This window comes from Blastococcus sp. SYSU D00820, assembly GCF_054050695.1.
This window is the reverse complement of record NZ_JBJGZW010000018.1, coordinates 1-54,200: the sequence shown is the minus strand read 5'-3', so window position 1 is coordinate 54,200 and position 54,200 is coordinate 1. Positions and strand designations below refer to the sequence as shown.

Genomic DNA, 54,200 nt, shown 5'->3' with positions numbered 1-54,200 from the left:
AGCGGGTGGAGTCCAGGAACACCCGTCCGTGCCGCTCGTCGCGCAGGTAGGCGGTGGTCGCCAGCTCGGGATCCAGCCGCTCGGCGCGGGCCGCCAGCGCCCGAGTGGCCGCCGCCGCGTCCGCCGCGTCGGCTCCGCGCACGGGCACGACGACGTGCAGGCCCTTGGCCCCGCTGGTCTTCACCGCGCCGGCCAGCCCGAGGTCGGCCAGCGCCCGCCGGACCAGCTCCGCCGCACGCGCGACGACGGCGAAGTCGGCCCCCTCGGGCGGATCGAGGTCGAGCACCACGCCGGTCGGGTGCGCCGAGCCGGCCGGGAGGAAGGGCACGTGGAACTCGACGGCGCGCTGGTTGGCCAGCCACAGCAGGGTGCGGCGGTCGTCGCAGAGCACCTGGTGGACGACGCGCTGGCCGGCGCCGGACCACACCTCGACCGTGCGCACCCAGTCCGGCGCGCCCTTGGCCGCGTTCTTCTGCATGAACGGCGCCTGCCCGGGGCGCACCCGCACCACCGACAGCGGCCGGCCGGCCAGCAGCGGCACCAGCCGGTCGGCGAAGGCGTCCAGGTGGTCGACCAGGTCGCCCTTGGTCACCCCGAGCCCATCACCGAGCGGCTGGTCCAGCGAGGTCAGCCGCACGCCGTCGCGTTCGTCGTCCACCACCGGGCCACCGTGCCGGGTCCGGCACCGGCGGGCAAGGCACGCGTCCTCCCCGACCGTAGGGGGTCCTCCCGGGCCTCCCACCGCCGGGGAGGACCCCACATGATCAGGGACCCTGATCATGTGGGCGCTCACACGTCGTAGATCGCGCCCGGGTGCACCAGCTCGGCCGCAGGGAACGCCGACCGCGCCGCGGCGAGCTGCGCGCGGGGATCCACCCACGCCGGCACGTGGGTGACCAGCAGCCGGCCGACCCGCGCGGCGGCGGCGGTCTCCCCGGCCTGGCGCCCGGTCAGGTGCAGCGCGGGCGGCAGGTCCGGGGCCTCGGGGTGCGCGGCCTCGGCGAGCAGCACGTCGGCGCGGTGCGCCAGGCCGACGACGGCGTCGGAGGGCCCGGTGTCGCCGGTGTAGACCAGCGACCGGCCGTCCTCGGTGGTCAGCCGCAGCGCGTGGCACTCGATGGGGTGCGCCGTCCGCGCGGTGCGGACGGTGAAGGGGCCGAGCACCGCCGAGACCGGGGTGACGGCGAAGTCGAAGACGTCGGTCAGCGGGGCGCCGTCGGCGTCGTAGGCCGCGGCCAGCCGCCGGTCGGCGCCCGCGGGCGCGATCAGCGGGATCCGCCGGCGCGAGGAGCGGCCCGAGTAGCGGTGCCAGACCACGAACGGGGCGACGTCGAGGCAGTGGTCGGCGTGCAGGTGCGAGAGGAACACCGCGTCGATGCCCTCGGGGTCGGTCAGCGCCTGCAGCGGCCCGAACGCGCCGTTGCCCAGGTCGACCAGCAGCCGGAAGCCCTCGTGCTCGACGAGGTAGCAGGAGGCGGCGGAGGCGGGGCCGGGACCGCTGCCCGAGCACCCGACGACGGTGAGCCTCACGCGTCGTCGTCCGGTCGCCGGCCGGTGTTCCGCTCCCTCGTCATGGCGCGATCAGGGTAGCCGGGCCCGGTGCGCCGGACCCGCCCCGCTCCCCCGGGAGGGGAGGGTGGCTCACGCCCAGAGCTGGCCCTCGAGCGCGGCCGTCGCCTCGTCCAGGGTGCCGGCGTAGGCCCCGGTGGACAGGTACTTCCAGCCGCCGTCGCAGACGATGAAGACGATGTCGGCCTTGCGGCCGGCGGCGACCTCCTTGTCGGCGACCCCGAGCGCGGCGTGCAGGATCGCCCCGGTCGAGATGCCGGCGAAGATGCCCTCGCGCTCCACCAGCTGGCGGGTGCGGTGGATGGCGTCCTCGGGGCCGACGCTGAACCGGGAGTCCAGCAGCTCGGCGTCGTAGAGCTCGGGGATGAAGCCCTCGTCGATGTTGCGCAGGCCGTAGACCAGCTCGCCGTAGCGCGGCTCGGCGGCGATGACCTGGACGTCGGGCTTGTGCTCGCGGAAGTACCGCGAGCAGCCCATGAGGGTGCCGGTGGTGCCCAGGCCCGCGACGAAGTGGGTGATCGAGGGCAGGTCGGCGAGGATCTCCGGGCCGGTGCCGGTGTAGTGCGCCTCGGCGTTGGCCGGGTTGCCGTACTGGTAGAGCATCACCCAGTCGTCGTGCTCGGCGGCCAGCTCCTTGGCCATCGCCACGGCCTGGTTCGAGCCGCCGGCCGCCGGCGAGCTGATGATCTGCGCGCCGTACATCTCCAGCAGCTGGCGCCGCTCGATGGAGGTGTTCTCCGGCATGACGCAGATCAGCCGGTAGCCCCGCTGGCGCGCCACCATCGCCAGCGAGATCCCGGTGTTGCCGCTGGTGGGCTCCAGGATGGTGGCCCCCGGCCGCAGCGACCCGTCCTTCTCGGCCGCCTCGATCATCGAGATGGCCGCGCGGTCCTTGATCGACCCGGTGGGGTTGTGGTCCTCGAGCTTGGCCCAGATCCGGACGTCGGGCGTCGGCGACAGCCGCGGCAGCCCGACCAGCGGGGTGTTGCCGAGGGAGTCGACGAGGGAGGCGAAGCGGGCCATGGGAGAGCTCTTCCGGGTGCGGGGTGGCGAGGGGGCGGTGGCCGAGCCGGGGCTCAGCAGCCGCCGGCGACCGCCGGGAGGATCGTCACCGAGTCGCCGTCCTTGACGGCGGTGTCGAGCGCGCCGGTGAAGCGCACGTCCTCGTCGTTGACGTAGACGTTGACGAAGCGGTGCAGCTTGCCCTCCTCGGTGACGAGGCGGTTCTTCAGACCCGAGTGCTTGCTGTCGAGGTCGTCGATGAGCGCGGCCAGCGTGTTCCCGCTGCCCTCGACGGTCTTGTTGCCGCCGGTGTGGGTGCGCAGGATGGTGGGGATCCGGACCTCGATGGCCATGGCGTGCAGTTCTCCTCGGGTGTTCTGGGGTTGCGGGAGCGCTCGGGACGAGCGCGTGTCGGTGGGGCAACGCCCCGGCGCCGCGCGGGATTCCGGACGGCCGGCCCGGCCCCGTCCAGGGCCCCGCGCCGAGCGCGCGAGGCGTGGGGGGGGACGGGGTGTTTTTCAGTCGTAGACGACGGTGGTCGGCGAGTGGCCGAACAGGTAGGACTCGACGACCTCGACGTCCTCCTCGGTCACCACGCCGTCGACGATGCGGAAGCTGCGGAACTCCACCTCGTCGCCGGCCAGCCCGGTCTCCCGCCCGTGGTGGCGGGTCGAGACCAGCACGTAGTGCGCCTCGGGCTCGGAGGCGTAGCTGATGTCGGTGCGCGAGGGATAGGCCTCGGTCGCGGTGTGCGAGTGGTAGACGACGACCGGCACCTCGTCGCGGTCGTCCATGTCCCGGTACAGCCGCAGCAGGTCGCCGGAGTCGAACTCGTAGAACGTCGGCGAGCGCGCGGCGTTGAGCATCGGGATGAACCGCTCGGGCCGGTCGCTGCCCTCGGGGCCGGCGACGACGCCACAGGCCTCGTCCGGGTGGTCTTCCCGGGCGTGGGCCACGATGGCGTCGTAGGTCGCGCGGTCGATGCGCAGCACGGGCCCAGTCTAGGCGCCCGTTCCGGCCGCCCTCACCGCCCGTCCGAGTGGTGGGTCACTCCCGCGCCCGAGCGCGTCCGGGACGCCGGGCGCCGCCGACCCGATACCGTGGCGTCCCGTGCTGGTCGTCGAGTCGTTGATGGTCGCCGCCGTGGTGCTGATCGCCCTGCCGGCGCTCGTCCTCGGCGCCCGGGGCATGCTGCGCCGCAGCGGCCACTTCAGCAGCGCGGTCAGCGCCGACCGGGCCTCGCTGGTCGTGGTCGTCGTCCTGCGGGTGCTCCTGCTGCTGCTCCTCCTGGCCGTCTCCGCGGTGACCCTGGTGTCCCTGGTCGGCGCGATGGTGAAGGGCGTGGAGCTGCACGGCTTCGTCTACGTCTTCTTCGTGCTGGACCTGCTGCTCGCGGCGCTGGTGCTGCTCACCTTCGGCCGGAGCGTCCGGCGGCGAGCGCGTCCACGAGCGACCCCTGCACGGCGGTGAGCCAGTAGTAGACCGCCAGCTGCTGGTCCTCCTCGCTGACCAGCTCCGCGGGCGGCTCGGTGTCGGCACCGATGTCCAGGCGGGTGCCCAGCGCCAACCGCAGGTCGTTGGTGGTGCGCAGCCAGGCCGCGGCCTGCTCGGGGTCCAGGCGCACCGCGCCGCCCTCCGAGGGCAGCGTGGCGCGGACCAGGGCGAGGTCGGCGGTCTTGCCCGAGGCCAGGCTGCTGCGGGTGAGCTCCCGGTAGTCGGCGGCCAGGCGGGGGTCGCCGCGGTGGCCCTGGGGGAAGAGCCGGGCCAGCACCGGGTCGCCCTCGGCGTCGTCCTCCTCGGCGGTGAGCAGCTGCTCCAGCTGGTCCAGCAGCAGGCCGACCACCTGGGCCTCGGCCGGGTCGAGCCGGGCCACCAGGTCGTCGCCGCGGCGGCGGAAGGGCTTCATGAGTCCCGCTGGTAGCTGGCCCACAGCCCGTAGGCGTGCAGCCGGCTGGTGTCGTGCTCCATCCGCTCCCGCGGGCCCGAGCTCACGACGGCCTTGCCCTCGTGGTGCACCTGCAGCATGAGCTCGGTGGCCGTCGCCTCGTCGTAGCCGAAGAGCTCCTGGAAGACGTAGGTCACGTAGGTCATCAGGTTCACCGGGTCGTCCCAGACGACGGTCACCCACGGGCGGTCGAGATCGGCGTCCTCGGAGACGACGGTCTCCGGCGTCCGTGTCGGCGCGAGCGGTCCACCCACGCCACCCAGCTTATGACCCCGCCCGACCTGTCGGCTCCGGACGGGCCGCCTACGCTCCGGAGCCATGCCGACGCCCGCGCTCCTCACGGACAGGTATGAGCTCACGATGGTCGCCGCGGCACTGGCCGACGGCACCGCCGACCGCGACTGCGTGTTCGAGGTGTTCGCCCGCCGCCTGCCGCACGGCCGCCGCTACGGCGTCCTGGCCGGCACCGGCCGGCTGCTGGAGGAGCTGCCGCGGTTCTGCTTCGGCGACGAGGACCTGGAGACGCTGCGGGCGCAGGGCGTGACCGACGCCCGGCTGCTCGACTGGCTGGCCGACTTCCGCTTCAGCGGCGACGTCGACGGCTACGCCGAGGGTGAGTTCTTCTTCCCGGGCTCCCCCGTGCTCACCGTCCGCGCGCCGTTCGCCGAGGGGGTGCTGCTGGAGACGCTGGTGCTCTCGGTGCTCAACCACGACAGCGCCATCGCCTCGGCCGCCGCGCGGATGGTCGCCGCGGCGTGCGAGCGCCCGTGCATCGAGATGGGCTCCCGGCGCACCCACGAGCAGGCGGCGGTCGCCGCGGCCCGCGCCGCCTGCCTGGTCGGCTTCACCGCGACGTCGAACCTGGAGGCCGGGCGGCGGTACGGCGTCCCGACCACCGGCACCAGCGCGCACGCCTTCACCCTGCTGCACGACGACGAGGTGTCGGCCTTCCGCGCTCAGGTGGCCACCCTGGGGGTCGGCACCACGCTGCTGGTCGACACCTACGACGTCGAGCAGGGCATCCGCAACGCCGTCGCGGTGGCCGGGCCGGAGCTCGGCGCGATCCGGCTGGACTCCGGCGACCTGCCCACGCTGGCCACCTACGCCCGCGGCCTGCTCGACGAGCTCGGCGCGACCGGGACGAAGATCATCGTCACCAGCGACCTCAACGAGTACGCGATCGCCGGCCTGATGGCCGCGCCGGTCGACGGCTACGGCGTGGGCACCTCGCTGGTCACCGGCTCGGGCGCCCCGACCGCCGGCATGGTCTACAAGCTGGTCGAGCGGGACGGCGTGCCGGTGGCGAAGAAGTCCGAGGGCAAGCGGTCGGTGGGCGGCCGCAAGCACGCCGTCCGGCGGCACGACGCGTCCGGGACGGCGATCGCCGAGGTGGTCAGCAGCGAGCCGATCGAGCCGCGGGACGGCGACCGGCAGCTGCTGGTCGAGCTGGTCCGGGGCGGCGACCTGTGCTCCCCGGCCGCTCCGGCGGAGGCGCTGGCCGCGGCCACCGCGCACCACGCCCGCGTCAAGGAGGCGCTGCCGCCCGAGACGTGGGCGCTGTCCACCGGCGAGCCGGTGCTCGACACGCTGTACGCCTGAGCCGGCCAGGACGACGGGAGGACCCCATGACGCGCGCACTGCTGGTGATCGACGTCCAGAACGACTTCTGCGAGGGCGGCAGCCTGGCCGTGGCCGGTGGCGCGGACGTCGCCGCGGCGATCAGCGCGCACACCCGGGACGCGGCCGGGGACTACGCGCACGTGGTCGCCACCCGCGACCACCACGTCGACCCCGGCGGCCACTTCGCCGAGACCCCGGACTACCTCGAGACCTGGCCGGCGCACTGCGTGGTCGGCACCGGCGGCGTGGAGCTGCACCCGCGGCTGGACCGCGGGCCGATCGAGGCGGTGTTCGACAAGGGCGAGTACGCCGCGGCCTACTCGGGCTTCGAGGGGCAGGCCGGCGGGGTGCCGCTCGCCGAGTGGCTGCGGGAGCGGGGCGTGGACGCCGTCGACGTCGTCGGCATCGCCACCGACCACTGCGTGCGGGCCACCGCGCTGGACGCCGTCCGCGAGGGCTTCGCGACGCGGGTGCTGCTGCACCTCACCGCCGGCGTCGCGGCGGGCTCCACGGAGGCCGCCCTGGACCAGTTGCGGACGGCCGGCGTGGAGCTGGCCGGGGAGGTGCACCGCGCCGGCTGACGCGGCTGCTCACACCGCGGCGTCGAGCACCTCGTCGCGGGTGAAGCCGAGCACCTGCAGCACCGCGTCGAGGTAGGGCTGGTTGAGCGCGGCGTGCGCCTGCTCGCGGACCACCGGCTTGGCGTTGAACGCGATGCCGAGCCCGGCGGCGTTGAGCATGTCCAGGTCGTTGGCGCCGTCGCCCACGGCCACCGTCTGCTCCAGCGGGATGCCGTACTGCCCGGCGAAGCGGGCCAGCGCCCGCGCCTTGCCCGCGCGGTCGACGATCTCGCCGACCAGGCCCCCGGTGAGCCGGCCGTCGGCGACCTCGAGGGTGTTGGCGGCGGCGAAGTCCAGGCCGAGGTCGGCGGCCAGCGGATCGGTGATCTGGGTGAACCCGCCGCTGACGATGCCGCAGCGGAAGCCCAGCCGCTGCAGCGTGCGGATCAGCGTCCGCGCGCCCGGCGTGAGCACCAGGTGCTCGCGCACCTCGTCGAGCACCTCCACCGGCAGCCCGGCCAGCGTGCCCACCCGGGCGCGCAGCGACTCGGCGAAGTCGAGCTCCCCGTTCATCGCCGCCGCGGTGATCGACGCGACCTCGGCGGCCCGGCCGGCGCGGGCGGCCAGCTCGTCGATCACCTCGCCGCGGACCAGCGTGGAGTCGACGTCGAGCACGATCAGCCGCTTGCTGCGCCGGGCCAGGCCGACCTGCTCGACGGCGATGTCAGCGCCGGTCTGCGCGGCCACCGACGCCAGGGCGGTGCGCAGCTCGGTCGCCTCCGCGCCGGAGACGGTCAGCTCGAAGCTGGTCACCGGGTAGTCCGACAGGCGGCGGATGGCGTCGATGTTGCCGCCGATGCCGGCGCCGGCCGAGGCGGCACCGGCCACGGCCGACGGCGGCACCGGACGGCCGAGCAGGATGACGTGGTGCGGCCGGCCGGGGCGGTCGCCGTCCGTGGCGAGGTCCTCGGCGGACTCCACGTCCACCTGCAGGCCGGTCTCCCCCGCCACGTCGGCGGCCAGCCGGGCCAGCCGGGCGACGAAGTCGCCGGCGCCCGGCACGCCGCCCTGGGCGTCCGGCAGCGCTGCCACGATCACGCCGAGCACCAGGTGCCCGTGGACGACGACCTGCTCGACGTCGACCACCTCGACCGCCGGGCCGTCCTCCCCCAGCGCGGCCAGCGCGGCGAACAGCCGGGCGGTGACGCCGGGGCGATCACCGCCGTTGACGGTCAGCACCGCCCGCGGCGTGGTCGGTACCTCGGTGGCGGGCGTGCGGGGGGTGGGGTCGAGCGGCACGGCGGTCATCGTGCCGCACGGGGCCGGGCGGCCCGCCCACCGGGGCCGGGTGCCCGGCCGCCCCGGGAACGCGGGGGGGGGGGGGGGGGGGGCGGGGGGGGGGGGGGGGGGGGGGGGGGGGGGCCGGGGGGGGGCGGCGGCCCCCCCCCCCCAGCCCCCCCCCCCCCCCCCCCCCCCCCCCCCCCCCCCCCCCCCCCCCCCCCCCCCCCCCCCCCCCCCCCCCCCCCCCCCCCCACGGCCCCCTCCCGGGTGCCACCCCGAGCGTGCGCGGGGTGGGGAGGAGGGGTCCTCCGATCAGGTGGGGTCGGGGTCGTTCGGACCCTGGCGCTTGCCGGCGGTGCCGCCGAGCTCGCTCACCCCGGCGTACGGCTCGTGCCGCTTGCCCACGTGCGCCTCGCGGTGCAGCCGCTCGATGAGGTGCGGGTAGTGCGCCTCGAAGGCGGGGCGCTCCGAGCGGATCCGCGGGATCTCCAGGAAGTTGTGCCGCGGCGGCGGGGACGACGTCGCCCACTCCAGCGAGTTGCCGTGGCCCCACGGGTCGTCGCGCAGGGCGAGCTTCCCGTGCTTCCAGGACTTGAACACGTTGTAGAGGAACGGGATCGTCGAGGCGCCGAGCACGAACGAGCCGAGCGTGCTGACCACGTTGAGCGTGGTGAACCCGTCGATCGCCTGGTAGTTGACGTACCGGCGCGGCATGCCCTCGCCGCCCAGCCAGTGCTGCACCAGGAACGTGGCGTGAAAGCCGATGAAGGTGAGCCAGAAGTGCAGCTTGCCGATCCGCTCGTCCATCATCCGGCCGGCCATCTTCGGGAACCAGAAGTAGATGCCGGCGTAGGCGGCGAACACCACGGTGCCGAAGACGACGTAGTGGAAGTGCGCGACGACGAAGTAGCTGTCGTTGAGCTGCCAGTCCAGCGGCGGGCTGGCCAGCAGCACACCGGTCAGACCACCGAGGAGGAAGGTGACCATGAAGCCGATCGAGAACAGCATCGGCGTCTCGAAGGTCAGCTGGCCCCGCCACATGGTGCCGATCCAGTTGAAGAACTTGATGCCGGTCGGCACGGCGATCAGGTAGGTCAGGAAGGCGAAGAACGGCAGGAGCACCGCGCCGGTGGCGTACATGTGGTGCGCCCACACCGCCAGCGACAGGCCACCGATGGCCAGCGTGGCCACGACCATGCCCTTGTAGCCGAACAGCGGCTTGCGGCTGAAGACCGGGATGATCTCGGTGATGATGCCGAAGAACGGCAGCGCGATGATGTAGACCTCGGGGTGGCCGAAGAACCAGAACAGGTGCTGCCACAGCATCGGCCCACCGTTCTCGGTGGAGTAGATCTGCGCGCCCAGGTTGCGGTCGGCCAGCATGCCCATGATCGCGGCGGTCAGGATCGGGAACGCCAGCAGGATCAGGATGCTGGTGACCAGCGCGTTCCAGGTGAAGATCGGCATCCGGAACAGCGTCATGCCCGGCGCGCGGAGGCAGACGATCGTGGCGATGAAGTTGACGCCACCGAGGATCGTGCCCAGACCGCTGACGGCCAGGCCGGCGAACCACATCGACGCGCCGGCACCCGGCGAGTGCACGCCGTCGGACAGCGGGGCGTAGGCGTACCAGCCGAAGTCCGCGGCGCCGCCCGGGGTGAGGAAGCCGCTGACGGCGATCGTCGAGCCGAAGAGGAACAGCCAGTAGGACAGGGCGTTCAGCCGCGGGAAGGCGACGTCGGGCGCACCGATCTGCAGCGGCATGATCAGGTTCGCGAACGCGAAGAACAGCGGCGTCGCGAACATCAGCAGCATCACCGTGCCGTGCATGGTGACCAGCTGGTTGTACTGCTCCGGGGACAGGTACTGCAGCCCCGGCTGGGCCAGCTCGCCGCGCATCAGCATGGCCATGAGGCCACCCATGATGAAGAACACGAACGAGGTGACCAGGTACATCAGACCGATGGTCTTGTGGTCGGTGGTCCGCAGCAGGTTCGAGAGCCGCGAGCCCTTGTCGACCTCGCGAGCCGGGCTCGGGCGACTCACGATTGGTGCGGGCGCGATCGTCACAGCCGCAGCTTAGACCGTCTGCCCGGGAGGCCTCCCGCCGACGGTCGGGGGCGCGCCGGGCGGGGCCGGCTCGTGCGTGCCGACGTCGACGGCGACCGTGACCGCCACCCGCTCGGGCAGCCCGGCCACCCGCGCGGCGAGCTGGTCGGGAGCCAGGTGGCGGGCGTGCGGGCCCATCCCGACGAGCGTGGTCACCGCCGCCCGGTCGAGCACCAGGCGCTCGCGGTGGGTGCGCGACCCGGCCGGCCGCAGGTGCGGGGCGAGGCTCGCGGCCAGCCGGGCGGCCTTGTCGGGGTCGACCCGCAGCAGGCCCAGCGGGCCGACCAGCTCGGCGAGGTGGTCGGCGGCCGGGGTGACGACCACCAGCCGGCCACCCGGGCGCAGCACCCGGGCGATCTCCGGCCCGTTGCGCGGGGCGAAGACGACCAGCACCCGGTCCACGACGCCGTCGCGGACCGGCAGCCGCGACCAGGCGTCCCCCACCACCGCCATGACGCGGGGCGAGGCCGACGCCGCCCGGCGGGCCGCGTACCGCGAGGCGTCGAGCACGATCCCGACCGCGTCCGGCAGCCGCTCCAGCACCGCGGCCAGGTGGTGGCCGGTGCCGCCTCCGAGGTCCAGCAGGGCTCCCGGCGGATCGCCCTCGGTGACGGCGTCGGCCAGCGCGGCGGTGATGCCGGCGTAGGCGCCCGAGGCGAGGAAGGCGACCCGGTCGGCGACCATGGCCGCCGAATCCCCCGCCGGGGGTGTCCGGCCCGGCGGCAGCAGGGTCACCTGCCCCTGCCGGGCCCGGTCGAAGGCGTGCCCGTCGGGGCAGCGCAGCCCGGCGTCGTCGGGCAGGGCCTCGAGGCCCGCACCGCAGACCGGGCAGGCCAGCAGGGTGACGGCGCCCGGCGGGAAGGGCCGCCGGGCGCTCACCGGGCCGCGTCCGGCCGCGGCACCGGGTGGAGGACGACGTCGCGCAGGGCCCCGTCGGCCAGGACGGCGGTGATGTAGGTGCCGTGCGGCTGGCGCCGCCGGTCGGTCGGCGAGCCGGGGTTCAGCAGCCGCAGGCCGGTCGCGGTGGTGGTGTCCCAGGGGATGTGGCTGTGCCCGAAGAAGAGGACGTCGGTGTCGGGGAACCGGGCGGCGCAGCGGCGCTCGCGCCCGGCGGCGTCCCCCGTCTCGTGGACGACGGCGATCCGGACGCCCTCGACCTCCGCCCGCGCCACCTCCGGCAGCCGCTCGCGGAACGGGCCGTGGTCGTTGTTGCCGTACACCGCCAGCAGCCGCCGGGAGCGGTGCTCGAACGCGTCGAGGAGGGCGACGTCGACCCAGTCGCCGGCGTGCACCACCAGGTCGGCCGCGTCGATCGCCGCCCACAGGGGATGAGGTAGGTCACGCGCGCGCTTGGGGACGTGCGTGTCCGCCGTCACCACCACCGAAATCGGCACGAGGCGATGGTCCCAGGCCGCTAGGTTGCGTCCTCGGCCGACGACCTCGGCCACCTCCCCACGCACCCGAGGACCACCCCATGACAGACCCCTCGCCCACCCCTGCCGCCGGACCGGGCACCCCGGTCGGCGAGCCCGACCCGAAGCGGTGGCTGGCGCTGGGCGTCATCGCGATGACCGTCCTGCTGGTCATCCTCGACGCCACGATCGTCAACATCGCCCTGCCGGCCGTCACCGCGGACCTCGGCATCAGCGCGGCGTCGCAGCAGTGGATCGTCACCGCCTACACCCTCACCTTCGGCGGCTTCCTCCTCCTCGGCGGGCGCATCGCCGACTTCTGGGGCCGCAAGCGCACCTACCTGGTCGGCGCGGCCGGCTTCGCCGTCGCCTCCGCCCTCGGCGGTCTGGCGCAGAACGAGGGGATGCTCTTCGCCGCCCGCGCGCTGCAGGGCGCCTTCGGGGCGCTGCTCGCGCCGGCGTCCCTGGCGCTGCTGACCGTGCTGTTCACCGACCCCAAGGAGCGCGCCAAGGCCTTCGCCGTCTACGGCGCGATCGCCGGCGGTGGCTCGGCGGTCGGCCTGCTGCTGGGCGGCGTGCTGACCGAGTACGCCGACTGGCGCTGGTGCTTCTGGGTCAACCTGCCCGTCGCCGTCGTCGCCGTCGTCGCGGCCATCCCGATCGTCCCGGAGAGCAAGGCGCCCGGGGACACCCGGTACGACATCCCGGGCGCGGTGCTGGTCACCCTCGGCCTGGCCTCGTTCGTCTACGGCTTCACGCAGGTCGCGGAGAAGTCGCAGGAGAACGCCGCCCAGGGCTCCACGGAGACCGGCTGGGCCGACCCGGCGGCGCTGGCCTTCATCGGCGTCGGGCTGCTGCTGGTGGTCGCGTTCGTCGTCGTCGAGCTGCGCACCCGCAACCCGCTGCTGCCCATGCGGATCGTCCTCGACCGCAACCGCGGTGGCGCGTACCTGACCTCGGCGCTGGTCGGCGCGGGCCTGATCGGGGCCTTCTTCTTCCTGAGCCTCTACTTCCAGGACGTCCTCGGCTACCAGCCCGTGCACGCGGGGCTGGCCAGCCTGCCGACGACGCTCGGCGTGCTGATATCCGCGGGCGCGGCCAGCGCCCTGGTGCCCCGCACCGGCCCGCGGCCGCTCATGGTGCTCGGCGCGCTGCTCGCCGCGGGCGCGCTGTTCCTGATGTCCTTCCTGGACGTGGACACCGGCTTCTGGGCGATCGCCTTCCCCGCTCAGCTGGTGCTCGGGCTCGGCCTCGGCTTCACGTTCGTGCCGCTGTCGAACCTGGCGCTCGTCGGCGCGGGCGAGCACGACGCGGGTGCGGCCAGCGCGGTGCTCAACGCGACCCAGCAGGTGGGCGCGTCGATCGGCACGGCGCTGCTGGCCACCATCTCGGTCGGCGCCATCACCTCGGCGGTCGCGGCCGACCCGCGGCTGCTGGTGGTCGACCCGCGGACCGGGCAGCCCATGCCGGGGCCGGTCGCCCTGGTGGACGGCTACACCACGGCGTTCACCTGGGCCGCGGCGCTGCTCGTGGTCGGCGCGATCGTCTCGGCGGTGCTGATCAAGGCCACCAAGGACGACCTTCCCGCCGAGGGAGCCGTCGTCCACGCCGGCTGAGCCCGGATCCTCCACCCGGCCGCCCGCGTCCCCCCGGGGACGCGGGCGGTCGTCGTCTCAGGCCCGGTCGGCCAGCGCCCGCAGCCGGGCGTTGTAGGCCTCGCGCTCGGCGTCCTCGGTGCGGTCGGCGGCACGGTCCAGCCGCTTGGCGCGCCGCTCCTCCGACCCCATCCAGGAGAAGAGGACGACGACCATCACCAGCACCGTGGGCAGCTCGCCGAAGGACCACGCGATGCCGCCGGCGACGCCCTGGTCGGTCAGCGGGTCGACGCCCCAGCCGGCCGGCGGGCTGGCGAACGTGTCGACCACCAGCGTGCTGGCCATCATCACGGCCACGCCGAAGAAGGCGTGGAACGGCACGGGCACCAGCAGCTCGACCATCCGGCCGCCGTGCCCGGCGCTCCGGGGCCACGGGTCCTGCGCCAGGATCGGCCCGAAGAACAGCAGCCCGGTCACCGTGAAGTGGGCCAGCATGAACTGGTGGCCCACCGGGTCGCCCATGAGCGCGTCGAAGACCGGCGTGAAGTAGACGCCGTACAGGCTGACGATGAACAGCGGCACGGTGAACAGCGGCGAGGTCAGCGCCCGCGCCACCCGGCTGTGCAGCACGTCGAGCAGCAGCGCCCGCGGCACGCCGGCCGCGCCCTTGCCCCGCGGCAGGGTCCGCAGCGCCAGCGTCACCGGGCTGGCGACGAGCAGCAGCAGGGGCGAGAGCATCGACAGCACCATGTGCTGGGTCATGTGGATGCTGAACAGCACCATGCTGTAGCCGTTGAACGCCGTCCCCGTGACGGCGAACAGGGAGCCGCAGCCGGCCACCCACGCCGCCGTCCGCCACCACGGCCAGGCGACGCCGGTGCGGCGCAGCCGCACGACGGCGACCAGGTAGACCACCAGGCCCAGCACGCTCAGCACCGGCAGGAGCGAGAACCAGTCCAGGTGCGGCACCCACAGCCGTCCGAAGGTGGGCGGCTCGTCGGGCACCCACATGCCCGAGTGGTGCCCGTGGTCCACCGTGTCCTCCTCGCCGTGCGCGGTTCCTGCGCCGTCCACTGTCCCACCGCGGGGAGGACGGTGGCCCGGCCCCTCTGCAGGGTCCCGCCGCGAGCGTGCGAGCGGTGGGGGACAGAGGGGTCCTTACTCGTGGACGGGGGCCTCGTGCGCGGCGTGCGTCTCCGCCTCCAGCTGGAAGGTGCAGTGCTCGACGTCGAAGTGGTCACCGAGGCAGGCGCACAAAGCGTCGAGCACCCGCCCGCCGTGGCCGTCGGCGAGCACCTCCTCGGTGACGACGACGTGCGCCGAGAGCACCGGAAGGCCGGAGGTGATCGTCCAGGCGTGCAGGTCGTGGACGCCGATCACCCCGGGGACGCCGAGCACGTGCGCCCGCACCTCGTCGAGCTCCACGCCGCGGGGGGCGGCCTCGAGCAGCACGTCGAGCGCCTCGCGCAGCAGCGACCAGGCCCGCGGCAGCACCAGGCAGCCGATGGCCAGCGAGGCGACGGTGTCGGCCGGCGTCCAGCCGGTGGTGGCGATGACCACGGCGGCGACGATGACGGCCACGGAGCCCAGCGCGTCGCCGAGGACCTCCAGGTAGGCGCCGCGGACGTTGAGCGACTCCCGCCGACCGCCGTGCAGGACCGCCAGCCCGACGACGTTGACCACCAGGCCGGCGGTGGCGACGGCGAGCATCAGCGTCGACCCCACCTCCGGGGTGTCGCCGATCCGGCGGACCGCCTCGACCACCACGAACACCGCGACGCCGATCAGCAGGAGCCCGTTGGCCACCGCGGCGAGGATCTCCACCCGCTGCCAGCCGAAGGTGCGCCGGCCGCGGGCCGGGCGCTGCGCCAGACCGACGGCGCCGAGCGCCAGGCCCACGCCGAGCGCGTCGGTGGCCATGTGGCCGGCGTCGGCGAGCAGCGCCAGCGAGCCGGACAGGACCGCGCCGACCACCTCGGCGACGAGGACGGCGACGGTGAGACCGAGGACGACGGCCAGCCGCCGGCGCTGGGCCGCCGACGCCGTGCCGTGGGAGTGCGAGTGCCCGTGCCCGTGGGAGTGCCCCATCAGCTGCTCCCCTCCCCGGCGCCGCGCACGACGGCAATGGTGCCGCACGCACCGCGCCCCCCCGTCCCGGACGTGCGGGACGGGGGGCGCGAGGAGCAGCGTGGCCCCGGTGCAGGGTCCCGCCCCGAGCGTGCGAGGGGTGGGGGGCAGCGGGGTCCTTCCTCAGATCTGGACGCCGCGGTCCCGCAGCCACGGGATCGGGTCGACCTTCTCGCCGTTGAGCCCGCCGACGTGCACCTCGAAGTGCAGGTGCGGACCGGTGGACTGCCCCCGGTTGCCCAGCAGCGCGATGGTGTCGCCGGCGCGGACGACCTGGCCGGGCTGCACGAGGATCTCGTCCATGTGCCCGTAGACGGTGACGTCGCCGTTGTCGTGCTGGATGTAGACGGCCAGCCCGAAGCCGCTGGCCGGGCCGGCCTCGAGCACGACGCCGTCCATCGCCGCGTACTCCGGCGTGTGCATCGGGGCGGCGAGGTCGATGCCGGCGTGCAGCGTGCCCCACCGGGCACCGAAGCCACTGGTGAGCCGGGCGCCCTGGACGGGGAGGACGGCCTTGGGGCGCGCGGCCTCGGCCGCGGCCTCCGCGGCGAGCCGGTCGGCCTCGGCCTGGGCGTCGGCCGCCGCGGTCTCCTCCGCCTCGCGGACGGCGCGGCTGGCGGCCATCTCCCCGAGGTGCTCGGTGCCGTTGATGCTGACCAGCGCGTCCTCGTCGGCACTGCCGGTGAGACCCAGCTCCTCGGCGACGCTGACCGACTCGCTGACCGGCTCGGCGGCGTCGGCCTGGGCGGTGGTGTCGCTCGAGGTGACCAGGCCGAGGCCGACGGCACCGGTGATCGCGGCGGCCAGGAACAGCGCCGGCCGGCGGCTGCGGCGACGGGTCGACGGTGCGGCGTGCCGCCCCCGCGGGCGGCGGCCCGCGGCGATGTCGGCGACCACCGCGGTCGCCTCCTCGGCCGACAGCCCGGCGGAGTCCTCGTCGGCGGAGTCCTCGTCGGCGGAGTCCTCGTCGGCGGAGTCCTCGTCGGCGGAGTCCTCGTCGGCGGAGTCCTCGTCGGCGGAGTCCTCGTCGGCGGAGTCCTCGGCGACCGCGAGCGGCTCCTCGGCGGGCGTCTCCCCGGCCGGCGCGATGACCTCGGGCTCGGCCACGAGGTCGTCGATGCCGGCCAGTGCGGTGGCCTCGGCGGCCGCGGTGAGGTCCGCGACGTCGTCGACGGGCGCCAGCCGCGGGGTCGCGGTCCGGGCCCGGCGCGCGGCCGTCGCGGCACGCAGCCCGGCCCGGCCGGCGGTCAGGGCCACCGCGGCGGCGCGCACGGCGGCCGCACGGGCGCCGGTGGACCGGTCGGAGGTGGAGGGGTCGTCGTCCGGAGCCGCTGCTTCCCCCAGATGCGGCGTCGGGACGGGCGGAGCGACCATCGCCTCGGGGTCGGGAGAGGGGGTTGCAGGGGCGCCCGCGACGGGCGCCGCCCCCTCGCCGAGGAGGTGGTCGTGGTGGAGCTGAGTCATGCACCTGTCTTCCGGAGGGGGCAAGGACGTCGTGCTGGTCCGGGAAGAGGACGGGGCCCATGTAAACACGTCGTGATCGGTTCGTGATCTGCAGAAGTGGGTACTGACCTGCAGTTCTGTGTTCTGGGCCACACAAGTCCACCGGTGTGATTCGGCGCTGCGTCTAACTGATGTGACGGTCAGTGAGCGACTCGCCGGTTGAACGCTGAATCAGGCGCGATGCACCTCACGACAGGGCAGATGGCCTCTGTCGGAGCCCACCGACGACGATCCGAGGGAGCACCACCATGCGCGCAGTGACCTGGCACGGCCGAGCCGACGTCCGGGTGGACACCGTCCCCGACCCCACGATCCAGGAGCCGACCGACGTCGTCATCGAGGTGACGTCGTCGGGCATCTGCGGGTCCGACCTCCACCTGATCGAGGTGATGGCGCCGTTCATGAGCGTCGGCGACGTCATGGGCCACGAGCCGATGGGCATCGTGCGCGAGGTGGGCTCCGAGGTGACCGCCGTCAAGCCCGGCGACCGCGTCGTCGTCCCCTTCAACATCTCCTGCGGCACCTGCTGGATGTGCTCGCAGGGGCTGCAGTCGCAGTGCGAGACCACGCAGAACCGCGAGCAGGGGATGGGGGCCTCGCTGTTCGGCTACACCAAGCTCTACGGGCAGGTGCCCGGGGGGCAGGCCGAGTATCTGCGGGTGCCCTTCGGCAACACGCTGCCGATCAAGGTGCCCGACGGCCTTCCCGACGACCGCTTCGTCTACCTCTCCGACGTGCTGCCCACCGCGTGGCAGGCCGTGCAGTACGCCGCGGTGCCGCCGGGCGGCACGCTGCTGGTGCTGGGCCTCGGCCCGATCGGCGACATGTGCACCCGCATCGCCCACCACCTGGGCATCGAGAAGGTGTGGGCCTCCGACGTCGTCCCCGAGCGGATCACCCGGGCCACTGCCCGCGGCACCCAGGTGATCCGGTCCACCGACCAGGCCGACGTCGTCCAGGCCATCCGCGACGCCACCGACGGCCGCGGGCCCGACGCGGTCATCGACGCCGTCGGCATGGAGGCGCACGGCTCCCCGCTGGCCTCCTTCGCGCAGAAGGCGACGGCGATCGTGCCGGACGCCATCATGGAGAAGGTCATGCAGGTCGTGGGTGTCGACCGGCTGGCGGCGCTGAACACCGCGATCGAGGCGGTCCGCCGCGGCGGCACGATCTCGCTGTCCGGCGTCTACGGCGGGGCGACCGACCCGCTGCCGCTGATGCGCATGTTCGACAAGCAGATCCAGCTGCGCATGGGACAGGCGAACGTCTGGCGGTGGGTGCCCGACATCCTGCCGATCCTCACCGAGGGCGACCCGCTCGGCGTCGACGACTTCGCCACCCACCACGTGCCGCTCGAGCAGGCGCCGCAGGCCTACGCCGACTTCCGCGAGAAGAAGGACGGCGCGGTGAAGGTGCTGCTCACCCCGTGAGCCGGCGGCCGCGGCCCGGGCCTCTCCGGAGCGTCCGGGCCGCGGTGTGAGCAGACCCACCCGGCCGCGCGGGCATCGGAGCCCGCGCCGTGCGCTTGGCTCTGGAGGGCCCCCGCGCCACCCCATCCGGACGACGAGGTCCGCACCCGCCCGACCGTTGTCGTCCCCCTGGAGTCCTCCCCCGTGCCCCGCGCCCTGCTCGCCCTGGCCATCGGCGCCTTCGGCATCGGCACCACCGAGTTCGTCGTCATGGGCATGCTGCCCGAGATCGCCGACGGCCTCGGCGTCTCGGTGTCCGCCGTCGGCCTGCTCATCTCCGCCTACGCCGTCGGCGTCGTCATCGGCGCCCCCACGCTCACCGCGCTCGGCGTGCGCTTCTCGCCCCGGCAGACGCTGGTCGCCCTGATGGTGGTGTTCGTGGTCGGCAACGCGCTGTCGGCCGTGGCCCCCACCTACGAGACGCTCGTCGCCGCCCGCGTGCTCACCGCGCTCTCGCACGGCTCGTTCTTCGGCGTGGGTGCCGTCGCCGCCCGCCGGCTGGTCGCGCCGGAGAAGGCGACCCAGGCGATCTCGCTGATGATGGTCGGCCTGACGCTGGCCAACGTCGTCGGCGTGCCGCTGGGCACCTTCGTCGCGCAGCAGAGCAGCTGGCGGATCGTCCTCGCCGGGATCGCGGTCATCGGCCTGGTCACCATCGCCGGCCTGCTGGCCTGGCTGCCCGGCGGCGCCGGTGAGCGCGGCGACCTGCGGGCCGAGCTCGCCGCGTTCCGCCGCGGCCAGGTGTGGCTGCTGCTCGGGCTGACCATGATCGGCTTCGCGGCGCTCTTCTCCGTCTACAGCTACGTCAGCCCGATCCTCACCGAGCTCGGCGGCATCCCGTCGGGGTGGGTCACCCCGGTGCTGGCGCTGTTCGGCGCGGGAACCACGGTCGGCACGCTGGTCGGTGGCCGGCTCGGCGACCGGTACGGCTACGCGTTCGTCGCCGTCGGGCTGCTGGCCACCGCGGTCCTGCTCGGCGCGATGGCCTTCCTCGCCCGCACCCCCGCCGCCGCCGTCACGCTGCTGGTGCTCTTCGGCACCGTCGCCTTCTCCCTCGGTCCGGTCGTGCAGAACGGCGTGATCGTGGCCGCGCGGGTGCGCGGGGGCAGCCTGGTGTCGGCGGCCAACCAGGCGGCGTTCAACGTCGCCAACGCGATCGGCGCCGCCCTCGGCGCGCTGGTGATCTCCCTGGGGCTGGGCTACGCCGCCCCGATGTGGGTGGGCGCGACCCTGGCCGTCGTCGGCGCCGGCATCGCCGTCGTCGCCCGGCGCGCCGACCGGCGGGAGGCCTCCCGCGTCGACGCCGACGTGCAGCGCTGGCGCGAGACCTGCGCTCCCGAGCCCGCGCACGCGCATGCCGGCGAGCCGGCGGGTAGGAGCGCGGCATGACGATCGACGCGACCAGCTCCGGGCAGTTCCCCCTCGGCGACCGGCCGGTGCACCGGCTCGGCTACGGCGCCATGCAGCTGGCCGGCCCGCACGTGATGGGGCCGCCGGCCGACCGGGACGCCGCGGTCGCCGTCCTGCGCCGTGCGGTCGAGCTCGGCGTCGACCACATCGACACCAGCGACTACTACGGCCCGCACGTCACCAACGAGATCATCCGCGAGGCGCTGCACCCCTATCCCGAGCAGCTGACCATCGTCACGAAGGTCGGCGCCCGCCGGACGCCCGAGGGCGAGTGGCCGGAGGCGCTGTCGGCCGAGGAGCTGCGCCAGGCGGTGCACGACAACCTCGACCACCTCGGCGTCGACGTCCTCGACGTGGTCAACCTGCGCATGCCCGGCTTCGCCGAGCCGGTCGAGCGGTCGCTCGCCGAGCCCTTCGAGACCCTGGCCGAGCTGCAGCAGCAGGGCCTGATCCGGCACCTGGGCGTCAGCAACGTGACCACCCAGATGCTGGCCGAGGCCCGCTCGATCGCCCCGGTGGTCTGCGTGCAGAACCACTACAACCTCGTGCACCGGGCCGACGACCCGCTGATCGACGCGCTGGCCCGCGAGGGGACGGCGTACGTGCCGTTCTTCCCGCTCGGCGGGTTCACGCCCATCCAGTCCGCGGCGCTGGAGACGGTCGCGCGGCGGCTGGAGACGACGCCGATGCAGGTGGCGCTGGCCTGGCTCCTGGCCCGCAGCCCCAACATCCTGCTGATCCCCGGCACCTCGTCGGTGGCGCACCTGGAGGAGAACCTGCAGGCCGGTGCGCGGGTGCTCGGGCCGGTGGAGCTGCAGGAGCTGGACCGCATCGGCGGCACCGGCGAGCCCGACGTCGACCTGTGAGCGCCTGGGCATAGGAGGCTGTGCGCACGGATCGGCGCTCAGGACGTGCGCACAGCCTCCTATGCCTCGGGCAGCTCGGCGTCCCGGGCGACCAGCAGCTCGACGCCGGCACGGAGCACCGCGCGGGTGGCGTCGGTGTCGCGGTCGACCAGCCACGTGGTGGTGGCGCCGTCGACGAGGGTGACCAGCAGGCGGGCCAGCTCCGGCACCGGCCGCCGCCACCGCGCGCCGGTCGCCGCGGCCGCCTCCTCGAGCAGCCGGGACGCCGCCGCGGTGTAGGCGCGGTACTGCTCGGCGGCCAGCGGCCGCAGCGCCGGGTCGCGGACGGCGTGCAGGGTCAGCTCGAGCATCAGCTGCTCGGCGCCCGGGTCCCGCTCGAGGTGCTCGAGGTAGCCGTCGGCGGCCCGGCGCAGCACGCCGTCCAGCCCGGCGGCCGGGTCCATGCCGGCGGTGGCGGCGGCCAGCTCCCGGCCGACGACGCGGTGGACGAGCTCGGCGAGCAGCTCGTCGCGGGAGGCGAAGGCGTAGTGGAAGCTCGCCAGCGACATCCCGGCCTCGGCCACGATCGCCCGGGTGGTGCCGGCGGCCGGCCCGTCGCGGGCCATCACCCGCAGCGCCGCGGCGAGCAGCGCCTCCCGCCGGTCCGCGGCGGCCACCCGAGCCACGTCAGCTCCGCCCCACCGGGCCGAGCACCCGGTCGAGGTGGGCGTTGGCCAGCACGCCGCGGGGATCCAGCCGGTCGCGCAGCGCGGTGAACGCGCCGAACCGCGGATAGCGGGCCGCGAGGGTCGCGGCGTCCAGGCCGTGCAGCTTGCCCCAGTGCGGCCGGCCGCCGACCGCACCCGCCAGGGCCTCGACGGTGGCGAAGTACTCCCCCGGCTCGCTGCGCGCCGGCACGTGAACGGCGACGTAGGCGGTGTCGCGGCCGTACGCCGTCGACAGCGGGACGTCGTCGGCCGCGGCCACCCGCACCTCCACCGGGAACGGGATCCGCCAGCCGCGGTCGTGCACGCAGCGGGCCAGCTCGGCCAGCAGCTCGGGCGCGGCCGCCCGGGGCACGGCGTACTCCATCTCCCGGAAGCGCACCCGCCGCCGCGCGACGAACACCCGGTGCGACAGGTCGGTGTAGGTGCGCACGGGCACTCCGCGCGCGGAGATCTCCGCCAGCCGCGGCACCAGGGCGGGGACGGCGCGCCCGGCGGCCACCACCCCGGCGAAGGCGCCGTTGGACAGCACCTCGTCGTCCCAGAGCGCGCGCAGCCGGCCGAGCGGGGCGACCTCGGCGACCGGCACGCGGGTGTTGCACTTGGTCTGGCAGCGGTCGGTGTGCGGGAACCAGTAGAACTCGACGTGGTCGGTGGCGGTCGTGAACTCGTCGAACCGCTCGAGCAGCTCCGGCAGGCGGGCGGCCCCCTCCTCGGCGCGCAGCGCGAACGCCGGCACCGCCTGGAGAGTCACCGTGGCCAGCACCCCCAGCGCCCCCAGCCCCAGCCGGGTGGCGGCGAAGACCTCGGGGTGCTCGTCGGGCGAGCAGCGCAGCACCGAGCCGTCGGCGGTCACCAGCTCCAGCGCGCGGACCTGGGTGGCCAGCCCGCCGTACCGGGCCCCGGTGCCGTGGGTGCCGGTGGAGATCGCGCCCGCGACGGTCTGCCGGTCGATGTCGCCGAGGTTGGTCAGCGCCCAGCCCCGCGCGGCGAGCTCGGCGTTGAGCCGGTGCAGCGGCATCCCGGCCCCGACGGTGACCCGGCCGGCGTCGTCCACCCCGAGGAACCCGGCGTGCCGGTCGAGCACGAGCTGGACGTCGTCCGGGCGGCCGACCGCGGTGAAGGAGTGCCCGCTGCCGATCGGGCGCACCCGCCGCCCCGCGTCGCCCGCCGCGACCAGCGCGGCGGCGATCCCCTCGGTGCTCTCCGGCCGGACCACCGTGATGCCGTCGGCGGACTGGTTGCCCGCCCAGTTGCGCCAGCTCCCCACCCCGGTCACCCGCACCTCCGCTCCGCCGACGTCCGCGGCAGCCTGCCGGGAGCCGCCGAGTGGGTCAAGCGTCTGGGGCACTTGACCCACACAGCTGCGGGCCGCGATGCTCCCGCCCCATGACCGTCGCCGATGCGCGGGCGCGGCTGGACGAGGCGACCGCCGACCTCGACCCGCCGTTCGCCGTCCTCGACCTCGACGCGCTCGACGCCAACGCCGCCGACCTGGTGCGGCGGGCCGGCGGCCGGCCGGTCCGGGTGGCGAGCAAGTCGGTCCGCAGCCGGGCCGTGCTGCGCCGCGTGCTGGCCCGGCCGGGGTTCGCCGGGGTGCTGGCCTACTCGCTGGCCGAGGCCCTGTGGCTGGCCGGCGGCGAGGACCCCGTGAGCACCGACGTCGTCGTCGGCTACCCGACGGCCGACCGGGACGCGCTGCGCCGCCTGGCCGCCGACCCGGCACTGGCCGCGCGGGTGACCCTGATGGTCGACTCCCCCGAGCACCTGGACCTGCTCGAGGCGGTGGTGCCACCGGGCGGCCGCCCGCCGCTGCGGATCTGCCTGGACGTCGACGCCTCGCTGCGCGCCGGTGGCGGGCGGCTGCACGTGGGGGTCCGCCGCTCCCCGGTGCACGACCCGGCCGCGGCGGCGGCGCTGGCCCGCGCCGTCGCGACCCGGCCGGGGCTCGACCTGGTCGGCGTCATGTCCTACGAGGCGCAGGTCGCCGGCGTCCAGGACGCCCCGCCCGGCCGCCCGGTGCGGGGACTGGCGGTCCGCGGGATGCAGGCGCTGTCGGTGCGCGAGCTGGCCGCCCGCCGGGCCGCCGTGGTCGCCGCCGTGCGGTCGGTCGCGCCGCTGGAGTTCGTCAACGGCGGGGGCACCGGCAGCCTGGAGCGGACCGCGGCCGACCCGGCGGTCACCGAGGTCGCCGCCGGCTCCGGGCTGTACCAGCCGACGCTGTTCGACGGCTACCGCGCCTTCGCCGGCCGGCCGGCCCTGCTGTTCGCCCTGCCGGTGACCCGCCGCCCGGCGCCCGGGCTGGTCACCGTGGCCGGCGGCGGCTGGGTGGCCTCGGGGCCGCCCGGACCCGACCGGCTGCCGGCGCCGACCTACCCGGCCGGGCTGCGCCTGGTGGCCACCGAGGCCGCCGGCGAGGTGCAGACGCCGCTGCGCGGGCCGGTCGCCGACGGCCTGCGGATCGGCGACCGCGTGTGGTTCCGGCATGCCAAGGCCGGGGAGCCGGCCGAGCACGTCGACGTGCTGCACACGCTGGCCGGCGACCGGCTGACCGGGGTCGCGCCGACCTACCGGGGCGAGGGCCGCTCGTTCGGCTGACCCCCTCGACCGGAGCGCCGTGGGATCCTGGCACGGTGACCCGCCCCACCCCGCAGCGTGACGTCATCCGGTTGCTGTTCGCCGATCTCGACGGCTTCCACAGCGCGCAGGACGTGTACGCGCGACTGCGTGCCGCCGGGGACCGCGTGGGCCTGTCGACGGTGTACCGGGCGGTGCAGTCGCTGGCCGACGACGGCGAGCTCGACTCGATCCGCACCGACACCGGGGAGGCCCTCTACCGGCGCTGCAGCGGGCAGCACCACCACCACCTCGTCTGCCGGGGCTGCGGCCGGACGGTGGAGGTGGCGGGCCCGGCCGTGGAGAAGTGGGCCGACCAGGTCGCCGGCGAGCACGGGTTCACCGACGTGAGTCACACGCTGGAGATCTTCGGCACCTGCGCCGCCTGCCGGTCCGCGGGTGCCGCCGGGGAACAGGCCTAGGTCCGCCGGGGCACCGCGCCCAGGACCGGCGCCGGCCCGATCCCGGCGACCGCCGGGCGGAGGCCGACCGGCACGCCCCGGCGCGGATCGGCCGGCGGCCCCCCGGTGGCCAGCCACCGGGCGAGCCCGACGGCGCGGTCCGGCTCCTGCATGCCGGCCAGCCACAGGGTGGGCGAGACGAGGCCGGTGGCACCGTCCCGGTGGGCGATGCCGGCCAGCGCCCCCAGGCTGCACCGGCCGAGGCACCCGGCGGTCACCAGCACCGCCCCCTGGGTGCCCGCGACCGTGGCCGAGAGGCCGGCCACCCCGGCCCCGCCGTCGGCCAGCCGGTGCAGCGCCGCGCAGCGGTGTCCCTGGCAGAGCACCAGCAGCGGGCCCCCGGGGTCGGCCGCGCCCGGCACGGTCACCCGGCCCGGCCCGGACGGGCGCGGCGGCCGTAGCGCTGCTCGAAGCGCTCGACCCGCCCGGCGGTGTCCAGCACCCGCTGGTTGCCGGTCCAGAAGGGGTGCGAGGCGGCCGAGATGTCGACGACGACCAGCGGGTACGTCCGGCCGTCGAGCTCGGTGGTCAGGTCGGTCGCGATGGTCGACCGGGTGCAGAACGTGGCGCCGCTGGCCGCGTCGCGGAAGACGACGGTGCGGTACTCGGGGTGGATGCCCTCGCGCATCAGGGGTGCTCCTCTCGGGTGGGGACGTGGGCGCCGTCCCCCTCGGCCGGGGTCGAGGCCTCGCAGGGGTCCTCGTGCCAGTCGCCGAAGGGATCGGGCCACCGCGACCAGGCGGACTGCCCGGCCGCGAGCTCCTCGTCCGTGACGAGGGCCGACCGCAGCGCGGCGGTGACCGCGGCCGGGGACTGGCGGTGCGTGAGCACGACGACGTCGACGTCCCGGTCGCCGTACACCTCGTGCCACCGCAGCGCGGCCGCCACCCGGCGCTCCGGCTCGACCCGCGCCCAGAGCTCGTGGTCCTCGGGGTCGGAAGCCAGCCACGGCCCCCCGTCGCCGATGCGCAGGCCGCTGCCGGCCGACTCCAGCCACAGTGCGCGGTCCGGTCGCGTGGCCAGCCAGAGCCGGCCGCGGCTGCAGACGACGCCGTCGAGCAGGACGTCGAGCGCGTCGTGCAGCCGCTCGGGGTGGAAGGGCCGGTCCGCGGTCAGGTGCACGAGCGCCACGCCCGCGTCATCGTCCAGCGGGGGCTCGCCGGCGAGCAGCGGCTCGTGGGCGTTGGACACGCGTCCCCGCCGGGCTCGCGGGCCGATCGCCGCGAGCAGCGCTCCGGGGTCCGCGCGCCACGACTCCAGGGCCGCGCGCGGCCGGCCCGGCAGGAGGCGGTCGAGCACGGCGCCCAGCCGGGCGGCCTCCCAGGCGCTCTCCGGGCGGCCGGCGACCAGCACCGCGTCGGCGAACGCGGCCTGGCCGACGGCCACCTGGGCCAGGGTCCGCTCGTCGTCCGCGGTCGCGGCGAGTCCGCGGTCGGCGAGCGTGTCCTCGCCCGTGGCGTCGTCCAGCCAGCGGGCGGCGTCCAGGACGGCGATCACCGCCTCGACCCGGACCGAGTCGCCGGCGGTCTCGACGGCGTCGTCGTCGAGGACCACCGCGTCCAGCGCCCAGCAGAGGTGCTCGGGCTCCAGCGCCGGGTCGAGGTGGACGACCACCCGGAGGACGTCCGGCCGGCGGGCCAGGACGCGCAGCAGGGGGAGCAGGTCCAGGCGGAGGGTGCAGCTCAGGCAGCCGTGGGCCAGCTCGAGCGCCTCCCGGTGCACGACCGGACCCTGCGGCCCCCGCTCGGCCACCGTCCGCACGACCACGCCCGCGCCGAGGTGCCGGACGTCGTGGTGCACGACGACCGTCCCCGGCTGCGCGGCGCCGAGCACGTCGGCCGCGGCTCCGCTCAGGTCGCGTCCGAGGCCGGTCACGAGCAGGACGGGGGTGCGCTGATCCGTCGTCATGTCCCCACCCTAGCCTGGGAATGGGAATCATTATCGTCTAGGCTCAAATCCGATCCGAGGAGGACCCATGTCGACCTACTGCGAGGTGACCGGCCGACGCCCCGGCTCCGGCCGGTCGGTGAGCCACTCGCACCGGCGGACCCCGCGCCGTTTCGACCCCAACCTGCAGAACCGCCGGTTCTGGCTGGCCGGCGAGAACCGCTGGGTGCGGCTCACCGTCTCCGCCAAGGGCATCAGGACCATCGACCGACAGGGCATCGAAGCCGTCGTCGCCCGGTTGCGGCGCACCGATCCGGCGGTCCGCCGGCGCCTGGGTGCGGGACGGAGCGCCTGATGACCCGCGCCACCGACGTGCGGCCGGTCGTCCGGCTGAAGTCGACCGCAGGGACCGGCTACACGTACGTGACCCGCAAGAACCGGCGCAACGACCCCGACCGGCTCGTGCTGCGCAAGTACGACCCGGTCGTGCGCCGGCACGTCGAGTTCCGGGAGGAGCGCTGAGATGGCGAAGACCTCGAAGATCGCGGCCGAGGCCCGGCGCCGCGCCGTAGTGCAGCGGTACGCCGAGCACCGCGCCACCCTGCGCGAGACCGCCCGGGTCGGAGCCACAGACACCGAGCGGGCCGCCGCGAGGGCGGCCCTCCAGCGCCTGCCGCGGAACGCCAGCCCGACGCGACTGCGCAACCGCGACGTCGTCGACGGCCGGCCCCGTGGCCACCTCCGGGCATTCGGCCTCTCCCGGGTCCGCTTCCGGGAGATGGCACACCGGGGGGAACTGCCCGGCATCCGGAAGTCCAGCTGGTGAGGGCGCACCGGCCGCCGGCCCACCGCCGCCGGGCGCTCCCCGGCCCGGTCAGCTGGTACGACGTCGCCACCCTGCGCGCCTTCCTGTCGGACCGCGGCAAGATCCGGTCGCGCCGGGTGACGGGACTGTCCGCCCAGCAGCACCGGCAGGTGGCGCGCGCGATCAAGACCGCCCGGGAGATGGCCCTGCTGCCGTACCCCACCACCCGGCACTGACCCGACGCGCGCCGGCCGGACACCCACCTGCCAGCCGCCTGTGGCAGGGTCTCCCGCCGGGGAACGAGAACCGTTCCCCGGCGGACCGAGGGAGGGCCGGTGTCCACGGCAGCACCACCGGAGGGCTCCGCAGCCGCGGCCGACGCCGCCCCGCGGCGACGGGGCCCGCGCTCGGGCGACGTGCTCCTCGCCGTCCTCGCGGTGATGGCGGTCCTGCACTTCCTGAGCCCGGCGGTCCTCGAGCGGCCGGCCGTCCAGGCGTGGAGCACGGTCTTCGTGGCCGTGTGCCTGCAGGCCCTGCCCTTCCTCGTGTTCGGCGTGCTGCTCTCCGCCGCGATCAGCACCTTCGTGCCGGCGTCCTTCTTCGCCCGGGCCCTCCCCCGGCGCCCGGGGGCGGCCGTGCCGGTGGCCGGGCTGGCGGGTGCGGTCCTGCCGGGCTGCGAGTGCGCCTCCGTCCCCGTGGCCGGCAGCCTCGTGCGACGCGGGGTGGCCCCGGCCGCCGCCCTGGCGTTCCTGCTGTCGGCTCCGGCCATCAACCCGGTGGTCCTGGTCGCGACCGCCGTCGCCTTCCCCGGCCAGCCGGAGATGGTGGCGGCCCGGTTCCTGGCCTCGGTCGCCGTCGCCCTCGTCATGGGCTGGATGTGGGCGGCGTTCGGGCGCAGTGCCTGGCTGCGGATGCGCCCCGGGCACGTGGCCGCTCCCGGGGAGAGCCGGCTGGAGACCTTCCGTGCCGCCGTCCAGCACGACCTCCTGCACGCCGGCGGCTTCCTGGTCGTCGGCGGCCTGACCGCGGCGACGCTCAACACGGTCGTCCCGCGCGCCTGGCTGGACGCCGTCGCCGACTCCCCGCTGCTGTCGGTGCTGGTGCTGGCGGCCCTCGCCGTCGTCCTGGCGGTCTGCTCGGAGGCCGACGCGTTCGTCGCGGCGAGCCTGGTCGGCTTCTCCCCCACGGCCCGGCTGGTCTTCCTCGTCGTGGGGCCGGCCGTGGACGTCAAGCTCATCGCGCTGCAGGCGGGCACCTTCGGGCCCCGTTTCGCCGCCCGCTTCGCCCCCGTGACCCTCGCCGTCGCCGTCCTCGCCGCGGTCGGCGTCGGCGCCCTGCTGCTGTGAGGCCCCCGTGGACCGGATGACCCAGCACGCCGTCCTCCTGCTGCTCGGCGCCTACGTGCTGCAGGTGGGCCTGACCGACGCCCACCTGGCCTACGTGCAGGGCGGCTTCCGCCCGTTCCTGCTGATCGCCGCGGTCGTCCTGCTGGCCGTGGGGCTGCTCGGGATCGTGCGGTCGTGGCGGCGCAGCCGGGCCCGGGCAGACGAGCACGACCACGGGCACGGCGCGCCCCGGGTCGCCTGGCTGCTGGTGCTGCCGGCCCTGGTGCTCGCCCTGGTGGCCCCACCCGCCCTCGGCTCGTTCACCGTCGCCCGGCAGACCCAGGCGGCGCCTCCGGAGCCGGAGAGCGCACCCGTGGCCTACCTGGGAGAGAACGACCCGGGCGAGGACCACCGCACGCTCCCGCTGAACAACTACCGGCTGCGCGCGCTGGCCGAGGACACCTCGGTCCTGGAGGGCCGGCTGGTGCGGCTGACCGGCTTCGTGTCGCCGCGCGACGGGGGCGGCTGGTACGTCAGCCGGATCGCCATCAGCTGCTGCGCCGCCGACGCCCTCGGCATCACCGTCGTGGTGGACGGCGACCGCGGCGACCTGCCGCCCGACCAGTGGGTCGAGGTGATCGGCCGCTACGCGCCGCCGCAGCCGCACCCGGTCGCCGGCTATCCCGAGGCCGTCATCGAGCCGGTGTCGGTGACCCGCATCGACCCCCCGGCCGACACCTACGAGGGCTGACCGGCCCAGGGCTCCCCACGGCGTCGACCGCGGGGAGCCCCGGACCGGCTGTCGCCGTCGCGATCAGCCGGTGACGACGGCGATCTCGATCGGGGTCACGCCCAGCTCACCGGTGGCCAGCACCTCACCGGTGGCCAGGTCGACGGCGTGGACGGCGCCGGCGGCCGGCTCGGTGACGTAGGCGATGCCGTCGGAGATCCGCAGCGCCGGGTGCGGGTCCTGCCACTCCTCGGGCCCCTCCCAGGCCGCCACCACCGGATGGCTGGCGAGGAGCGCTCCGGTCTGCTCGTCGAACAGGTGCAGGCTCCCGTCGGTGCCCAGCACCACCGCCTCGCCCTGCGGCCCGCGGCCCAGGTCCCGGAACGTGTAGGCGACCCCCTCGGGCAGCGGCACGACCTGCATCCGGTCGGCCGAGGTGTCGATCAGCGCGATCTGGTCGAGCAGGTACCCCTCGGCGTCGGGGTCGTCCCGGTAGTCACCGAGGGCCACCGGCGAGTCCTCGGTGGTGAACACGTTGCCGACCCGGCCGAACTCGTCGGGGGCGGTCAGCTTGAGGAACTCCCCGTCGTAGACCAGGACGCCGTCCTCGCAGCCGAAGACCGCGACCTCGCCGGCCACCGTGCCCTCGCCGTGCACGCCCGGACAGTCCTCGGCCCGGGCCACCTCGGCGCCCGAGGGGTCGAGCACGCGCACCCCGCTGCGGAACTCCTCGTCGCCGAGCGTGGCCAGCAGCGTGCCGTCCTCCAGCTCGATGGCCACGCCGTGGTGGGCCTCCTCCGATGTCCACGACCGCGTCTCGGGCAGTCCCTCGGCGTCGAGGAGGTCGTCGGTGGCGAACGAGGTGATGTCGCCGGTGCCATCGGCGAACAGCACCGTCCGGCCGCCGTGCACGACGACGTGCCCGGCCTCCTCGGCCGGGAAGACGTCGTCGGTGAGCTCCGACTCGCCGGTGTAGGAGGTGCCTCCCGCGGTCCAGGTGCCGGTGTCGAGCACCTGGAACCCCTCCTCGGTGGTCACCAGGACGTGCCGGCCGTCCCCGGCCGGGTTGACCCGCAGGAACCCGTCCTGCGCGTGGTCGCCGACCACCTCGAGGGTGGTGGCGTCCAGCACCAGCACACCGCCGTCGTAGGTGAGGGCGAGCCGGGGCTGCGGCGCGGGCACCTCCTGCGCGGACGAGGCGGCAGAGGTTCCGGCGGAGGCGGAGGCCGCGGGTGCGGCGTCGGAGTCGGCAGCCGAGGAGCAGGCGGCCATGAGCAGGCCGGCGGCACCGAGGGCGGCCAACCGGAGGGGCGACGGTCGATCGGTTCTCATGCCGGCCAGCCTAATGGGAATGATTCTCATTATCGTCAACGGGTGTCACCGGATCCCCGCCACGATGTCGTCGGTGTTGGCCCGCATCATCTGCAGGTAGGTCTCGGCACCGCCGCCCTCGGCGGTCAGCGACTCGGTGAACAGCGGGACGACGGCCACATCGAGACCCGCCTGCTCGGCCAGCACCTGCACGAGGCGGTCCGGCTGCGACGCGTCGGCGAACACCGTGCGCACCCCCGCCTCCCGGACCGCCGTCGCCAGCTCGTCGAGGTCGCTGGCGCTGGGCGAGGCCAGCGTCGAGCCGCTGGGGATGACCGCACCCACGACGGTGAACCCGAACCGGTCGGCCAGGTAGCCGAACACGTGGTGGTTGGTGACCAGGTACCGGCGGTCGGGTGGGACGCGCGCCAGCTGCCCGGCCATCCACTCGTCGAGTGCGGCGACCTCGGCGCGGTAGCGGTCCACCGCGGCGGCGAGCTCGCCGGGGTCGAGGCCCCCGCTGTCCTGGAGGGCGTCCGCCAGCCCGTCGACCACCGCGAGCATCTGCCGGGGATCGGTCCAGAAGTGGGGATCGACCCCCGACTCCTCCTCGGTGCTCCACTCCACCGGCTCGACGAAGCTCCCCGCCTCCACGACGGGCACGCCGTCCTCGCGGGCGGCGTCGACGTGGGCGGCCACCCCCTCCTCCAGGCCCAGGCCGTTGGCGACCAGGAGATCGGCGCCACGCATCCGGGCGGCCTCCTGCGCCGACACCTCGAACGAGTGCGGATCGGCACCGGGGGGCATCAGCACCAGCACCTCCGCCTGGTCCCCCACCAGCTCACCGACGACGTCGCCCAGGATGTTGGTGGTGACCACCACCAGCGGCCGGTCGTCGGCGGCGGCGGCCCCGCACCCCGTCGACGCGGCGAGGGCCATCAGCGAGGCGGCGAGGACCGCCGTCGCCCGCCTCATCGCCCGGTCTCCGCGAGGTGGGCGGGCGCGACCTCGGTGAGGAAGGTCCGGGCCACCCGCGCGCCGTCGGCGTAGTCGATCTCCAGGAGCCGGTTGCCCGCGGGGTCGTTGACGTACGCGCGGTCGGCGTCGACCTGCAGGTCGACCTCCTCGAGCCGGTCGACGGGGAGCAGCGGCTCGGTGGCCACCGTCGCCCCGTCCCCGGGGGTGAGGACGACGACCCGTCCGGCCGCGTCGACGCCCACCACCCGGTCCTCGTCGTCGTCGGCCGCCACCGCGTGCACCCACGGGGTGCCGGTGGGCACCAGCTGCCAGGTGCGGGCCCGGCTGTCGAGCACCCAGACACCACGCTGACCGGCGGGCGCGGCCACGGCCGGCCGGCCCGGCCGGTTGGCGAGGACGGTGGCACGGTCCTCCGCGGCGACCGGCTCGGGGTACGGGATGCGCTCGAAGCCGATGCCGTCGTCGTCGCCCGTGGCGAGCACCGCGCCGTCGGCACAGGAGACGACCACCCCGACCCGGGTGGGATGCCCGCCCCGGGGATCGGCGCACGGGACCTCGGCGCCGGCCAGGGGCTCGCCGTCCGCGTCGAGGGCGACGACGGATGCGGCCGTCGTGGCGACCAGCCGGTTCCCCAGCGGCACCAGGGCACCGTCGTGCGGCTCCCCGGTCACCCGCGCGAGCTCCTCCACCCGGCCCTGCCCCAGGGCGGCGCGGTCGAGCACCACACCCGTGCCGGTGGCCGGCGAGAAGAGCGTCGTCACGGTCTCCGAGGACGCCGCGCGGACCTCGCCCGACCAGTCCAGCGCGCCGACCACCCGGGCCGGCGCCCGGTAGTAGTGCACGTGGTCGCCGTGGTCGACCGTCCACGTGCCGGTGTCGACGACGGTCAGCTCGCCGGCGGGCTCCGACGCGGCGAACAGGAAACGCCCGTCCGTGGCCACCGCGGCGACGCCACCGACCGACCCCAGCGCGGCCGGCTCCCCGGTGAGCAGGTCGAGGGTGTGCACCGCTCCCCCGTCGTCGAGGTAGGCCAGTTGCAGCTGCGGCTCGCCCAGCTCTGCCGCGCCGGCGACGTAGCCGTGGGCCTCGGTGGTGGTCGCGGCCGGATCCGCACCGGCGTCGGAGGCGGCGCAGGCGGTGAGCAGCAGCGAGCCGGCGAGCGCGCCGGCGGCACGGCGCACCGGCCACCGGCGGGAGGAGCAGGACATGGTTCTCCAGACGTCGGGACGGAGGGATCAGCGCGGGATCGCGGCACGCACCGCGATCGAGACGCCCACCAGGGCGACCGCGCACAAGGCGATCGAGGCACCGCCGGCGGTTCCGGCGTGCCAGGACAGGAGCAGGCCGGCGACCACGGCGACGGCGCCGAACCCGGCACCCAGGGCCATGGTCGGAGGCAGCCGGCGCGTCCACTGGCGGGCCGCCGCGGCCGGGGCGAGCAGGAGCGCGACGACCAGGAGGGTGCCGAGCGCCTGGTACGACGTGACGACGGCGGCGGTCACCAGGAGCACCATCGCGACGTGCGCCGGCCGGGGGCGCAGCCCGAGGGTGGCCGCGGTGCGGGGATCGAAGGCGAGCCCCACGAACGGCCGGTGCAGCAGCGCCGTGGCACCGACCAGGCCGACCATGGCGGCCGCGAGCAGCACCAGGTCGGCGGAGCGGATGGCGAGGACGTCGCCGAAGAGGATCGCGGTGACGTCGGTCGCGAAGGACCGCGACCGGGAGACGATCGCGACCCCCAGGGCCAGCATCCCGACGAACAGCAGCCCGATGGACGTGTCGTGGGAGAAGCCGCCGCGCCGGGACAGCACGCCGACCCCGACGCTCATGACGCCGGCGCTGACCGCCGCGCCGACCAGCGGCGGCCAGCCCGCCAGCACCGCCACGGCGACGCCGGGGAGCATGCCGTGGGACAGCGCCTCACCGAGGAAGGCCATCCCCCGGACCACCACCCAGGTGCCGACCACCGCGCAGGTGACGGCGGCGAGCACCGCCCCGAGGAGGGCCCGCTGCATGAAGGGGACGACGAACGGATCGAACAGCCAGGCCACGGGAGGACCCTACTGGGAACGATTATCACTATCGTTAAGGTGGGTCCCATGACAGCGTCAGCCCTGGCCGTCCGCGACCTCACCGTCCACCGGGGCAGCACGGTGGCCCTCGAGGAGCTGACCGCCGAGCTCCCGCCCTGCTGCGTGACCGCGCTCGTCGGGCCCAACGGCGCCGGCAAGTCGACGCTGCTGGACGTGCTCGCCGGCGTCCTGCGCCCGACGTCCGGGTGCGTCGCGCGTCCCGAGGGGCTGAGCGTCGCGTACGTGCCCCAGCACAGCGGCGTGCGCGCGGACCTCCCGGTCACGGTCGCCGACACCCTCGCCATGGGGCGCTGGCGCGAGCGCGGCCCGTGGCGGCGGCTGCGCCGGGAGGACCGGGACCTGGTCGCCGAGTGCGCCGCCCGGCTCGGGCTGACCGCGCTGCTCGACCGTCCGCTGTCCGCCCTCTCCGGGGGTCAGCGCCAGCGGGCGCTCGTCGCCCAGGGGCTGATCGCCCGTGCCGACGTCCTGCTCGTCGACGAACCGACCGCGGGGGTCGACGCCGCCACCCAGCTGGTCGTGCTGGAGGCCCTGGCGAGCGAGGCGGCGCGCGGCGCCGCGGTCGTGCACGCCACCCACGAGCCGGCGGCCGTCGAGTGCGCCGACCGGGTGCTCGCCCTCGCCGCCGGGCGCGCGGCGCAGGCCGTCGGAACCGGCTGAGCCTCCCAGCAGCCCCCGCCGACGCCTGGCGCCGGCGGGGGCCGGCGCGTCAGGCGCCGAGAGCCTCGGACAGCGACCGCAGCTGCGCCAGCTGCCAGTCCACGAACGAGGCGTCGTCGTCGGGCACCGACTCGGTGACCTCGACGACCGGCACGCCGGCCTCCTCCGCGGTCGCCCGCAGCTGCTCGGGCACGCCGCCCTCGGTCTGGGTGTTGTAGACGAGGACGTCGATCTCCCCGGCACGGAGGGCGCTCTCGAAGTCCGCCACGTCGCCCGGGGAGGGGTCGCTCTCGTTGCTGGCCGCGTCGCGGTAGCCCTCCGGCGTCGCGTCGGTGAGCCCGACCGCCTCGGCCATGTAGTCGAACACCGACTCGGTGGCCGCGTAGCTGCGACCGCCGGCCGCCGTCCGCAGCGACTCGATCTCCTCGAGGTAGGGGGCCAGCTCCTCCTGCCAGGCCGCGGCCTGCTCGGCGAAGTAGTCGGCGGCGTCCGGCGACAGCTCGCGGAGCTCGGCGGTCACGGCCTCGGCGGCCTGCTGGACGTACTCCGGGGAGTACCAGATGTGCGGGTTCACCCCGCCGTGCCCGTGGCCGGCCTCCTCCTGCTCGGTTTCGTGCCCCTCCTCCGCCTCGTGCCCCTCGTCCTCGTGCTCCTCGGACTCGATGCCGGCCACCTCGGCGAGGTCGAGGACCACCGGGGCCGGATCGACGTTGCCCGCGGCGTCGGCCGCCCAGTGGTCGTAGTCGGCGCCGTTGAGCACCACGAGCCGGGCCTCCTCGAAGGCGGCGATGTCGCCGGCGGTCGGATCGAAGTCGTGCGGGTCGACGGCGATCGAGCTGATCACGGTGGTGACCGACGCGCAGTCCCCGCCGAGGGCCTGCACGACGTCCCCCCACTGCCCCACGGACACGACGACGTCGACGACCTCGCCCGGGCAGGCGTCGGCGTTCCCGCCGCTGGTGGTGGGGCCCGTGGACTCGCCCCCGCCTCCGCAGGCGGCGAGGACGAGCGAGGCGGCGCCCACCAGGGCGACGGTGGCGGGACGGGTCGGGCGGCGCATCAGGTACTCCAAGTGGGCACGGTAATCATTCTCATTGTCATCATGCCCCATGGCCCGACGTACGCGGCACGCGGGCGCCCCCCGTCCCTCCGGCCGTCGATCCAGCGGCCCCGCGCCGCCGTCCCCCCGCCAGCCGGCGTCAGCGGGCGCGCGCCACCCGCGCCTCGTCGAACACCGGCTCGGCCGACTCGTAGACCCTGCCGTCGGACCCGAACACCAGGAACCGGTCGAAGGACCGGGCGAACCAGCGGTCGTGCGTCACCGCCAGGACGGTGCCGTCGAACGCGGCCAGCGCCTCCTCCAGCGACTCGGCCGACAGGACGTCGAGGTTGTCGGTGGGCTCGTCGAGCAGCAGCAGCGTGGCTCCGGACAGCTCCAGCATCAGCACCTGGAACCGTGCCTGCTGGCCGCCCGACAGCGTGCGGAACGGCTGGTCGCCCTGCTCGGCCAGGCCGTACCGGCGCAGCGCGGCCATGGCCCGGCCGCGGTCGACGCCCGGCCGGCCGGGCTCGCCGTGCCACAGCAGGTCGACCGGCGTCCGGTCCTGCCACTCCGGGTGGGCGTGGGTCTGCGCGAACAGGCCGGGGACGACCCGCGCGCCGAGCCGCCAGCTGCCGGTGTGCGCGACGTCCTGGCCGGCCAGCAGCCGCAGGAAGTGCGACTTGCCCGCGCCGTTCGCGCCGAGGACGCCGACGCGGTCGCCGTACCAGATCTCGACGTCGAACGGCCGCATGAGCCCGGTGAGCTCCAGCTGCTCGGCCATCACCGCCCGCACCCCCGTGCGCCCGCCGCGCAGCCGCATGGAGACCTTCTGCTCCGGCGGGCGGTCCGGCGGCGGGCCGGCCGCCTCGAACTTCGCCAGCCGGGTCTGCGCGGCGGAGTACCGCGAGGCCATGTCCGGGGAGTTGGCCGCCTGCTGCTGCAGCGTGCGCACCAGGTCGACCAGCCGCTGGTGCTCCTCCTCCCAGCGCCGCCGCAGCTCGGCCAGCCGCTCGTGCCGCGCCGTCCGGGCCTCGGGATAGCTGCCGAAGCCGCCGCCGTGCACCCACGCCGTCCCGCCCTCGACGGTGACCACCCGGTCGGCGACGCGGGCCAGCAGCTCGCGGTCGTGGCTGACGAACAGCACCGTCTTGCGGGTCTCCAGCAGCCGCTCCTCCAGCCAGCGCTTGCCCGGCACGTCGAGGTAGTTGTCCGGCTCGTCGAGCAGCAGCACCTGGTCGGGGCCGCGCAGCAGCGCCTCCAGCGCCAGCCGCTTCTGCTCCCCGCCCGACAGCGTGGACAGCTCCCGGTACTTGCACCGCTCGTAGGGCACGCCGAGCGCGGCGACGGTCACGGTGTCCCAGGTGACCTCGGCCTCGTAGCCGCCGGCGTCGCCCCACTGACCGAGCGCGTCGGCGTAGGCCAGCTGCGCGGGCTCGTCGTCGGTCTCCATCAGCGTGAGCTCGGCGGTCTCGACGGCGTCCCACGCCGCCCGCACCGCCGGCGGGGAGAGGTCGACGAGGAACCGCTGCACCGTCGTGGCGTCGCGCACCGAGCCGATGAACTGGCGCATCACCCCGAGGCCGCCGCTGCGGGCGACCGCGCCGGCCTCGGGCACGAGGTCGCCGGCGACGATCCGCAGCAGCGTCGTCTTCCCCGCGCCGTTCTCCCCGACCAGCGCCGCGCGGGCGCCCTCGCCGACGCGGAACGAGACGTCGTCCAGCAGCACCCGCCCGTCGGGGAGGGTGTGCCGGATCCCGCTGACGTCGACGAAGCCCACCCGGTCATCCTCCGGGCCGGGGCAAGCGCATTCCGGCGGTCAGGCCTCCGACTGCAGCCGGGCCCGGGCCAGCCGCTCGACCAGCTCCGGCAGCGCGGTCGCCGGCACGCCGCTGAGGTCGCGGCGGCAGCTGCGGACGACCCTGCCGATCACCTGGGGTCGCAGCCGGGCACGGAACTCCTCGGTCAGCCGCACCACGGCCTGGTCCACCGCCGGGTCGACGGTCGGGTCGTCGAGGGTCGCGCACAGTGCTCGGCTCATGCCCTGGGGCCTCCGGTGAGTTCACGGTGGGGCGGTCGCTGCGCCCTGGCCGGAACACCGTCTCCCGCCGTCGGCGCTCGGACCAGGGACCAAGGGCCCCCCGCCGGTCAGCCGGGGAAGTAGCCGTTGCGGCCCTCGCCGGTGGCCGCCCAGGCGTCGCGCACGAGCGCCGCCAGCTCCCCGGTGTCGACCGCGGCCAGCGACGGGAAGCGCACGCAGCTCTTGCCGCACGACACCCGGCCCAGCCGGGCCGCGCGGGACTCGGCGAGGTAGGCGCCGTCGACGACGGCGGAGACGTAGAGCGACAGGTGGCGCTTCTGCGGCGCCAGGGCGATCACCGGCCAGCGCGTGGCCACCTTCGCCGAGCGCGGCCGGTAGGGCAGCAGGCCGTAGCCCAGCATGCTGCCGGCGCCCATCGGCACCAGCTCGCGGTCGATGCCCGGGACGGCGGCCGTCACCAGCTCGTCGACCCGGCGCAGCTCCTCCTCGCGCGGGCCGGCCGCGGCGAACCAGGCCTCGATCTCCTCCGGCGCGCTCATCCGGCCTCCTCAGCCCAGGGCGAGCGAGAGCACCGTGGCCCCGGCCGCCAGCAGCATCGCCAGGACGATCACCGCCGCCACCAGCCGGCGGCGTCGCTCGGCGTCCGGCCCCCCGGCTCCACCCATCCCCATCACGCCCACGACGCTACCGCCGGGAACCGACGGTTCAGGCCGGGCGGCGCCCCAGCAGCAGGGTGTCCAGCGCGGTTCCGGCCGGGGTCTCCCGCGGCACCTGGGCCAGCCGCTCGACCGCCAGGCCCGTCGCGACCGGCGTCAGCCGCGCGACGCTGTGCAGGATCGCCGGGTCCTGCGGGCCGCCGACGCCGTGCTCGACGTTGTCGACGTCGTGGCCGAGCACCAGCAGCCGGCCGCCCGGCGCCAGCCAGCCGGCCGCGCGGGCGAGGAGCTCTTCGAGGTCCGGCGGCGGCAGGTGCAGGTAGGCGACGAGCACGAGGTCGACGGCGGCACCCGGGCCGGGCCAGGTGGTGACGTCGGCGGTCACCCAGTCGACCGCGTCGGCACCGGGCCGGGTGCGGCCGCGGGCCAGCCCGGCGGCCGAGAAGTCGACCGCGGTGACCCGCCAGCCGCGCGCGGCCAGCCACAGCGCGTGCCGCCCCTCCCCCGCCGCCAGGTCCACCGCGGTGCCCGGCGGCAGGTCGGCCAGCAGCTCGGCGACCAGTGCGTTCGGCTCCGCCGACCACTGCCGCTGCTCGGCGTAGCGGGCGTCCCAGTCCTCGGCGCGCATGTCGGGATGCTCCCAGCCCGCGGCCGCGGAGGTGCAGCCGGCGGGCACCGGCGGCAGGGTGGCCGGGTGGACGACGGAGCGGCCGTGCGGCTGGTGCCCTTCGAACCCGAGCTGCTGCTCGCCGTCCTCCCCTGGTTCGACGATCCCGAGGTGCAGCGCCGCCTCGGCGGCCGGGAGTGGCCCGAGCGCGAGCTGGCGCTGCGCACCACCCGCGCCTACGACGAGTTCCGCGGCCGCCGGGTGCTGCGGGCGCACAGCTTCGTCGCCCTGGACGCCGGCGACCGCCCGGTGGCGCTCGTCGGCGGCGACGTCTACGACCGGTGGACGGTCTGGGACCCGGCCACCGAGCAGGTCACCGCCACCACGATGCGCCGCACCATGGGCCTGGCCTACGCCGTCGACCCGGCCCGCCGGGGCCGGGGATACGGCCGGGCCGCGCTGCGGGAGGTGGTCCGGGCACCGGAGACCGCCGACGTCGAGCAGTTCGTGCTGGGCATCGAGCCCGACAACACCGCGAGCCTGCGCATGGCCGCCGCCGCGGGCTTCACCCCGCTCACCACCGAGCCGGACGCGGAGGACATGGTCTACCTCGCCCGGGACCGCTGACCGTCACCGCCTCCTGCCAGGCTGGGCCGGTGACCGAGCTCGCGCTGCTGCGACTGGTGGCCCAGGGGCTGGCCGGCCCGCCGTCGCCGACGGCGGCCGGCACGGTGCAGGCGCTGACCTGCGTGCAGGCCCAGGACCTCCCCGGTGCGCTGACCTCGGTGGCGCTGCGCACCGCGGGCCGCTCGCGGGCCGACGTCGTCGCCGCCCTGGACGACGGCAGCGTGGTCCGGTCCTGGCCGATGCGCGGCACGCTGCACCTGCTGCCCGCCGGCGACCTGCCCTGGTTCCTCGAGCACTGCGCCTCGCGGGTGGCGCGGGCGACCGCCACCCGGCGCGCGCAGCTCGGCCTCACCGCCGCCGACGAGGAGCGCGCGGCCGCGGCGGCGGTCGAGGCGCTCGCCGGTGGCCGCCGGCTGGGCCGCCGGGCACTGCTGGGCCGGTTCGCCGAGGCCGGCCTCGACGTCACCGGGCAGCGGGGCCCGCACCTGCTCGGGCACCTGGCGGTCACCGGGTTGCTCTGCCTCGGCCCGATGGCCGGCCGCGAGCAGGCGTTCGTGCTGCTGGCGGAGTGGGTCCCCGCGCCGCGCCGGCTCGGCCGGGACGAGGGGCTGGCCGAGCTCGCCGTCCGGTTCCTCACCTCGCACGGGCCGGCCACCGACGCCGACCTCGCCCGGTGGAGCGGCCTGACCCTGCGCGACGTCCGGGCCGGCATCGCCGCCGTCCGGGCCGGGCTCGCCGCGGTCGAGGTCGACGGGCGCGAGCACCTCATGGCACCGGACCTGCCCGACCGGCTGGCCGCCTGCCGCGCCGAGGCCGAGGGGGTGTTCCTGCTGCCCGGCTTCGACGAGTTCGTGCTCGGCTACGCCGACCGCGGGTTCACCATGCCGGCGGCCCACGCCGACCGGATCGTGCCCGGCGGCAACGGCATGTTCCGGTCGACGGTGGTGGCCGGTGGCCGGGTGGTCGGCACGTGGCGGTGGGCGGGCTCCGGTGCCCGCCGGCGGGTGGACGTCGAGCCGTTCGAGCCGCTGCCGGCCGCGCTCGCCGCGGCGGTCGCCGAGCACGCGGCCCGGCTGCCCGCGCCGTCGTGAGGGGGGCGGAGCGGGGTCAGCGGGAGAACAGCCGGGCGAGGAAGCCCTTCTTCTCCGGCTCCCAGCCGGCCGAGGCCAGCAGGTCGAACAGCGGCTGCTTGATCCGCGAGGTCTCGAACGAGTAGCTCCAGGTCTGCCCCGGCTGCCCGTGCGAGGTGGCCGACAGCGCCGCGCCGCCGCCCCACGACTTGCCGAAGGTCTTCCCCTTGAAGGTGGACCGGGAGCTCGAGAAGCCGATGCTGCCGTCGCTGCGCAGGCCGCCGGAGCTGCGGCCCGAGGAGCGCCGCTCGGTGAAGTCGTAGGTGCCCGACGCCTCGTCGAGGGTGACGGTGATCGAGTAGTCCTCGTCGATCGTCCCGCCGGCGACCAGGTTCGAGTAGCTGACGTCGGCGATGTCCCAGGTGCCGACCACCTCGTTGCCCTGGCAGGAGTAGGTGAACGGCTGGCCGGGCCGGTTCAGCTCGGCGGTGATGCGGGCGCAGGTCTCGGGGATGCTCAGCGGCACGGGACACACCTCGGCACGGTCGTCGGGACGGGCCTGCCAGTCTCCCGGGGCCGGGTCCTCCGGACCAGGACGGCGTGCGCGGCCCCGCCCCGCGGGCGCGGCCGGCCCACCATGCTGACGGCATGGCCGCCGACTGGACCGACGAGGAACGCGCTGCGGTGCAGGCGCGGGTCCGCGCCCTCGCCCACCTGCCCGGTGTCGAGGCGGAGGAGACCGCGGGGCACACCGGCTTCGCCGTGCGGGGCCGGCGGTTCGCCTGGCTGCAGGTGGACCACCACGGCGACGGCCGGCTGGCCCTCGTCGTCAAGGCACCACCGGAGGAGGGCCGGGCCCTCCTGGCCTCCCGACCGTGCTGGTTCGTGCCCGCGTACCTGGGCTCCCGCGGATGGGTGGGCGTCGACCTCTCCCCCGGCTCCGGCGCGGACTGGGACGAGGTCGCCGAGGTGCTCGACCAGGCCTGGCGCGGGGTCGCCCCGAAGCGGCTCCGCGCCGAGCGCGACCCGGCCTGACCGGCAGGCCGGGTCGCGGAGCTCAGAGCTGCCCGGCGAAGGTCTCCAGGTCGTCGAGCACCAGCCCGGCGCCGAGCGGGCCGAGCCCGAGGAACCAGCGGTCGTCCTCCACCGGGATCGCGCGGTCCTGCTGCACCGCGGTGAGGTTCTGCCACAGCCCCCCACCGGTGACCTGCTCGGCCAGGCGCCGGCCCTCCTCGCCGTAGCCCGAGTAGAAGACCAGGTCGCCCTCGGCCTGGGCGAGCTGCTCCTGACCGATCTCCACGAAGAAGTCGTCGACCTGCTGCACCGGCGGGCGGCCGAAGCCCGCATCGGCCAGGACGGTGCCGATGAACGACCCGGCGCCGTAGAGGCGGATGCTGCTGCCGTCGATGAAGCGCACGACGCTCACCTCGGTGCCGGCCGGGTCGCCGAAGAGGGCCCCGACCTCCGCCGCCCGCTCCTCGTGCTCGGCCAGCAGCTGCTCGGCCTCGTCGCTGCGGCCGAGGGCCTCGCCGGCCAGCAGGAGGTTCTCCTTCCAGGTCACGGCGATGTTCTCGGCCATGACCGTCGGCGCGATCGCGGCCAGCTGCTCGTAGATGGCCTCGTGCCGCACCGTGTTGGAGAGGATGAGGTCCGGCTCCAGCCCCGCGATCGCCTCCAGGTCGGGTTCGGCGATCGTGCCGACGTTCTCGATGTCGGCCGGATCGACGCCGGCCGCCTCGACGAAGCCCGGCAGCTCGTCGCTGACGTCGGTGCGGACGGCGCCGACCGGCGTCACCCCGAGCGCCAGGACGGCGTCGAGCTCCCCGGTGTCGAGCACGACGACGCGCTCCGGAGTGCCCTCGATCTCCGCCGTCCCCATGGCGTGCGCGACCGACCGCGTCTCCGCCGTCGCCGTCGACGAGGCCGACGACCCCGCCTCGGCCGATCCGCAGCCGGCGAGCACCAGCCCCGCCCCCAGCAGCGCCACGGTGCGCCGCCGTCCCGACCCCAGCACGTGTTCCTCCGTCCTCCCGCCGGCACGTCCGGCGGGTACGGAGGAACTTAGGGCAGGCTCTCCTCAGTCGATCACGGGGGTCAGGAGGCCTTGCGCTCCACGAGGAAGACCGGGATGACCCGGTCGGTCTTCTCCTGGTACTCGGCGTAGGGCGGGTAGGCGGCCACCCCGCGCTCCCACCACTCGTCGCGCTCGGCACCGGTGATCTCGCGCGCGACGCCGTCCCACGGCTCCGGGCCGTCCTGCACGGTGATCTGGTCGGGGTGCTTGCGCACGTTGGCCACCCACGCCGGGTCGGTCGGCGCACCGCCCATGGAGCCGAACATGGCGTAGACGCCGTCCTTCTCCACCTTCATGAGCGGCTGCTTGCGCACCTTGCCGCTCTTGGCGCCGCGGGTCCAGAAGATGACCACGGGCATGCCGGTGTCCATGAGGGTGTTCGCCTCGCGGCCACCGGAGGCCTCGTAGCGCTCCACCTGGTCGCGGACCCACTGCTGCGGACTCGGTTCGTACTCCCCTTCGAGCGGCATGCCCCCGAACCTAGGCGGGGCGGCGCCCGCCCGCGCGCCGGGGACCGGCCGGCTGCGCGTCGATGGTGTGCGGCACGAAGTAGCTGAGGTTGTCGGTGATCAGCCCGTCGCTCTCCCGGATGCCCAGCCCGGCGGGCTCCCCGTCGACGACCCACGCGCCGAGCACCGGGTGGTGCGGGCCGTCCACGCCGGGGAAGTCCGGCAGCGGCGCGAACTCCTGCACGACGAACCCCTCGGTGCCGTAGCCGCCGGGCAGCTCGACCAGCACGTCGCCGTCCCGGACGATCGCCACGTTGGCGCCCTCCCGGCCCCACAGCGGCTTGCGCACGTAGGTGCGCCAGCTCGACGGCGCCTCGTCGGCGAAGTACGCCGGCAGCAGCAGCTCGGAGAGGACGGGGTCGCTGCCGTACATCTGCCAGAGCACCGGCAGCAGCGCCTTGGTGCTCCACAGCATCTTGTAGGCCGGCTCGACCCAGGTGGTGCCGCCCGGGCGGGCGGCGTCGGCGAGCACGGCCGGGCCGAACTCGTCCTCGATCAGCCACTCCCAGGGATAGAGCTTGAAGACGACGTCGAGGTGGCGGCCCTGCGGGTCGTAGAAGCGGCCGTCGCCGTCGTCGAGCGCGATGTCCTCGACCAGCAGCTCGATCGCCTCGTACCCGGCCTGGACGACGGTGTCCATGAGGTAGGCGATGGTCATCCGGTCCTCGCCGGAGGTCTCCTCGCTGGTCCACGCCAGGTGCACGCGCGGGCGGACGGCGGTGCGCCGCTCCCAGCGGGTCAGGTTCCGCTGCCAGGCGGCCACCAGCCGCTCGTGCAGCGCGTTCCACTGGTCGGCGCCCTGGCCGGTGAACAGGTGCCAGTTCCACTGGGTGACCGCGGACTCGACCAGCCCGGTGGGGGTGTCGGCGTTGAACTCCAGCAGCTTGGGCGGGCCCTGCCCGTCGTAGCGCAGGTCGAAGCGGCCGTAGACGCTGGGCGGCTCGGCCTCCCACGTCCGGCGGATCTCCGGGCGGGCCATCGGCGGGATGCCCATCCGGTCGAACAGGTCGCGCTCGATGACGTGGTCGCCGGCCGCCTCGCACATCGAGAACAGCTGGGCGACCCAGCCCTCCAGTCGCTCGACCTCGGCCATCGTGAAGTCGTAGTAGGGGCCCTCGCGCCAGTAGCTGCGCTGCTCCCCGCCGGGCAGGTGGGTGCGGTTGTAGACCAGGCCCGAGGCCTCGATCTCGGCCTCCCAGCCGGGACGGACGACACCGCCCTCGACGCGCCGCACGCCGTCCTCAGCCGCCGACGCTGCTGCCGGGGCGCACGCCCGAGCCCGAGCCCAGCCCGCCGGTCACCCGGGTGCCGCCGGTGACCTTCCCGGTGGCCGGCAGGCCGGCGTTGCGGCGGGCGGTGGTGTCCCGCGGGTCGATGCGGGTGCCGCCGCTGGGCAGCACCGTACCGACGGGCAGGCCGGACCGGAAGCCGCCGAGGTAGAGGAAGAACAGGCCGCCGCCGTTGTAGCCGTCGTCGCAGTAGTCGTCGTCGACGATCTCGCCGTCCTCGTTGGTGCAGTAGGCGACCTGCTCGTCGTCGGAGTCGGTGCCGCAGCCGGCGAGGAAGCCGGTCGCGGCGGTCGCCAGCACCGTCGTGGTCAGGGCACTGCGGATGCGGTTGGAGACCGCCATGGACCTCTCCCCGGCTCGGTGGTGTCCCCCGACCCTAGATCGCCCGGGCACGCGGGTGCCCGGGTCCGGTCCGGCGGGCCCTGCGGAGGAGCCGGGCAGCCGCTACCGTCGCCGGGTGGCCGAGCCGACCGGACCCGACGACGCCGTCGCGCGGATCGCGGCCGGGTACGCGACCAGCGGCCCCGCGCTGGAGCTCGGCTCGGTCGTCCACGGCGGGCGGCCGCACCCCGGGGCCGCCGTCCGCCTGCCGCTGGCCATGCTCAACCGGCACGGCCTGATCGCCGGCGCCACCGGCACCGGCAAGACCCGGACGCTGCAGCTCATGGCCGAGCAGCTCTCGGCCGCCGGCGTGCCCGTGGTGGTCGCCGACCTCAAGGGCGACCTCGCCGGGCTGGCCCGGCCGGGGGTGGACGGCGACCGGATCCGGCAGCGCGCGGCCGACACCGGCGACGAGTGGGTGCCGACCGGCTTCCCGGTCGAGTACCTGGCGCTGGGCGGGCTCGGCACCGGGGTGCCGGTGCGGGCGACGGTCACCGACTTCGGCCCGGTGCTGCTGGCGAAGGTGCTCGGGCTCAACGCCACGCAGGAGAGCTCGCTGGGCCTGGTGTTCCACCACGCCGACGCCGCGGGGCTGCCGCTGCTCGACCTGGCCGACCTGCGCGCGCTGCTCACCTGGCTGGTGTCCCCGGAGGGGAAGGCGGAGCTGCGGGGCATCGGGGGACTCTCGGGATCGACCGCGGGCGTCATCCTGCGCCAGCTCGTGGCGCTGGAGGACCTCGGCGGCGACGTCTTCTTCGGGGAGCCGGCCTTCGCGCCCACCGACCTCATCCGGACCGCCCCCGACGGCCGCGGCGTCATCAGCGCCGTCGAGCTGCCCGCCGTCCAGGACCGGCCGGCGCTGTTCTCGACCTTCCTCATGTGGCTGCTGGCCGAGCTGTTCGAGGAGCTGCCCGAGGTCGGCGACCTCGACCGGCCGAAGATCGTGTTCTTCCTCGACGAGGCGCACCTGCTGTTCACCGGGGCCAGCAAGGCCTTCCGCGAGGCGGTCACCCAGACCGTCCGGCTGATCCGCTCCAAGGGCGTCGGCGTCTTCTTCGTGACGCAGAACCCGGCGGACGTCCCCGGGCCGGTGCTGGGGCAGCTCGGCAACCGGGTCCAGCACGCGCTGCGCGCCTTCACCCCCGAGGACGCCGACGCGCTGCGCAAGACCGTGCGGACCTTCCCCCGCAGCGAGGACTACGACGTCGCCGAGCTGCTGACCTCGCTCGGCACCGGCGAGGCCGCGGTCACCGTGCTCACCGAGCGGGGCGTACCGACTCCCGTGGCCTGGACCCTGCTGCGCGCGCCGCGCGCGCACCTGGGCACCGTGGACGCCGCGGCGATGGCCGCGGCCGTGGCCGCCTCGCCGCTGCAGGCCCGGTACGGGACGGCGGTCGACCGGGAGTCCGCCCGCGAACTGCTCGCCGCCCGGCTGGCGCCACCTCCCCCGCCACCTGCCGCCCCCGCACCCGCACCCGCACCCGCACCCGCACCCGCACCGTTGCCCAGCCCCTGGCCGGAGATGGAGCCCGGCTACCGGGTCGAGGACCCCGACGTGCCGGCCACCCCCCGCGGTGGCGACGTGGTGGGTGCGGTGCTGGGCAGCGACGCCTTCCGCGCGTTCGCCCGGTCGGCGGCGGCCACCCTGGGCCGGGAGCTGACCCGCGGGCTCTTCGGCACCCGGCGCCGCCGCCGGTGACCGCCCGCCCGGGCCCTCCGCCCGCCCGCCGGGCGGGACGCCTGGCGAGCCACTAGCGTCCGGGCCGACGACCGCTCCCCCGCCGGAGGCGCCGATGTCCGCCAAGCAGCCCGCCGAGGTCGCCCAGGCGGCCGCCGAGACCGGGGCCAAGAAGGTCCACCGCAGCTGGGACCGCGTGCTGGTCAGCGCCTTCCTCGCCGGCGCCTACATCTCCTTCGGCGCGCTGGTCGCGATCACCGTCTCCTCGGGCCTGGACTCCGACACGTGGGGCACGCTGCCCACCCTCTTCATGGGCGCGGCCTTCACCCTCGGCCTGGTGCTCGTGCTGATCGCGGGCTCCGACCTCGCGACCGGCAACATGATGCTGGTCCCGCTGTCGGCGATGAACGGCAAGATCACCGTCGGCGACGTCGTCCGCAACCTCACGCTGGTGCTGCTGGGCAACCTGCTCGGCGCGCTGTTCGTCGCCTACTTCCTCGCCGTCTCCACCGGCGTCATCGGCGACCCCGACAGCACCGGCAACGCCGGGCTGACCTTCGCCCGGCTGTCCGAGATCGCCGACGGCAAGGTGCACCACACCGCGTGGGAGACCTTCCTGCGCGGCGTCGGCTGCAACTGGCTGGTCTGCCTGGCGGTGTGGATGTCGCTGGCGGCCACCAGCGTCTCGGGCAAGGTGCTCGCCGTCTTCTTCCCGGTGATGGCGTTCGTGGCGATGGGCTTCGACCACGTCGTGGCCAACATGTTCTTCCTGCCCGCCGCCCTCGCCGCCGGCGTGGAGGGGGTCGGGTGGGGCGACACGCTGGTCAACTGGCTGCTCGCCGGGGCGGGCAACCTGGTCGGCGCGGTCGTCTTCGTCTCCACGTCGTACTGGTACCTCTTCCTCAAGGACAGCCCCCGGGCCGTGCCGCAGGCCGGTGCGGAGTCCGCCGAGCGCGCCTGAGGTCGCGGCACCCCCGCCGGCGATGGCACCGTCGGCGTGCACACCGACGACAGCGGAGGGCCCCGGTAGATGAGGTACAACGAGCGCGCCGACCTGGACACGTCGGCGATCTCCGACCGCCGGCGCGGTGGCGGCGGGCTCGGCGGGGGCCGCGGCCTGGCCGTCGGCGGCGGCGGGCTCGGCGTCGTGGGTCTGCTGGTCGTCGTCCTCATCCAGGTGCTCGGTGGCGGGGGCGGCGGAACCGGTTCCACCCTCGGAGGGCTGGCCGGCCTGGCCGAGCAGGGCGGGACGGCGGACAACAGCGAGCTCGAGCAGGAGTGCCGCACCGGCGCCGACGCCAACGACTCCGTCGAGTGCGCGGTGGTCGCCGACGTCGAGTCGATCCAGGACTACTGGCGCCAGGCGCTGGGCTCGGACTACCGCGAGACGCAGACGGTGTTCTTCTCCGGCAACGTCTCGACCGGCTGCGGCAGCGCCTCCAGCGGCACCGGGCCCTTCTACTGCCCGGCCGACGAGCTGATCTACATCGACCTGTCCTTCTTCGACCAGCTGCGCACCCAGTTCGGCGCCGCGGGCGGGGCCTTCCCCAACGCCTACGTCATCGCCCACGAGTACGGCCACCACGTGCAGCACCTGCTGGGCACCAGCAGCCAGGTGGACCACTCCCAGAGCGGGCCGGAGAGCGGCAGCGTGCGGCTGGAGCTGCAGGCCGACTGCTTCGCGGGGGCCTGGGCGCATCACGCCGAGACGGTGCCCGACGACTCCGGTCAGCCGCTGATCGCCGACATCACCGACGACGACATCGCCCGGGCCCTCGACACCGCCGGCCGCATCGGCGACGACTTCATCCAGCAGAACCTGGGCGGGGGCAGCGTCGACGAGGGCAGCTTCACCCACGGCTCCTCCGAGCAGCGGCAGCGCTGGTTCACCATCGGCTACGAGACCGGCGACCCGCGCCGGTGCGACACGTTCTCCACCGACGACCTGGGCTGATAGAGAGAGCCCATGCCCTCTGACGCCCGCGCGCTCGTCCCGGGACCCCGCACAGCGGCCGGCCTCACCGTCTCCCGGGACGGCGCGGTGGCGGTGCTGACCATCGATCGGCCCGAGAAGCGCAACGCCATGACGGCGGGCATGTGGGCCGCGCTGCCCGGCGTCCTGGCCGGCATCGCCGACGACCCCGAGGTCCGGGTGCTCGTGGTGACCGGCCGCGGCAGCAGCTTCTGCGCCGGTGCCGACATCGCCGACCTCCTCGGCGGCCCGGACGAGGCCGATCCGATGGCCGAGCTGCGGCGGGACAACCTCGCCGCGCAGGCCGCGCTGCGCGAGTTCCCGCGACCGACCGTGGCGATGATCCGCGGGCACTGCATCGGCGGCGGTGTGGAGCTGGCCACCTGCTGCGACCTGCGGTTCACCGACGAGACCGGCCTGTTCGGCGTCACGCCGGCCAAGGTGGGCATCGTCTACACCCCCGAGTCCACCGGTGCGCTCATCGACCTGGTGGGGCCCTCGCTGACCCGGTACCTGCTCTTCAGCGGGGAACTGGTGGACGCGGACACGGCCCTGCGCACCGGTCTGGTCGACCGGCTGGTGCCGGCCGCCGAGCTCGAGGACGAGGTGCACCGGTTCGCCGGGGTGCTGGCCGGCCGGTCGGCGCTGACCCAGCGGTCGACCAAGGAGGTCGTCGCCGCGCTGCTGGCCGGCGGGGACGGGCAGGCGCAGGCGGCCCGCTGGTACCGGGAGACGATCCGCAGCGGGGAGCTGGCCGAGGGCGTCGCCGCCTTCGCCGAGCGTCGCCCGCCCTCGTTCCCCTGGCGTGGCTAGACCGCGACGCCCTGCTCGTCGGCCTCCACCGCGGCGTTCCACTCCGGCTTCTCGGCCTGCCAGCGGTCCTCGGTGCGACCCATCCGCCAGTAGCCGGAGACCGACAGCTGCTCCCGGGGCACGCCGAGATCGACGCGCAGCCAGCGGCGCAGGTCGCGGACGAACCCGGCCTCGCCGTGCACGAACGCGTGCACCGCACCGGCGGGCAGCTCCGCACCGCGGACGGCGGCCACCAGGGCGGTGCCCGGCGCGCCGTCCCGGTGCACCCAGACCAGCTGCGCGCCGGCGGGCACCGGGAGGTCCTGCTCCTCGGTCGCGTCCTCGACCTCGACGAAGACCAGCGCCGGCGCCCCGGCCGGCAGCCGCTCCATCGAGGCGGCGATCGCCGGCAGGGCCGACTCGTCGCCCACCAGCAGGTGCCAGTCGAACTCGGGGCTCGGCGAGTAGGCGCCGCCCGGGCCGAGCAGCTGCACGCGGTCGCCGGGCTGCGCGGCGGCCGCCCACGGACCGGCCAGGCCGGTGTCCCCGTGGAGGACGACGTCGAGGGTCAGCTCGCCGGCTGCGGCGTCCCACGCCCGCACGGTGTACGTGCGCAGCTGGGGCCACAGCTCCTGCGGGTGCTCGGCCTGCACGGCCTCGGCGTCGAAGGGGACGCCGTAGGGCGCGCCGGCCGGGGGCAGCTGCAGCTTGACGTAGGAGTCGGTGTGCTGCGGAGCGAAGCCGGCCAGGCCCTCGCCACCCAGGACCAGGCGCACCAGGTGGGGCGTCACCCGGGTGGAGCGCAGCACGGTGGCCACGCGGATGGTCCGCTTGCGGCGGGGGGCCGGCTCGGCCATGGGAGCTCCTCACAGGTCAGGGAAGGCTGACCTTACCTGGCGTCCGTGGCGGGTTGCGCCCACCGCCGTTTCCGCCGGTCGCGGCGGGGTATCCCCTCCCTCGCACGCCGGTGGCCCACCAAGACGCGGTGGGACGGCCCCGACCGGCTGCGCCGCACGCCGTGCGGTGTGCCGGGGGCCTTCCCACACCAGCCCAGGACGCGACGCCGCGTCCTCGGGCAACCGTGTCCGCAGGCCTGCACGGATGCGCCCGGTGCGCGCCTGACCACTCATGATGCGGCGACGACCGTCGATCCGACATGTGTGGGTGATCGCCAACTGGGTAGCGCCAGCCCTGACCACGACGAATGCCGAGGAGGACCGATGACTCACTCCATCGACACCCCGTTCCCGCCCCCTCCCGCCACCGGGACGGGTGCCACGAGCCCCACCGCGATGACGACCACCAGCAGCTCCCCGTCGACCGGCGACGTCGCGAAGGACGAGGCCCGCAACCTCGGCCAGACCGCCGCGCAGGCCGGCAGCCAGGTGGCCTCCACCGCGGCCGACCAGGCCCAGAACGTGGTGCAGGAGACGAAGTACCAGGCGCAGGACCTCATGGCCCAGGGCCGTGAGCAGCTGCGCTCGCAGGCCGTGAGCCAGCAGCAGAAGGCCGGGCAGAGCCTGACCTCGCTGGCCGAGCAGCTGCGCAGCATGGTCCAGGGCAACGCCCCGGCCCCCGGCCCGGCCCGCGACCTGCTGGAGCAGGGCGCCGGCAAGGTCGAGGAGTTCGCCAGCTTCCTGCAGAACCGGGAGCCGGCCGACCTGCTCGACGAGGTCCGCCGCTTCGCCCGGCGCCGGCCCGGAACCTTCCTGCTCGGCGCCGCGCTCGCAGGTGTCGTCGCCGGCCGGCTGACCAGCGGCGTCAAGGCCGCGCACACCGACTCCGGCCCGTCGACCAGCGGTTCGCAGTACCGGGTGCCCGAGACCGGCTACCCGGCGACGACGAACTACGTCGACCCGGCGCCGGCCTACTCCTCGGGGTACGCCACCACCGGTACGGCCACCACCGGCTACACCGAGACCGGCTACAGCGAGACCGGCTACACCGAGACCGCGACCACCGGCTCGCCGCTGCCGCCCCCGCCGTACGGGACGACGCCGCCGGCCGGCAGCGTCGTCCCGCCGACCACGCCCGCCGGCTGGGACGACCCCAGCCGGACGCCGGGCCACGGGGTGGGCTGACCGATGACCTCCCCCTACTCCGGCGCCACGCCGGCCGGGGCCACCGGCTACCAGGAGCAGCCGCCGGCCCCGGCCAACTACGCCGTCTCCCCTGACCAGTACGGCGCGCACAGCGGCGCCATGGGGACGCCGATGACCGACGAGGGCCGCCCCGACGTCGAGGGCACCTCGGTCGGCCAGCTGATGGGTGAGGTCGCCAAGGACCTCTCCACCCTCATGCGCCAGGAGCTCGAGCTGGCCAAGGTCGAGGTCAAGGCCGAGGCCACCAAGGCGGGCAAGGGCGCCGGGCTGATGGGCGCCGCCGGCTTCGCCGGCTACATGGTGCTGCTGTTCCTGTCGATCGCGCTGTGGTGGGCCCTGTCCCACCTGGTGGGCCACAGCTGGTCCGCGCTCATCGTGGCGGTCCTCTGGGGGATCGTCGGAGCCGTGGCCTTCGTGATGGGCCGCAACCAGCTCAAGCGGGTCAACCCCAAGCCCGAGCGCACCGTGGACACCCTGTCGCAGGTGCCCGGCGCGCTGAAGCCCAACTGACCACCGGCCCCGGCCCCCACAGCTAGGAGTTGAACAGATGACCACGAGCAACGACCCGGACGTCATCCGCCGGCAGATCGAGCAGACCCGCGCCGAGCTGAGCTACGACGTCGACGCACTCAACGAGAAGGTCAACCCCGCGCGCGTCATGGACCGGCGGGTCACCGCGGCCAAGGGCCGCATCACCCGAGCCAAGGAGAAGGTGATGGGGAGCGCTCACGACACCACCTCGACGGCGCAGTACCACGCGCACAACGCCGCCGGATCCGTGCAGAACGCCGCCTCCAACGCTGCGGGGTCGGTGCAGAGCGCCGCCTCCAGCGCCGCCGGAACGGTGCAGGGGGCCGCGCAGCAGGCCGCGACCGCCGTCCAGCAGGCACCGGACACCATCGTGCGCCAGACGCAGGGCAACCCCCTGGCCGCCGGGCTGATCGCCTTCGGGGTCGGCTGGCTGGTCTCCAGCCTGCTGCCGGCGACGGAGAAGGAGAAGCAGCTGGCCCAGCAGGCCGAGACCGCCGTCCGCGAGAACAAGGACACGCTCCTCCAGCCGGCCAAGCAGGTCGCGCAGGAGATCGGCCAGGAGCTCAAGCCCGCTGCGCAGCACGCCGTCGAGGAGGTCAAGTCCACGGCTCAGGACGCTGCCCAGACGGTCAAGGCCGAGGGCCAGTCCGCCGCGCAGGACGTGCAGGGCCAGGCCCAGTCGTCCAAGGAGACGGTGCAGAGCCAGGCCTCCAGCAGCTGACCTCGCTCAGCTGACCTCCCCCTGGGGAGGTCGCGTCACCGAGCCCCGCCGGGTCCGTCCCGGCGGGGCTCGGTGCCGTCCGGGGCCTCCCCTGGTCGGGTGAGGCCCGGCCGCGACCGGTCCAGCCGGGTACCGGCGCTGCCGTTGCTCCCGGGGACGACGCCACCGCACCCCGGGAGCCGCACCGTGCCGCAGGACGTACCTCCGCGCGTCCTCGTCGCCGACGACGAGGACGACATCCGCGAGCTGGTGACCGTGGCGGTGCGCCGCGCCGGCTGCACCGTGGTGGCCGCGCTCGCCGACGGGCCGTCGGCGCTGGCGGCCGCGCGCGCCGAGCTGCCCGACCTCGCCGTCCTGGACGTCTCGATGCCGGGGGCGACCGGACTGGACGTCTGCAGCGCCCTGCGGGCCGAGCCGGCCGGCGCCGGCGTGCGGGTGCTCCTGCTGTCGGCCGGGGCCTCCGCCGACGACGTCGCCCGCGGCCTGGCCGCCGGCGCCGACGCCTATCTCGCCAAGCCCTTCTCCGTCGCCGCCCTCGCCACCAAGGTGCGCGAGCTGACCGCGGAGGCCGGCGCGTGACCACCACCGACCTGTCGTCGCCGGCGGAGCTCGACGTGCTCCGGGCCGAGCTGGACCGGCTGCGGGCCGAGCGCGACGCGCTGGCCGCCCGGATGCAGCACCGCGACGAGGAGCTCGAGGTGGCCACGCGGATGCTGGCCGCCCGCGCGCAGACCATGACCAGCGTCATCGACGCGGTCACCGAGCAGTCGATCATCGGCACCGACCGCGACGGCCTCGTCCGCGTGTGGAACCCCGGCGCCGAGCGGCTGCTGGGCCTGCCACGCACCGCGGTGGTGCGGCGCCGGTCGATCACCGACTTCCACCTGCCCGAGGAGCTGGCCGAGGCCGGCGGCGCGCTGGACGCCCTGGTGCGGGTCGCCGCCGTGCAGGGCCGCGACGTCCGCGACTGGACGTACGTGGCCGCCGACGGCCAGGAGCGGACGGTGTCGGTCGCGGTCACGCCGCGCGCCGACGACAGCGGCGAGTTCGCCGGCTGGAACTTCGTCGGCACCGACGTCACCGAGGTGCGGGCGACCGAGCGGATGAAGGACCAGTTCGTGAGCCTGATCAGCCACGAGCTGCGGACGCCGCTGAGCTCGATCCTCGGCTACCTGGAGCTGGTGCTCGACGACCCCGACCAGCCGCTGACCGACGACCAGCGCCGGTACCTCACCACCGTGGAGCGCAACGCGCAGCGGCTGCTGCGGCTGGTCGGCGACCTGCTGTTCACCGCCCAGGTGGAGGCCGGCCGGTTCACCCTGCAGCCCGAGGCGGTCGACCTCGGCGACCTGCTGACGGCGACCGAGGAGACCGCCCGGGTGACCGCCGCGGCGGCCGGGGTGGCGATCGTGCTCGAGCTGCCGGAGGCGCCGATCGTCGTGCAGGGCGACCCCACCCGGCTCGGGCAGGCGTGCGACAACCTCGTGTCCAACGCGGTGAAGTTCACCCCGCGCGGCGGCCGGGTCACGCTGGGCCTGCGGACGGCGGACGCCGAGGGGCGCCCGGTCGCCGAGGTGACCGTGCGCGACACCGGCGTGGGCATCCCGGCCGGCGAGCAGGGGCAGCTGTTCACCCGCTTCTTCCGCGCCTCGACCGCCCGGCGCAACGCCGTCCCGGGTGTGGGGCTGGGGCTCACCATCACCAAGGCCATCACCACCGCCCACGGCGGCACGCTCGACGTGACCAGCGCCGAGGGGCAGGGCACGACCTTCACGCTCACCCTGCCCCGCTGAGCCGTCCAGGCGTTCCCGCGGAAACGCCTGGGCCGCCCGCGCTCCCCCGGGACCGCCCGCCGGGGGGTACCACCGGCGCGTCCTCGTGCTCTGCCCACCACCGGGGGCAGAGCACGAGGACGTCGCGGGGTCGTCGCCGTCCCCCGCGTTCCCGCGGGAACGTCGCGTGAGGCTTGCGGAACCGTTGCGGATCGCGGGCGGAGGGCCTGCGGTTGGCGGCTCAGAGTCGTCTGTGTCGCCGGGACACCCCGCCCCGGCCCCGCCCAAGGAGACACGGACATGA

The 54,200-nt window shown here is 75.2% G+C and carries 63 protein-coding genes (1 of these 63 running past the window's edge); 28 read left to right on the top strand and 35 right to left on the bottom strand.

Annotated features, from left to right (window positions below; all coding sequences use genetic code 11):
• The 5 genes from ACI79R_RS17550 to ACI79R_RS17530 form a co-directional block, all read right to left on the bottom strand.
• Positions 1–661, bottom strand: partial view of a DNA polymerase domain-containing protein gene (locus ACI79R_RS17550; RefSeq protein ID WP_456574939.1) — the 5' portion only. 293 nt of this gene lie to the left of the window's left edge; the window shows 661 of its 954 coding nt (coding positions 1–661); it begins with the start codon at positions 659–661; its stop codon lies beyond the left edge, outside the window.
• A 128-nt stretch (positions 662–789) separates the two neighbouring features.
• The gene (locus ACI79R_RS17545) at positions 790–1,530 is read right to left on the bottom strand and encodes an MBL fold metallo-hydrolase (RefSeq protein WP_456574938.1); all 741 of its coding nucleotides are present in this window, start codon (positions 1,528–1,530) and stop codon (positions 790–792) included.
• A gap of 111 nt (positions 1,531–1,641) precedes the next feature.
• Entirely contained in the window at positions 1,642–2,592 is a 951-nt protein-coding gene (locus ACI79R_RS17540; RefSeq protein ID WP_456574937.1) for a PLP-dependent cysteine synthase family protein, read from the bottom strand.
• Positions 2,593–2,645: 53 nt separating this feature from the next.
• Entirely contained in the window at positions 2,646–2,924 is a 279-nt protein-coding gene (locus ACI79R_RS17535; protein WP_456574936.1) for a MoaD/ThiS family protein, read from the bottom strand.
• A gap of 165 nt (positions 2,925–3,089) precedes the next feature.
• A complete protein-coding gene (locus ACI79R_RS17530; RefSeq protein ID WP_456574935.1) occupies positions 3,090–3,563 on the bottom strand; it encodes a Mov34/MPN/PAD-1 family protein in 474 nt (157 codons plus the stop codon).
• 118 nt (positions 3,564–3,681) lie between these two features.
• Between ACI79R_RS17530 and ACI79R_RS17525 the strand changes: the two genes are divergently transcribed.
• A complete protein-coding gene (locus ACI79R_RS17525) occupies positions 3,682–4,041 on the top strand; it encodes a hypothetical protein (protein ID WP_456574934.1) in 360 nt (119 codons plus the stop codon).
• On the opposite strand, the gene ACI79R_RS17520 is transcribed toward ACI79R_RS17525, so the two are convergent.
• Both ACI79R_RS17520 and clpS read right to left on the bottom strand, forming a co-directional pair.
• Positions 3,980–4,477: a DUF2017 family protein gene (locus ACI79R_RS17520; RefSeq protein ID WP_456574933.1), complete on the bottom strand. Its 498-nt coding sequence runs from the start codon at positions 4,475–4,477 to the stop codon at positions 3,980–3,982. The genes ACI79R_RS17525 and ACI79R_RS17520 overlap by 62 nt on opposite strands.
• Positions 4,474–4,770 carry an ATP-dependent Clp protease adapter ClpS gene (clpS, locus tag ACI79R_RS17515; RefSeq protein ID WP_456574932.1) on the bottom strand — a complete coding sequence of 99 codons (297 nt, stop codon included), beginning with the start codon at positions 4,768–4,770 and terminating at the stop codon, positions 4,474–4,476. The genes ACI79R_RS17520 and clpS overlap by 4 nt, the downstream gene beginning before the upstream one ends.
• Before the next feature lie 64 nt (positions 4,771–4,834).
• Between clpS and ACI79R_RS17510 the strand changes: the two genes are divergently transcribed.
• Positions 4,835–6,115, top strand: coding sequence for a nicotinate phosphoribosyltransferase (locus ACI79R_RS17510; protein WP_456574931.1), 1,281 nt, complete (start codon positions 4,835–4,837; stop codon positions 6,113–6,115).
• Positions 6,116–6,141: 26 nt separating this feature from the next.
• The gene (locus ACI79R_RS17505) at positions 6,142–6,717 is read left to right on the top strand and encodes an isochorismatase family protein (protein WP_456574930.1); all 576 of its coding nucleotides are present in this window, start codon (positions 6,142–6,144) and stop codon (positions 6,715–6,717) included.
• Between the two features lie 9 nt (positions 6,718–6,726).
• On the opposite strand, the gene serB is transcribed toward ACI79R_RS17505, so the two are convergent.
• The 4 genes from serB to ACI79R_RS17485 all read right to left on the bottom strand — a co-directional run bounded on the left by serB (position 6,727) and on the right by ACI79R_RS17485 (position 11,480).
• Positions 6,727–7,995, bottom strand: a complete 1,269-nt coding sequence (gene serB, locus ACI79R_RS17500) for a phosphoserine phosphatase SerB (protein WP_456574929.1) — start codon at positions 7,993–7,995, stop codon at positions 6,727–6,729.
• A gap of 294 nt (positions 7,996–8,289) precedes the next feature.
• Entirely contained in the window at positions 8,290–10,023 is a 1,734-nt protein-coding gene (gene ctaD / locus ACI79R_RS17495) for an aa3-type cytochrome oxidase subunit I (protein WP_456574928.1), read from the bottom strand.
• 33 nt (positions 10,024–10,056) lie between these two features.
• On the bottom strand, positions 10,057–10,926 hold the full coding sequence (locus ACI79R_RS17490; protein WP_456574986.1) for a putative RNA methyltransferase: 870 nt from the start codon (positions 10,924–10,926) through the stop codon (positions 10,057–10,059).
• Between the two features lie 35 nt (positions 10,927–10,961).
• Positions 10,962–11,480 (bottom strand): metallophosphoesterase family protein, encoded by a 519-nt coding sequence (locus ACI79R_RS17485; protein WP_456574927.1) that lies wholly within the window; start codon positions 11,478–11,480, stop codon positions 10,962–10,964.
• 80 nt (positions 11,481–11,560) lie between these two features.
• Between ACI79R_RS17485 and ACI79R_RS17480 the strand changes: the two genes are divergently transcribed.
• Entirely contained in the window at positions 11,561–13,114 is a 1,554-nt protein-coding gene (locus ACI79R_RS17480; protein ID WP_456574926.1) for an MFS transporter, read from the top strand.
• Between the two features lie 57 nt (positions 13,115–13,171).
• Here ACI79R_RS17480 and ACI79R_RS17475 read toward each other — a convergent pair whose 3' ends face one another.
• From ACI79R_RS17475 to ACI79R_RS17465, 3 genes are all read right to left on the bottom strand, one after another.
• Positions 13,172–14,167 carry a cytochrome c oxidase assembly protein gene (locus ACI79R_RS17475; RefSeq protein ID WP_456574925.1) on the bottom strand — a complete coding sequence of 332 codons (996 nt, stop codon included), beginning with the start codon at positions 14,165–14,167 and terminating at the stop codon, positions 13,172–13,174.
• A gap of 84 nt (positions 14,168–14,251) precedes the next feature.
• On the bottom strand, positions 14,252–15,181 hold the full coding sequence (locus ACI79R_RS17470) for a cation diffusion facilitator family transporter (RefSeq protein WP_456574924.1): 930 nt from the start codon (positions 15,179–15,181) through the stop codon (positions 14,252–14,254).
• Positions 15,182–15,343: 162 nt separating this feature from the next.
• Positions 15,344–16,594, bottom strand: a complete 1,251-nt coding sequence (locus ACI79R_RS17465) for a peptidoglycan DD-metalloendopeptidase family protein (protein ID WP_456574923.1) — start codon at positions 16,592–16,594, stop codon at positions 15,344–15,346.
• A gap of 377 nt (positions 16,595–16,971) precedes the next feature.
• Here ACI79R_RS17465 and ACI79R_RS17460 point away from each other — a divergent pair, with 377 nt between their 5' ends.
• From ACI79R_RS17460 to ACI79R_RS17450, 3 genes are all read left to right on the top strand, one after another.
• Positions 16,972–18,153 (top strand): alcohol dehydrogenase catalytic domain-containing protein, encoded by a 1,182-nt coding sequence (locus tag ACI79R_RS17460; RefSeq protein WP_456574922.1) that lies wholly within the window; start codon positions 16,972–16,974, stop codon positions 18,151–18,153.
• A gap of 183 nt (positions 18,154–18,336) precedes the next feature.
• Positions 18,337–19,581 carry an MFS transporter gene (locus ACI79R_RS17455; protein WP_456574921.1) on the top strand — a complete coding sequence of 415 codons (1,245 nt, stop codon included), beginning with the start codon at positions 18,337–18,339 and terminating at the stop codon, positions 19,579–19,581.
• Positions 19,578–20,468, top strand: a complete 891-nt coding sequence (locus ACI79R_RS17450) for an aldo/keto reductase family oxidoreductase (protein ID WP_456574920.1) — start codon at positions 19,578–19,580, stop codon at positions 20,466–20,468. Before ACI79R_RS17455 ends, ACI79R_RS17450 begins: the two co-directional genes overlap by 4 nt.
• A 59-nt stretch (positions 20,469–20,527) precedes the next feature.
• On the opposite strand, the gene ACI79R_RS17445 is transcribed toward ACI79R_RS17450, so the two are convergent.
• On the bottom strand, positions 20,528–21,133 hold the full coding sequence (locus ACI79R_RS17445) for a TetR/AcrR family transcriptional regulator (protein ID WP_456574919.1): 606 nt from the start codon (positions 21,131–21,133) through the stop codon (positions 20,528–20,530).
• Between the two features lies 1 nt (position 21,134).
• A complete protein-coding gene (locus ACI79R_RS17440) occupies positions 21,135–22,451 on the bottom strand; it encodes a D-arabinono-1,4-lactone oxidase (protein WP_456574918.1) in 1,317 nt (438 codons plus the stop codon).
• A gap of 110 nt (positions 22,452–22,561) precedes the next feature.
• Here ACI79R_RS17440 and ACI79R_RS17435 point away from each other — a divergent pair, with 110 nt between their 5' ends.
• Together ACI79R_RS17435 and ACI79R_RS17430 are read left to right on the top strand one after the other, a co-directional pair.
• Complete coding sequence (locus tag ACI79R_RS17435; protein ID WP_456574917.1) at positions 22,562–23,770, top strand: amino acid deaminase/aldolase; 1,209 nt, start codon at positions 22,562–22,564, stop codon at positions 23,768–23,770.
• Between the two features lie 35 nt (positions 23,771–23,805).
• A complete protein-coding gene (locus ACI79R_RS17430; RefSeq protein ID WP_456574916.1) occupies positions 23,806–24,210 on the top strand; it encodes a Fur family transcriptional regulator in 405 nt (134 codons plus the stop codon).
• Here the strand turns inward: ACI79R_RS17430 and ACI79R_RS17425 are convergent.
• The 3 genes from ACI79R_RS17425 to mrf are packed head-to-tail and all read right to left on the bottom strand — an operon-like array spanning position 24,207 to position 26,157.
• The gene (locus tag ACI79R_RS17425) at positions 24,207–24,617 is read right to left on the bottom strand and encodes a hypothetical protein (RefSeq protein ID WP_456574915.1); all 411 of its coding nucleotides are present in this window, start codon (positions 24,615–24,617) and stop codon (positions 24,207–24,209) included. The genes ACI79R_RS17430 and ACI79R_RS17425 overlap by 4 nt on opposite strands.
• Entirely contained in the window at positions 24,614–24,877 is a 264-nt protein-coding gene (locus ACI79R_RS17420; protein ID WP_456574914.1) for a type B 50S ribosomal protein L31, read from the bottom strand. Before ACI79R_RS17420 ends, ACI79R_RS17425 begins: the two co-directional genes overlap by 4 nt.
• A complete protein-coding gene (mrf, locus tag ACI79R_RS17415; RefSeq protein WP_456574913.1) occupies positions 24,877–26,157 on the bottom strand; it encodes a ribosome hibernation factor-recruiting GTPase MRF in 1,281 nt (426 codons plus the stop codon). Before mrf ends, ACI79R_RS17420 begins: the two co-directional genes overlap by 1 nt.
• Positions 26,158–26,224: 67 nt before the next feature.
• On the opposite strand from mrf, the gene rpmB reads away from it, so the two are divergent.
• The 6 genes from rpmB to ACI79R_RS17385 all read left to right on the top strand — a co-directional run bounded on the left by rpmB (position 26,225) and on the right by ACI79R_RS17385 (position 29,017).
• Entirely contained in the window at positions 26,225–26,491 is a 267-nt protein-coding gene (rpmB, locus tag ACI79R_RS17410; RefSeq protein ID WP_456574912.1) for a 50S ribosomal protein L28, read from the top strand.
• Positions 26,491–26,658, top strand: coding sequence for a 50S ribosomal protein L33 (gene rpmG, locus ACI79R_RS17405; RefSeq protein WP_456574911.1), 168 nt, complete (start codon positions 26,491–26,493; stop codon positions 26,656–26,658). The genes rpmB and rpmG overlap by 1 nt, the downstream gene beginning before the upstream one ends.
• Position 26,659: 1 nt before the next feature.
• Complete coding sequence (rpsN, locus tag ACI79R_RS17400) at positions 26,660–26,962, top strand: 30S ribosomal protein S14 (protein WP_456574910.1); 303 nt, start codon at positions 26,660–26,662, stop codon at positions 26,960–26,962.
• A complete protein-coding gene (gene rpsR / locus ACI79R_RS17395) occupies positions 26,959–27,177 on the top strand; it encodes a 30S ribosomal protein S18 (RefSeq protein ID WP_456574909.1) in 219 nt (72 codons plus the stop codon). The genes rpsN and rpsR overlap by 4 nt, the downstream gene beginning before the upstream one ends.
• Before the next feature lie 99 nt (positions 27,178–27,276).
• Positions 27,277–28,287 carry a permease gene (locus ACI79R_RS17390; protein ID WP_456574908.1) on the top strand — a complete coding sequence of 337 codons (1,011 nt, stop codon included), beginning with the start codon at positions 27,277–27,279 and terminating at the stop codon, positions 28,285–28,287.
• Between the two features lie 16 nt (positions 28,288–28,303).
• Positions 28,304–29,017 carry a TIGR03943 family putative permease subunit gene (locus ACI79R_RS17385; protein ID WP_456574907.1) on the top strand — a complete coding sequence of 238 codons (714 nt, stop codon included), beginning with the start codon at positions 28,304–28,306 and terminating at the stop codon, positions 29,015–29,017.
• Between the two features lie 63 nt (positions 29,018–29,080).
• Here the strand turns inward: ACI79R_RS17385 and aztD are convergent, their stop codons facing one another.
• Genes aztD through aztB form a run of 4 tightly spaced genes read right to left on the bottom strand, consistent with a single transcriptional unit; the run spans position 29,081 to position 33,336 of the window.
• Complete coding sequence (gene aztD / locus ACI79R_RS17380) at positions 29,081–30,328, bottom strand: zinc metallochaperone AztD (RefSeq protein WP_456574906.1); 1,248 nt, start codon at positions 30,326–30,328, stop codon at positions 29,081–29,083.
• A 45-nt stretch (positions 30,329–30,373) separates the two neighbouring features.
• Positions 30,374–31,282, bottom strand: a complete 909-nt coding sequence (aztC, locus tag ACI79R_RS17375) for a zinc ABC transporter substrate-binding protein AztC (RefSeq protein WP_456574905.1) — start codon at positions 31,280–31,282, stop codon at positions 30,374–30,376.
• The gene (locus ACI79R_RS17370) at positions 31,279–32,493 is read right to left on the bottom strand and encodes a hypothetical protein (protein ID WP_456574904.1); all 1,215 of its coding nucleotides are present in this window, start codon (positions 32,491–32,493) and stop codon (positions 31,279–31,281) included. The genes aztC and ACI79R_RS17370 overlap by 4 nt, the downstream gene beginning before the upstream one ends.
• A 27-nt stretch (positions 32,494–32,520) precedes the next feature.
• Positions 32,521–33,336 (bottom strand): zinc ABC transporter permease AztB, encoded by an 816-nt coding sequence (aztB, locus tag ACI79R_RS17365; RefSeq protein ID WP_456574903.1) that lies wholly within the window; start codon positions 33,334–33,336, stop codon positions 32,521–32,523.
• Between the two features lie 48 nt (positions 33,337–33,384).
• On the opposite strand from aztB, the gene aztA reads away from it, so the two are divergent.
• A complete protein-coding gene (aztA, locus tag ACI79R_RS17360) occupies positions 33,385–34,035 on the top strand; it encodes a zinc ABC transporter ATP-binding protein AztA (protein ID WP_456574902.1) in 651 nt (216 codons plus the stop codon).
• Positions 34,036–34,084: 49 nt separating this feature from the next.
• Here the strand turns inward: aztA and ACI79R_RS17355 are convergent, their stop codons facing one another.
• The 6 genes from ACI79R_RS17355 to ACI79R_RS17330 form a co-directional block, all read right to left on the bottom strand.
• Positions 34,085–35,107, bottom strand: a complete 1,023-nt coding sequence (locus ACI79R_RS17355; protein WP_456574901.1) for a metal ABC transporter solute-binding protein, Zn/Mn family — start codon at positions 35,105–35,107, stop codon at positions 34,085–34,087.
• A 127-nt stretch (positions 35,108–35,234) separates the two neighbouring features.
• The gene (locus ACI79R_RS17350) at positions 35,235–36,854 is read right to left on the bottom strand and encodes an ABC-F family ATP-binding cassette domain-containing protein (protein ID WP_456574900.1); all 1,620 of its coding nucleotides are present in this window, start codon (positions 36,852–36,854) and stop codon (positions 35,235–35,237) included.
• 39 nt (positions 36,855–36,893) lie between these two features.
• On the bottom strand, positions 36,894–37,115 hold the full coding sequence (locus ACI79R_RS17345; RefSeq protein ID WP_456574899.1) for a hypothetical protein: 222 nt from the start codon (positions 37,113–37,115) through the stop codon (positions 36,894–36,896).
• Between the two features lie 107 nt (positions 37,116–37,222).
• Positions 37,223–37,654 carry a DUF1801 domain-containing protein gene (locus ACI79R_RS17340; protein WP_456574898.1) on the bottom strand — a complete coding sequence of 144 codons (432 nt, stop codon included), beginning with the start codon at positions 37,652–37,654 and terminating at the stop codon, positions 37,223–37,225.
• Positions 37,655–37,663: 9 nt separating this feature from the next.
• Positions 37,664–37,789 (bottom strand): hypothetical protein, encoded by a 126-nt coding sequence (locus ACI79R_RS17335; protein ID WP_456574897.1) that lies wholly within the window; start codon positions 37,787–37,789, stop codon positions 37,664–37,666.
• A 31-nt stretch (positions 37,790–37,820) separates the two neighbouring features.
• Positions 37,821–38,447: a class I SAM-dependent methyltransferase gene (locus tag ACI79R_RS17330; protein ID WP_456574896.1), complete on the bottom strand. Its 627-nt coding sequence runs from the start codon at positions 38,445–38,447 to the stop codon at positions 37,821–37,823.
• Positions 38,448–38,465: 18 nt separating this feature from the next.
• On the opposite strand from ACI79R_RS17330, the gene ACI79R_RS17325 reads away from it, so the two are divergent.
• Together ACI79R_RS17325 and ACI79R_RS17320 are read left to right on the top strand one after the other, a co-directional pair.
• The gene (locus ACI79R_RS17325) at positions 38,466–39,005 is read left to right on the top strand and encodes a GNAT family N-acetyltransferase (protein ID WP_456574895.1); all 540 of its coding nucleotides are present in this window, start codon (positions 38,466–38,468) and stop codon (positions 39,003–39,005) included.
• 29 nt (positions 39,006–39,034) lie between these two features.
• The gene (locus ACI79R_RS17320) at positions 39,035–40,096 is read left to right on the top strand and encodes a winged helix DNA-binding domain-containing protein (RefSeq protein ID WP_456574894.1); all 1,062 of its coding nucleotides are present in this window, start codon (positions 39,035–39,037) and stop codon (positions 40,094–40,096) included.
• A gap of 16 nt (positions 40,097–40,112) precedes the next feature.
• On the opposite strand, the gene ACI79R_RS17315 is transcribed toward ACI79R_RS17320, so the two are convergent.
• On the bottom strand, positions 40,113–40,601 hold the full coding sequence (locus ACI79R_RS17315; protein WP_456574893.1) for a hypothetical protein: 489 nt from the start codon (positions 40,599–40,601) through the stop codon (positions 40,113–40,115).
• 122 nt (positions 40,602–40,723) lie between these two features.
• Between ACI79R_RS17315 and ACI79R_RS17310 the strand changes: the two genes are divergently transcribed.
• Entirely contained in the window at positions 40,724–41,110 is a 387-nt protein-coding gene (locus ACI79R_RS17310; RefSeq protein ID WP_456574892.1) for an MmcQ/YjbR family DNA-binding protein, read from the top strand.
• A gap of 22 nt (positions 41,111–41,132) precedes the next feature.
• Here the strand turns inward: ACI79R_RS17310 and ACI79R_RS17305 are convergent, their stop codons facing one another.
• From ACI79R_RS17305 to ACI79R_RS17290, 4 genes are all read right to left on the bottom strand, one after another.
• The gene (locus ACI79R_RS17305; protein WP_456574891.1) at positions 41,133–42,089 is read right to left on the bottom strand and encodes an ABC transporter substrate-binding protein; all 957 of its coding nucleotides are present in this window, start codon (positions 42,087–42,089) and stop codon (positions 41,133–41,135) included.
• An 80-nt stretch (positions 42,090–42,169) separates the two neighbouring features.
• A complete protein-coding gene (locus tag ACI79R_RS17300; protein WP_456574890.1) occupies positions 42,170–42,619 on the bottom strand; it encodes a nitroreductase family deazaflavin-dependent oxidoreductase in 450 nt (149 codons plus the stop codon).
• 10 nt (positions 42,620–42,629) lie between these two features.
• Entirely contained in the window at positions 42,630–43,892 is a 1,263-nt protein-coding gene (locus ACI79R_RS17295) for a glutathionylspermidine synthase family protein (protein ID WP_456574889.1), read from the bottom strand.
• Positions 43,893–43,899: 7 nt separating this feature from the next.
• Entirely contained in the window at positions 43,900–44,289 is a 390-nt protein-coding gene (locus ACI79R_RS17290) for a hypothetical protein (RefSeq protein ID WP_456574888.1), read from the bottom strand.
• Positions 44,290–44,404: 115 nt separating this feature from the next.
• On the opposite strand from ACI79R_RS17290, the gene ACI79R_RS17285 reads away from it, so the two are divergent.
• From ACI79R_RS17285 to ACI79R_RS17270, 4 genes are all read left to right on the top strand, one after another.
• On the top strand, positions 44,405–46,027 hold the full coding sequence (locus ACI79R_RS17285; protein WP_456574887.1) for a helicase HerA-like domain-containing protein: 1,623 nt from the start codon (positions 44,405–44,407) through the stop codon (positions 46,025–46,027).
• A gap of 94 nt (positions 46,028–46,121) precedes the next feature.
• A complete protein-coding gene (locus ACI79R_RS17280; RefSeq protein ID WP_456574886.1) occupies positions 46,122–46,967 on the top strand; it encodes a formate/nitrite transporter family protein in 846 nt (281 codons plus the stop codon).
• A 69-nt stretch (positions 46,968–47,036) separates the two neighbouring features.
• Positions 47,037–47,960: a KPN_02809 family neutral zinc metallopeptidase gene (gene ypfJ, locus ACI79R_RS17275; RefSeq protein WP_456574885.1), complete on the top strand. Its 924-nt coding sequence runs from the start codon at positions 47,037–47,039 to the stop codon at positions 47,958–47,960.
• Positions 47,961–47,972: 12 nt separating this feature from the next.
• Entirely contained in the window at positions 47,973–48,791 is an 819-nt protein-coding gene (locus tag ACI79R_RS17270; RefSeq protein ID WP_456574884.1) for an enoyl-CoA hydratase/isomerase family protein, read from the top strand.
• Here ACI79R_RS17270 and ACI79R_RS17265 read toward each other — a convergent pair.
• On the bottom strand, positions 48,788–49,627 hold the full coding sequence (locus ACI79R_RS17265) for a siderophore-interacting protein (RefSeq protein ID WP_456574883.1): 840 nt from the start codon (positions 49,625–49,627) through the stop codon (positions 48,788–48,790). The genes ACI79R_RS17270 and ACI79R_RS17265 overlap by 4 nt on opposite strands.
• Positions 49,628–49,990: 363 nt before the next feature.
• Here ACI79R_RS17265 and ACI79R_RS17260 point away from each other — a divergent pair, with 363 nt between their 5' ends.
• From ACI79R_RS17260 to ACI79R_RS17240, 5 genes are all read left to right on the top strand, one after another.
• Positions 49,991–50,851 (top strand): hypothetical protein, encoded by an 861-nt coding sequence (locus ACI79R_RS17260; RefSeq protein WP_456574882.1) that lies wholly within the window; start codon positions 49,991–49,993, stop codon positions 50,849–50,851.
• 3 nt (positions 50,852–50,854) lie between these two features.
• Entirely contained in the window at positions 50,855–51,382 is a 528-nt protein-coding gene (locus tag ACI79R_RS17255; RefSeq protein WP_456574881.1) for a phage holin family protein, read from the top strand.
• 37 nt (positions 51,383–51,419) lie between these two features.
• Entirely contained in the window at positions 51,420–52,124 is a 705-nt protein-coding gene (locus ACI79R_RS17250) for a DUF3618 domain-containing protein (RefSeq protein ID WP_456574880.1), read from the top strand.
• 186 nt (positions 52,125–52,310) lie between these two features.
• Entirely contained in the window at positions 52,311–52,703 is a 393-nt protein-coding gene (locus tag ACI79R_RS17245) for a response regulator transcription factor (protein WP_456574879.1), read from the top strand.
• Positions 52,700–53,917, top strand: a complete 1,218-nt coding sequence (locus ACI79R_RS17240) for a sensor histidine kinase (RefSeq protein WP_456574878.1) — start codon at positions 52,700–52,702, stop codon at positions 53,915–53,917. The genes ACI79R_RS17245 and ACI79R_RS17240 overlap by 4 nt, the downstream gene beginning before the upstream one ends.
• Positions 53,918–54,200: the final 283 nt, after the last annotated feature.

Excerpts from the sequence above, each read along its gene's own strand:
- ACI79R_RS17540 (WP_456574937.1), bottom strand. The coding sequence starts at position 2,592 with ATGGCCCGCTTCGCCTCCCTCGTCGACTCCCTCGGCAACACCCCGCTG.
- ACI79R_RS17535 (WP_456574936.1), bottom strand. The coding sequence starts at position 2,924 with ATGGCCATCGAGGTCCGGATCCCCACCATCCTGCGCACCCACACCGGC.
- ACI79R_RS17520 (WP_456574933.1), bottom strand. The coding sequence starts at position 4,477 with ATGAAGCCCTTCCGCCGCCGCGGCGACGACCTGGTGGCCCGGCTCGAC.
- ACI79R_RS17510 (WP_456574931.1), top strand. The coding sequence starts at position 4,835 with ATGCCGACGCCCGCGCTCCTCACGGACAGGTATGAGCTCACGATGGTC.
- ACI79R_RS17505 (WP_456574930.1), top strand. The coding sequence starts at position 6,142 with ATGACGCGCGCACTGCTGGTGATCGACGTCCAGAACGACTTCTGCGAG.
- ACI79R_RS17480 (WP_456574926.1), top strand. The coding sequence starts at position 11,561 with ATGACAGACCCCTCGCCCACCCCTGCCGCCGGACCGGGCACCCCGGTC.
- ACI79R_RS17470 (WP_456574924.1), bottom strand. The coding sequence starts at position 15,181 with ATGGGGCACTCCCACGGGCACGGGCACTCGCACTCCCACGGCACGGCG.
- ACI79R_RS17465 (WP_456574923.1), bottom strand. The coding sequence starts at position 16,594 with ATGGTCGCTCCGCCCGTCCCGACGCCGCATCTGGGGGAAGCAGCGGCT.
- ACI79R_RS17460 (WP_456574922.1), top strand. The coding sequence starts at position 16,972 with ATGCGCGCAGTGACCTGGCACGGCCGAGCCGACGTCCGGGTGGACACC.
- ACI79R_RS17450 (WP_456574920.1), top strand. The coding sequence starts at position 19,578 with ATGACGATCGACGCGACCAGCTCCGGGCAGTTCCCCCTCGGCGACCGG.
- ACI79R_RS17435 (WP_456574917.1), top strand. The coding sequence starts at position 22,562 with ATGACCGTCGCCGATGCGCGGGCGCGGCTGGACGAGGCGACCGCCGAC.
- ACI79R_RS17420 (WP_456574914.1), bottom strand. The coding sequence starts at position 24,877 with ATGCGCGAGGGCATCCACCCCGAGTACCGCACCGTCGTCTTCCGCGAC.
- mrf (WP_456574913.1), bottom strand. The coding sequence starts at position 26,157 with ATGACGACGGATCAGCGCACCCCCGTCCTGCTCGTGACCGGCCTCGGA.
- rpmB (WP_456574912.1), top strand. The coding sequence starts at position 26,225 with ATGTCGACCTACTGCGAGGTGACCGGCCGACGCCCCGGCTCCGGCCGG.
- rpmG (WP_456574911.1), top strand. The coding sequence starts at position 26,491 with ATGACCCGCGCCACCGACGTGCGGCCGGTCGTCCGGCTGAAGTCGACC.
- rpsN (WP_456574910.1), top strand. The coding sequence starts at position 26,660 with ATGGCGAAGACCTCGAAGATCGCGGCCGAGGCCCGGCGCCGCGCCGTA.
- ACI79R_RS17385 (WP_456574907.1), top strand. The coding sequence starts at position 28,304 with ATGACCCAGCACGCCGTCCTCCTGCTGCTCGGCGCCTACGTGCTGCAG.
- aztD (WP_456574906.1), bottom strand. The coding sequence starts at position 30,328 with ATGAGAACCGATCGACCGTCGCCCCTCCGGTTGGCCGCCCTCGGTGCC.
- aztC (WP_456574905.1), bottom strand. The coding sequence starts at position 31,282 with ATGAGGCGGGCGACGGCGGTCCTCGCCGCCTCGCTGATGGCCCTCGCC.
- ACI79R_RS17370 (WP_456574904.1), bottom strand. The coding sequence starts at position 32,493 with ATGTCCTGCTCCTCCCGCCGGTGGCCGGTGCGCCGTGCCGCCGGCGCG.
- aztA (WP_456574902.1), top strand. The coding sequence starts at position 33,385 with ATGACAGCGTCAGCCCTGGCCGTCCGCGACCTCACCGTCCACCGGGGC.
- ACI79R_RS17345 (WP_456574899.1), bottom strand. The coding sequence starts at position 37,115 with ATGAGCCGAGCACTGTGCGCGACCCTCGACGACCCGACCGTCGACCCG.
- ACI79R_RS17340 (WP_456574898.1), bottom strand. The coding sequence starts at position 37,654 with ATGAGCGCGCCGGAGGAGATCGAGGCCTGGTTCGCCGCGGCCGGCCCG.
- ACI79R_RS17310 (WP_456574892.1), top strand. The coding sequence starts at position 40,724 with ATGGCCGCCGACTGGACCGACGAGGAACGCGCTGCGGTGCAGGCGCGG.
- ACI79R_RS17300 (WP_456574890.1), bottom strand. The coding sequence starts at position 42,619 with ATGCCGCTCGAAGGGGAGTACGAACCGAGTCCGCAGCAGTGGGTCCGC.
- ACI79R_RS17290 (WP_456574888.1), bottom strand. The coding sequence starts at position 44,289 with ATGGCGGTCTCCAACCGCATCCGCAGTGCCCTGACCACGACGGTGCTG.
- ACI79R_RS17280 (WP_456574886.1), top strand. The coding sequence starts at position 46,122 with ATGTCCGCCAAGCAGCCCGCCGAGGTCGCCCAGGCGGCCGCCGAGACC.
- ypfJ (WP_456574885.1), top strand. The coding sequence starts at position 47,037 with ATGAGGTACAACGAGCGCGCCGACCTGGACACGTCGGCGATCTCCGAC.
- ACI79R_RS17270 (WP_456574884.1), top strand. The coding sequence starts at position 47,973 with ATGCCCTCTGACGCCCGCGCGCTCGTCCCGGGACCCCGCACAGCGGCC.
- ACI79R_RS17265 (WP_456574883.1), bottom strand. The coding sequence starts at position 49,627 with ATGGCCGAGCCGGCCCCCCGCCGCAAGCGGACCATCCGCGTGGCCACC.
- ACI79R_RS17260 (WP_456574882.1), top strand. The coding sequence starts at position 49,991 with ATGACTCACTCCATCGACACCCCGTTCCCGCCCCCTCCCGCCACCGGG.
- ACI79R_RS17255 (WP_456574881.1), top strand. The coding sequence starts at position 50,855 with ATGACCTCCCCCTACTCCGGCGCCACGCCGGCCGGGGCCACCGGCTAC.
- ACI79R_RS17250 (WP_456574880.1), top strand. The coding sequence starts at position 51,420 with ATGACCACGAGCAACGACCCGGACGTCATCCGCCGGCAGATCGAGCAG.